Raw genomic sequence first — 54372 nt, forward strand, 5'->3', positions numbered from 1 at the left:
GTTCCTCAACACTGATTTGGACCCTATTTCGCTTCAGAGGCATACTGCCGACATCGATGAACTCCACAGTGTAATTCGATTCAGGACTGTATTCGATAATTTCCTCTTCGATACGGTCACCATCCTCGAATACACACTCGCGGGTCGCACCAACACCAGTCTCCGGACCGTCGATGATCTTCGACGTCGCAACGTGTGGATTGTACTCGGAGACGTGACCGAACTCATCGAGTGCAGTCCACACGTGTTTAGCTGGTACTGAAATTACCTTTTCAACACTCACATTGTGCATATCTGAGTAGAGTAACCTCACCGGTATAGCGCTGTCTTGGTAGTGCAAAAAACAAACACAAGGAGTGGAGACAGAACCGCGACACTACTCACCCAACGTGGAAGACACTCTCTGCTGGGTGGTAATGCTGTGTGGGATATTTTAGTTCGTCCTTCGGGTCAGAGTTCGACGTCTGTTGCCGACTCGACCTCGAAGCGGGTCACCTCTGGCTCTCCCGCGAGTAATTCCGGTAGTTCAGCTGCGAACCGCTCGAAGTGATCGGACTCAGCGTGCGCTCCGAACGCTGCTTCGTCCTCGTACTGTTCGAAGAACCGGAAGAGGTTCTCGTCGTCTACATCGGTCGCGACCCGGTACTCGACGATTCCGTCCTCCTTCCGTGAACTATTCGAGGACGTCGCGAATCCCCGTGTCGGTATTCGAGCGATCGACTGGTGACGGCTGGCAACTGACAACGGAGCTAACCGAGGGCGTCTACATCGAATCAATGGCGGTGGCCGATGATACGGCTGTCCTGCGGACAGCAGACAGCGACGGGCTCGTAGATGTCTTTGAGCGCGAAGGCGGGGAATGGAGGCGCCGACAGACGCTGTCTGCTACTGATCGGGATGATGGACGGATCGTCAGATCAATCGCGACTGATGGCGATACGTTGCTCGTCAGCGCACCGCACGCTCAGTTCGGCGACTCGGTCGGTGCGGTTTACAACCTTGATCAGCCGTCTAGTACAAACGATCCGCGAGGGATATATTTCAAGTGTCCGATACGTCCGAGCAGTTCGGCGATGCGATAGCGACCACGAACGGAACGACAATCGTCGCAGGCAGGTATTCCGAGGAGAGAGTTGTCTACATCTACGAGCAGTAACCTCCGGTCGCTCCCAGAAGGTGAATCTTCTGTATTCAGCAAACTCTGGATAATGTGTCTGAAAAGCGAGCGACCAGCGCATCGACATTCACTCCGAGTACTCGGAGCGGGTGTTACGACGACACCACGGTGGCACCTTGCGGGTCTGTGCGCTATTCGTTGGGGCCACAGTGGCCCCCTCGATGGGGTACCACCGGTGGTCGTCCCACTGGAACCGCACAGGCCGTGCCGTCGGCCTGACTTCTGAGCTCGTTGCCTGTCGAGGGCGATCTCGCGACGTTCGGCGTCGCTCTCGGCCGCCTGATACCGCTTGTACAGCTGGCGGATTTCGTCGTCGACTGATCCCGCAGGAGTATTTGATGTCATCTCTTTCGCAGCGTCCAAGTGAGTGTCTGCGAGCAGTCACCGGTCACGCAGACGATCTCGAGTGTGTCGACAGCATTGGCAGGCCCGATGTCGTACTCGACGAGGCGGTTCGCTGCGAGCTGCCACGCTTGCTCAGCGAGTTTGGGATCAGCGTTCTCATAGTGAACACTGAACTCGGTCAGTGCAACTGCGACGAGGAGATCCTCCTGTCGATCGGTGGGAGACATCGCCGATGTTGGGTGCGGCTTCTCTGATAAACTGCAGGACCATCATTGCTTGATTGCAGCATTTGTAGAAGGTACCCCCGTCTTTAGGTGCGGGAGGGGGTCAATCCATGCATTGTGCAGTGGACTGAGCTCGCGTCCCTTGCACCCTTCTGAGGAGAGATAGCACCTCGAATGAGCGAGCACTTCTCTCTTATCGAACGAATGTTCCATCCGGACCAAGAACAAGCCCGGTTCGAATCTCGAGATCGACACGGCGAAGATGCTTACAGCCACTCTTTGGCTGGCGCCGTTCGAAATCTGTGCAGCTACAGGTCTCTGCCTCGATGTCTATTTCGTATGTGTTCCCGCTCTCACTATCAACTTCGTAGATCGACCCCGCCGTGGTGAAGCAAACATCCATCTGCTCGCTCAATGCACGGCGTGTTCGGGCGTTATCGATCGAGTAGCCACCTGCCTCGAGCGGGGTTGGTGGTGCTGGCGTCTCGCATTGGTCTCGAAACTCGTCGCGACGGTTTCGTTCCTGGCCGCAGTTCCGACAGCGCCAGTAGCGCGTTCGGTACTCGTAACAGTTAGTCAGGTCGATATCGTAGGGTGTTGGTTCCGTGCCTGGTAGCCACTCGTCGATCGCGATGAGTTCATGCCTGTTTAGTCGAGCAGTGTCTCCGGAATAGCGTTGCTCCCGGTCACTGGTATCGCTGTAATCGTGTTGCTCGTAGTGCTGTTCTCGGTCGATCGGCTGATCTGTACTCATAGGGAATCTCGAGGCACAGATGAGAGCGCCTCACCTGTCAGGCGCGAAAAAACACCATGTAGACTGTCACGTTAGTGGGGAGACGCTCCGGATTGGCATGTGATATTACGAGGCTCGCAGCGGCGGTCGCGGGGCGTTGAGCGGCCGAGGGATTTCGAAACCTGTACGATCTCTCGCTGATTAGGAGCCCGTCAGCCGGCGGCGGCGCGGAAGTTGTTTGGGCTTCTCCCCTCGCCGTAGTTTCTTATTCGTTGAGGAGCACTATCCGATAATGACTGATGAGTTGACGGACCGCGAGTACGAGGATTGTTGGAGTGACTCTGTCGAGACCATTGCGTTGGAATTTGAGGTTCCTCGAGCCACTGCAGCCTCTTGGGAACGGAATATTGGTGATGTAGGGGCCCTCCAGGAGTCGCTTGGGAGGTACGGCCCCGATAACTATCTTGAGCTACTCCGTCGACGACGACGAGAGTGGCTTCCCCGCGAGCGAGAGAAACGCGAGGAGGAGTGGGTGGACTCCCTCAAGCGGTGGTGTACGAGGAAAGCCGATGGCGTCTATCTAGTCCATGAGTCGGAAAGGGAGGACTTCCGGAGTGAACACAGGGCTGTAGGGATGCAGTCTATGAGTCTGGGTTCTGAGTGGCGAGCTGTCGCTCTGACGGATGGTTCAACGAAACGCCGTGAAGTTGGTGCGGTCAGTGGAATGACACGGACCGAGGAGATGGCGGCACTTCGGGAGGAATTGGAGCGGAAGGAGGAACGGGTGAAGTATGATCTGCGGCGAGTTGATTCCGAATGGATCGGCTTGACGGGAGAACTTAGGAGGGTCGAGAAGTTCGTCTAACGTATCGACGAAGAAGTCAACTTCTCGGTCGGTATACTGGTCTCGCATCGGCTCAACTACCTCACGCCACCGGACGCCGATTAGAAATCAAAGCCCGCCACGGACCAGGCCGGAGCGGAGGTTGACGATCGGGGATCCGTCACGGACGCGGCGTCGCGTCCGGGCCGTACTCCACGTCCCAGTTGTCGAAGAGCGCTCGGAACTCCTCGCGCCTGCGTTCGATCTCTTCGTCAGTGAACTCCTCTTCCGCTTTCGTAAGTTCCTCGTCGTAGGTGAGTTCGACGGTCGCATAGACGCCATCGCTCTCAATGATCCAACTTGGCAGACAATCGCTCATTATGGTAAAATAGTACTCGTACCCCTGGGCACCCATACACGCTGCGTTGTATCCCTTGTCGGTTATTTTTTCGAACGTCGTCTCAAATTCGGCCACAGACCGAGTCGGACCGACGTCGACGCTCGTCCCGGTTGGGGAACGGGAGAATGAAACGTCAAACGTCACGTACGACCATCGATACCGAGCGTCGAACGGGAGACACGGGTGCCCACAGTGCATCAGTACGATGTTGGGATACGGCTCGTCACTAGGGTCGTACATTCGACACTCGATCCACGACTGGAGAATCTCGAATTCGTCGACGATAAACGGTCTCGCCTCGATGTTGCCCATATAGTGCGATCAATCAGACCGCTTTTAGAGGCCCTGTTCATGCGGAAAAGAACGCATCGGACAAAAGAGCAAGCGGCGTCCTTAGCCCGCGAGGGGTGGGCCAGCCGCGGCGGCAGAGACCGACTGCGCGGGCGGCCGGAGCCGCGGGACGCCATTCGCGCTCTCCACCCAATCGCCCGGATCCGTTGACTGGCCTCGTCGTACTCCACCGACAGTTCCTCGTCCTGGACCACGAACGTGATTGCCCCGCCGGACTGGTGCTCGCTTGTGATATAGAAGTTGGGCGTGTCGCTGACTTCGTCGACGTTGGTCACCGCCTCTGTGGTCGGATGCTGCTTCGAGTAGTTTGCTGGTACGACAACATGCTCCGGCGGACCCATACCGCTGATCCAGCCGGGACTGCTCATATTCGGCTACTCAGTAGTCGATGCGGCGCCGTGGTGTTGGAGCGTGAGAACGTCTACGTCGCCATCCGCCTTCACGTTGGACGGGTCACGAGCGTCGCTCGCGATGTGGAAGCGTTTCTCCTGAGCCTCAACGGTCAGGGCAACCGATTCGGCGTCCACATCACTCCCGACGGGCGCGTCAGGGTGGACGACCTGGACGTCGACGCTCGACCCAGGCTCGAGTGAATCGCCATCACCTGATGTGACGCTTGAGTGGAACTCCAGCTCGCCGGCCGTGTCGGCCTCCTCCAACGCTCTCTCGAGGTTACGCGCGGTCTTAGAGTCGGCCTTCGCGTTCCAGTAGACTTCCTCTACGTCGAAGTCCTCGAGCAGATACTCCCCGTACGAGACGTGGTCCTCGTGACCGTGCGTCAGGACGAGTTTGTCAATGGTGTTAACGCCGTTCTCCTCGAGTTGCTTCTTCAGTGAGCCGTCGTAGCTTATCTTGGAGGTCGACGTCGACCCGGCGTCGACGAGCAGGTTGCCGTCCGGCGACTGGACCAAAACGCTCTGGCCCTTCCCGACATCCAGGTAGGACACCTCGACGCGGCCGGCGTCCGGATCGTCGCTCAGCATCCTATCTTCTTAATGGTAATGCAGATACCGGCGCAGCTGAACTGAGTCTGTTCGTGAGAAACCACGATGATGGTGCGATTAATTCGAAGACGATCGACACGCCAGTATCAGGTAGTTATGGAAAGCGCAAAAGATACAAGGACTTCACTTTGCGCTCTGACAAAATTTATGATATAGGTGTGGAATTGCGTACAAGAGCAAGCGCTTCAGGATCAGCAAACTCCACGGATTACTATAATGACTATTCGTCAATGGGTAAGGACCTACGGCGTGTCAGAGTCAGAAACGAAGGATGGGAAAACGATGGTAACCTCATGTTCAGATACATAGGATAGTTGGATCGGTGGTCGGATTGTGGGCCAGACCGCAAGCCTACAGAGTTGAATCAGCAATATCGATGCAGTCCTAGCAAGGTCAAAGGAACGAACGTCAATTGGAAGTATATCGACGCACGCAGGAAGAGCCGCTCCCAATTGCTTGTTCCTCAAACTCACTGCGATACTATCTAAAGAAATAGTCCGAAAATATCTAAATATGATATATTTAGATTAGGTCAGGTAGAAGAAAATCACGCAGAGAGTCTTCTATTTCTACATCATTTGGGTCAATATCAACATCATTTGTAAGGAGGAGGTTGCTGGAGCCCTCTACTGAAACGAATTGAGTTGGTGCATCAGGATTCGTCCCTCGCTTGTCATGGTGATTGGAGAGGATCTTTTCAAGCCCATGGCTGAACTGAGACGAATCTTCTTCAATTAATCCAGCAAGGGCTAACTGCAATCCATCGTACTTTAGGTATTCATGATCAATGTCAGAGAGTTTCTTGTTCCAGGAGATAGCTTGAGATTCATTTCCATCAATATACGCTGCTAATGCTAATGCATGATAGAGAACATGCGAAAAGTCAGAATGGTTCTCAAGAATCCATTCTTGATCGAGGTCATAGGTATGTGAGATCGCATCATCAATATACGCATCTTGCTGGGATAGAATTGCTGCATAAAGTGCATCAGAGCATTGAGTTGGCTGATGCCATTGATAGGAATCCTCAATGCTGTCTTCGTATTCATCTACGAGCTCGATGATTTTCACTGAGTGGTTTGCTGCGCGGCCAAACCAAGACAATGCTTCATCGGAGTTTCCAAGGAGACTTTCGCAGATACCAACACCAAGAGCACTGTCTGCTATCCTTCCTTCTACAAAGGGAAGTGCGTCAGTAACCACTTCTCCCTTTTCCATGCGATTGTGATTCTTCTCATAGGCCTCTAACTGACTCTCCCGTTGATTTCGAATTGTTTCTTCAGTACTCATCGCTGTTCACCGATCTTAATTAGTCTAACCTCATCAATTCCTAGTTCGTTAATACTCTTTGTAACTGTCTTCCCATCCTTGGGACGGTTCTGAATGACAGTTATTTCTCTCCTGACGTCCCCAGTTGCTCTGGCATCTTCAATTGCTTCTCTTGTGGATTTATCTATTCCTCTCTCTTCAGACAGAACATTTCTAATCCACTGATCGGACATCTGAGTCACATCTCCATCCTTTGTTTTCCCTAAATTCCTCTTTCCGAAGTTCCCGTCATCACTTAGGAATTTCACCTCGTCAATAATAAGGTCGCCCTCTGGATCCTTATACACAAGGTCCGGACCATTATCGTTCACTGTACCGGGATCATACCCTTTGTAGATGTAATCATCGACCTTCTCACCCTCATCAATCTTACTCGCGATCTCGGTTCGAATGTTGGTTTCAGCGATTTTCTCACCAGCTGCACCTTTACTTAGGTCAGTTACTTTATGGTAATTCAGATAGTCAGCACCGTTATCAATATATCGAGCGTCCACTGCAACGTCATACTGGCTACCAGTAATACGCGCGGTCCGCTCGCAACCGATGTCCGAGAGACTCTCGGCAGCGACTTCGCGGACTTTCCTGGGCTGGTCGAAACAGTACCCCAGCAACACGTCGACGGCCGCATCGGTTCGTTCCTCATCGAGGATGCCGACCGATCGAATGCCGTACAGGACGCCATCTCGGTCCAAGGCGTCTTCGGCCGAGAGCAACTCCCGCAACGCCTCGAATTCGGCATCGCCCGCCGTCCCGTCCTTGAAGGAGGCTACCAATTCTTTTACTCTCTCCGTTGTCTCAGTGGTCTCGAAAAGATCGTCCGACATGTCTCTTGATCGAAACAGATCACTCACTGTAATGTATCTCTGGATTCGACACGACGGCCCGGTCCCACCCACGACCAGTGTGATTATATTCAGCAGCATCGTACTGAAGCCAAATGGACAACGAGTCGCCTGATTCCGCACACTCCCAGGACCCCGAGATGTACGAGGACGAGCAGCTCGGGACGTTCGAGAGAAAATCCAGCAGAGGTCTCTATTCGACGACAGCCGAGTGGATGGGTACCGAGGTCGAGTTAGAACTCTGGCTCTCCGAACCCGACGACGGTGTGTCGGGGCTCACTGTCGCGAAGGCGCTGTGGGACGACCAGTCCACGTGGACCGAGCGGATTCAGCAGTACGCCCTCGACGAGTTGCTCGAGCTCAAGAACGTGGAGTGGATCGAATCGGAGGATGACACGGTGACTGCCGAAGAGTTCACAGATAGGATAGACCTGAAAACCGTCACCATCGATCACGATGGCGGGTTCACGTTCTGGCACGACGACGACGATCTGTTCTTCGGACACAGCATCATGGTCTCTGGGAACCTCGAAAACGGGATCTTCGAGGCGCATCTGTGACTGTCCCGCCGTCTGGTACCGACGTGAATCACATTCGACGTGACACGTTTTCTCGCCGCCACCAGATTGACTTTGCTGGTACCTTTGAGGGTAATAAATGGTCGACCGGTCGCGGTACCAGCAGTGGATTCAAACGTGGAGGAAGGTAGTACCAAGGTGTCGATTGGATGCACATCGAAGACAGCTACGATGACAAATCGACGACGCTGACGTGGGAGTGTGTGGGAGAGTCAGTGTCCGTGACGCTCTCGGGGCTGGTCCACGCCGAATACGCCGAGGAGGAGGACGTAGTCGTCACCGCGAGTGTCGAGGGGACAATACGGATGCTGGCGAGTGATGGAACCGAGCGGGACGCGTTCGAGTACACCCTGCCCGACGGGATCGACCTCTACACCTTGGTCCCGAGTATCGTTACGGAACTCGGTGTGACGATGGTGCTGGCCCACGACCCACCGCATCGCGGGGAGGTGCTCTGGCAACACGAGATAGATATCGAGCGCAAGGAAGTCGGTGGCCCCGTCGCGAAGTGGCGCTGACGGCTATTGTCGGTGATGGCGACCGGGAGACTCCTGTCTCGGGCACGTCGATACGGGGGCAACGACTGACGGCCCCTTTCGGCCAAGCAATCTCGTGGCTGCTCGCCGTATTCAGAATCGACGGGAACTCGTCCGCACCAGTGCCTCGGTCGCAGCGGCGTACCGGCCGGGTTGGACTTCGCCGAACGAGACGACCAGCATCGTCACCTCGTCCTCGGCATCAACGACCTCGTAGGACAGTTCCAACCCGTCCATTCGGCCGTGATAGATGGGATCGCCGTCGAACGAGGTCACGGAATAGCCGAGGACGGCCGCGATCTCGTCAGGATTAATGTCCGGAGCGTGGTCCCGTATCTCGGTGAGCGGCTTCAGGCTCGCCAGGTCGACCCTGCACGGCCCGCCGCCGACCTCGACCGAGAACACTGCTCCGTCCTGCGATTCGAAGGAAACGATCTCGCCGTCTCGTCGTTCGATATCCATGGGTTTCGGGCCTCGGTAGTGGGGGCGTCCGAACAGCGGCTGGGCCGACACTGGAGCCGGTCCGGGTCACGGCAGGCTCCCAGGGGTTCGGTCAGTTCGACTGACTCGCTGATAAAGGGAAAGGGTTTCGGACAGATCCAGAGTCCGTGGCGGTCGAGTCGCTCCTCCCTCGGTCCGATGCCGACGCGGCGGAGTTGCGCGATTTGCGAGACCTCCTTCAAGAACTGGCTCGCGCGCATCCGCGACCGGATACAGGATTACAGCCCCCCGTTCTAACGGGGAACTGGGCGAATTAACCTGGTGGGTAATTGTAAAAACATCTAGAAAGCTACTTCGACCAATCTATTTTCGGGAACATTCTGTTGGATATATCTGAATAGAAGGCGCGCATCAATTCCATCCTCCGAGAGTGTCTCTGCGCGTGGGTACCTCGGTCGTACCGTTGATCTCGTCACTCGTGGGCGGATCGTTTCGGAACTGCCGTTTGCGATCCGCGTCGCAGGCGCGGTTCGTCTCGAGACGGCCACCTCGGCTCGAGTCTATCGCGTGAGTCGCGGTCTGAGCCATCTTTACGGTTATCGTCTGACCGTGACCGGACAGTCGGCGGTGATGAACGGTTCATCGTCCCCGTCGGCGAACGCCAGCCCGCCGCAGTCACGGCGACAGACTCGCCAGGCCGGCAGGGTGGGAATGTCGTACTCCTCCGGATCGCGGAAGGCACCCGCGATCGCCCACTCTCGAGCGCGCATTCAGCCGTCCTCCGTGATGACGTCCGCAACCTTCTGTCGGTCGAATAGCTGCTCGTCTTCGGGAATCTCGGGATACGGTCCCTCGGTGTAGGTCGGCCACGTCCCGAAGACGTCGGGGTAGAGTTGCTTCGCGGTCATCTCGAGCTGGAATAGGTTCAGTATCGGGCCCTGGTAGCGGGCCCCCTGCGGGTAGACGCGGTCGTTTTGGACCGCGGAGAGCTCTCGGCCGACGGAGTCGTTTTGTAGCGACGATCGAATCCCGGTTATATCCGTTCCGGGATGCATTCCGCCCAGCGAGAAGAGCACGTCGGGATCGGCCTCGAGCAGCCCTTCCATATCAATCGTGTCGCCGGAGGAGATGTCGTCGCTCAGGGCTCCGATCGGACTGAGGGGGCGTACGTGTGCCGTCAGGAATCCGGGGGTGTCCAGCGTGTAGACGTAGATGCTATCGATGTCGCTCATCCCAGCCAGCACCGCGGTCGGACGCTCCTGTTCGGGAGGAAGATCCTCCTCGATCGTATCCAGTAGGTTCGCGTGTATCTCTGCGAGCGCCTCGTACCGCTCCTCTTCGCGGAAGACCTGGGCGACCTTCTCGAACATCTCCCAGAGGGTGTAATACTCGTAGCGGTCGGCCCACTCGGCCGGTGGCTTGCCGTGTCTGTCGCTGAACTTGTTTCCGAACCACGGAGCAATGGTATCCCGAATCTCCTCGATATCCGATGCGTCCTTGCTGTCGAGAGCGTTCACGCTCGCCGGATCAGCGAGGTGGATGTCGCTGTTGAGCTCGTAGAGCTTCTCCTTGCTGGGATCCCAGGACGAGTACAGGCCCGTCCAGTCCAGCGTGACGCCGGGGAGTCGTTCGGTGAACTGATTCCACAGTTGGTCGTAGTACTCGGGAGCGTGCATCGCGTTGACGTCGTCCCCGCGTCCGAGGGCGAACGCCATGCCGGCGTGGTGGGTCAGCCGCGTGAAGATGCTCTCCGGCGGCGAGTCGAACGAAACCTCGCCCATCGGTGCCATCGTCACTGAATAGGTGCCGTCGGAGTTGGTGTCCCCGTTGTCGCTTTGTCCGACCAACTCCGAACAGCCCGCGAGGGCGGTCCCGGCCGCGAGGGCCCCGCCGTACTTCAGCGTCTCTCTGCGCGTCGGTCCGCCCGTTGTGCCGTCAGTATCGTCGTTCATCGTTAGAACTCCCCGTTGATGATGTCCGCGACCGCCTGGCGATCGAACAGTCGCTCGTCGCCGGTTACGTCCCCGAACTCGTCAGGGAACATCTGTTTCGCCGCTCGCTCGGTCAGGAAGAGATTGTGAATTGGGCCCTGATTGAGGTAGCCGCCGCGATACACCCGCCCGTTCCGGACGGCGGTGAGCTCGCTCCCGACCGGGTGGCTCCGCATGTAGTCGAGAACGATGTCGCGGAACTCCGCGGCGGATTTCCGCTCGTGACCGCGGACGAGGATCACCTCGGGATCGATCTCGAGCAGGTTCTCGTAGTCGAGTTCACCGCGGTTCGTAGTGCTGAGATTGTCGATGTCCGTCCCCGTCAGGGCGTCGTTGATGCCGAGATCTCGCCACTGCTTCTTGCTCGTCCCCGCGTCGTCAAGTCGGTACGGCGAGAACGTCTCCGGTTCGTCGGTTCCCTCGTAGGTGAGAAAGACCTCCGGTCGATCGTCACTGGGCGGTAGCCGCTCCTGAACGGACGCAATGAACTCGGTGTGGAGTTCGCTGAACGCCTCGTAGCGCTCACGCTGTTGGAATACCTCGGCCACTTTCTCGAACGCTTCATACAGCGTGTAGTAGCGGTAATCGTGCCACCCATCGGACCGTCGGAAGATCAGATTCCCGACGAACGGTGCGACAGTCGACGCGATCTCTTCGACGTCCGCTTCGTCCCAGTCGAACCAGTTGATGAGCATCTGTGGGTCATACAGGTGGACGTCGCTCTCGAGTTCATAGAACTCCTCTTTGGTTCGAACCTCCGGATACCGCTCGATGACGTCTCGGTCGACGGTCACAGCCGGGAGTTCGTCGTAGACGTACGTGTAGTAGCGATCCGCGCCACCGACGCCGGTCAACCCGTCGGCTTGTCCCAGTGCGACGGCCATATCGGCGTAGCCGCCGTCGTATGCGGCCCACTGCTCCGGTACCTCACCGAACGTGACGGTTCCGACCGGTTCCATCGAGACCGAATACGAGCCGGCTTCGGTCGTCTCGGTCTCCTCGCGCTGACCGACCAGCTCCGAACAGCCCGCGAGGGCGGTCCCGGCCGCGAGCGTGCCGCCGTACTTCAGCGTCTCTCTCCGTGTGGGTGCCTCAATCGTTCCGTCATCGTCTCCCATTTACCTGCCTCCGTTGCTGATGGTCACGCTCTCACGACGGTCGAACAGCCGGTCCGACTCGGGAAACGCCGGATACGGTTCCTTCGCGCCTATTTCACACTCGACACCGTCATCGAGTCCCTTCCGTCGCTGTCCGCCACCGCCGTTCCGATTTTTCCCGCCCGACGATGTTCGAATGGCCGGCCAACGACCCCCCACAGGCGGATTGCTGTCCGTCTCGAACGCTCGCCGTGTCGCTTTCTCGCGTCTCGTTTCGTTACACGCCATAGTTTTAGGCTCACCTAAAACATGATAAGCGCTTCGATTATTAGGCTGGCCTAAATCTCGGCGGTAGGTGCGGATCGGGCGCGCCGCAAGGCCGAACGTCGTAATCTCCGTCAACTCGGCGACGGGGATTTGCCTCTCGGTTCGCTCGTTCCCTGTGCATTCGTAACGCGTGCCTTTTCAGATCTCACCCATGTTCTCCTGTTTTCGCATCAGATAGAGGAAGTACGGGCCGCCGAGGAGCCCGGTCACAATGCCGACGGGAACCTGGGTGGGGCTCAACGCCAGTCGCGCACCCACGTCGGCACTGACCATCAACGCCGGACCGACGAACAGACAGCCGACAATCAACTTCTTCGAGTCGCTCCCGACCAAGTTTCGAACCAGGTGTGGAACGATGAGCCCGACGAAGCCGACGATTCCGGCGACGGCGATGCTCGCCGACGCAGCGAGGACTGCGACACCCGACAGCGCGAATCGGACTTTCTCGATCGACATGCCCAGCGACTTCGCGGTCTGTTCGCCCAGCAGGAGGACGTTTAACTGACGCGAGCCGGCGACGGCGAGCAGGATCACCACGATCGTCGACGGAAGGATGAGTCTCACCTGATCCCAGTCGGTGCCGGTGAGCGACCCAGTGGTCCACGCGATGGCCGACTGAACGACCCCGATATCGTCCGCGAAGAAGAACAGCCCTGTCTGTAGCGACCCGAAGACCGTTCCAACGATGACGCCGGCGAGGACCAGTCGGACCGGCGACGTTCCGTTCTTCCAGGCGATCACGTAGACGATGAGAAAGGCGACGGCACCGCCGACCGCGGCAATTATCGGAAGAAATGCCGTCAAGCTCCCGAAGACGACGAGCGTCAACAGAATCATGAGCCCGGCACCGGAGGAGACGCCGAGAATGAACGGACTCGCGAGTTCGTTGCGGGTTACCGCCTGAAATATCGCCCCCGAGACACCGAGATTCATTCCCACGAGGGCCGCGACGAAGACTCGCGGTAGCCGAATGTTCCAGACGATGAGGCTTTCGGGCCTCATCTCGGGCATCGTTTCGCCCAGTAAGAACGCGTCCCAGGCCTGCGGGTTGAACACCACGTTCGGATTGAACAGTGCGCTCCACGCCTCGAGAAACGTCATCGAGTAGGCGCCGTAGCTCACCTGTATTAGCCCACCGACGAATACGATGCCGAGGCTAGTGACGACCACCGTCGCGAGTTTCGGATCGAGGAGCCACTCGAACCGTGACTCGGGTAGCCGCGACGCCTCAGTTCGCTCCGTTCCGACGTTCGACTTTTTGCCGCTCATCGCGGGACCGACCCGACTGGGCCACTCGAGGCGGGGGAACCGAAGCCGATAGTTTCGCTGCGTGAATCGTCACGGTCTCCACGCCGGGTCGACAGCAGATCGGGCGATACACCGCCGTTGACTCCACTACTGTCCCTCGTACCGTCTTTCCGAACCGACACGTTTCGGCCCCTGCATTCGACCACCATACGGATTTAGGTCGGCCTAAAGAACAAAACCGTTCCGATTTAGGGCAGCCTAAATGTTGGTTTCTCGAACGAGAACCGAGTATCGATACCGACCGAAAGTCAGAAGCGCTCACCGGAGTCAGCTGCGAGTCCGTCGACGATTTCGTCCGTCCGTTCGCGAATCGACTCGACCAACCCGATCCCGTCGGGCGGGTCCGCCGTTTCGTCCCGACTCCCGTGCGAGAGACGTCGCGCGGATGATCCACGATAGTCACGAGTCATCGTGTTCGACTTTCTGGCCCCAGTAGCCCGGGTGTTTCCGAACGACGAGGTCATCCTCAATCGGGAGTTGGCACGCTAACCGGAGTTCGGAGTCGGGACTGTGAGGTGGGAGTTTGAGACGGCGGAGCTCTTTCTCCGTGGGATCAGCGACCTCGCCTTCTACAATTTCGACAGCACACGTTCCGCAGATCCCATTGCCGCGACAGTTCGTATATTGGGCTTTCCCGTTGTGAGTGGTGAGCCCCGCATCGAGGAGTGTTCCACGGAGGTCGTCCCCGGTGTTGGCTTCGATCGTTTCACCCTCAAATTCGATTGTGGGCATGGGGAACGCTGCCACCCCCATACACAAATACGTTTGACCGTCCCTTCCGCTCTATTCAACGTGCCGCTTTCGACGGTAACTCGGTAACTCGAGCGAGATCTGCCGTATACGAGGCGCGCAATCGTCACCTGAAACGAACTAAGCAGGTCGAGAAATCACGCGCGGTATTTATTATGATCGATGATGTAGAATCTTCCGTAATGTCCGACCCAACCGATAGCGAACACGTCAGAGCGCTCGGGATCGAATTCGGCTCCCTCGCCCACCAGCTCGATCAACACGAGTATCCGACGACGTGCGAAGAACTGGTCGAGGCACACGGGAGTTCAGTCCTCCGGTTCCAAAACGGCGAACAGACGCTTGCGGAGGTGCTGAGTCCGGTGCCTGAAGAGCAGTTCGATTCGGCTACGGAAGCCCGTACAGCCATCTTCAGCAACGTCGCTGAAGGCGCCATCGGACGGAAAGGCTACAGTGATCGCACGCCGCCAGCGCTCGGCGAGCAAAGCGAGGAACCAGAGGAATCGTTTTGAGCCCTCCCGAAAGACACATCCGTTGTATTTAGCACGGGGCATCTGATAGACGTGATCGGATTCTCGAGCCGGAATCCTGACTTGCGATTCGCTTATTTAGCGTAAGGGTGCATGCGTATCAGACGAAAGGCTGTCCTAGACCAGTGACATCGCGATAACGACACTGCCACCAATACCAGCAAGAATACCGACCCCACGTGCCAGTCGCTCACCCCACGCAACCGTCCGTTCGAGCGAGACCACGATCGCGATGAGCGCCATCCAGACGATATTCATCGAGCCCACGATCACCATGAACGCGAACAGCGCCCAACAACACCCAATACAGAAGACGCTGAACTGCCAGCTCATCCGAACGGCACCACGCACCCCCGGCCGGTAATGGCCCAGAAGGAATCCGAGCGGTGATCGGCAATACCGCAGACACCGGTATTTGTATGACGAGAGCTGGTACCCCGATACGAGTAGCAACGACCCGCCCATCAGGAGTCCGCCGTGGGCGTTCGCGAGGCTGACGATCGGCACTATCGCATTGACAACAAGCGGGACAACTCCTGTTACCGTCCAAACGAGCGCGTACGTCCCGATAAACCCCCCAACTCGCGTTGCTTTGCCTGCGGCCGTCGTTCCCTCGAGTGTCTCGGCGTATAGCCGGAAGAGCGGGACCGACGACGGGTACATCATGGCGATCATCATTACCCCCCACATGAGCAGGTACAGACTGATACCAGTCAACCCGTTCGAGAGAGCCATCGCCTCCGGTGCCCCCGGGTCGGACATGTGCATTTGCATACCCGTTTGTCCGCGAGGCATCGGGAGCCAGCGTCCAACGACTGCTGCCCACGCGAGCAGCGCGATTACGGAGGTACCGAGCGCGATAATCGGGATGCGCCGGCGGGTGATTCGATCCCGGACTGCGTCGTGTGTCCCCATGATTGATCGGCTATCTCGCTGTCGTACCGCCCTCAGGAGTTCGCTAATTCGAAGTCGCCGAGGTACGTGTTGTTTCCGGAGACGTCCCACGTGAACTGGTCATCGTAGGTGACGGTGGCCGTGGTTGACTTCCCAGTCTGTACCTCTGTACTCTTCGTCAGGGGGTGGGGTGAGATCGTACCGACCTCCTCGTTGAATCCGACCGCACCGCTCGCGTTCATTTCGATGGCATCCCCGATCTCGACGGAGAAGTCTGTTCCGTCCCGCGAGAAGCTGATCGGAACGGTTGTGACGTCGGCGGATCGGACGTGTGTATCAGCGACGGGCGCCCAGATGCCACCGGCGCGGCCGGAGTAGATGTCCTCGAGCGCCTCGCGCTGGTCGTCGTTGGCCGTCTCGTCGAGGAGTAGCACGATGTCCCACTCCGTCTCGGGGGCGAACATGACCCCCTCATCGGTCGAAATGAGCATGCCGACATCTACCCCACTCAGATCGACATCGCCGTAGTTTCCCTCCTCGATGTGCCATGCCAGTGAGACGGTACAGACATCATCGTCCGGTGATTCCATCCACACACATTGGCATGCAACATCGCAGTTGCAGGCTTCAACGTAGTCTCCCTTGATGGTCCACTCTTGTCCCATTGATGAACACCGTGTGGAATGCCAGCAAGAACCACGATAAAGCTATCTAGTGAAAATGGATCACCTGGTGAAACCGTTGGGTTCCCCTTCCGATTCACCTGCACTTCTCCCAGTAGTTTCGGTCACCGTGTATCGACTGCGTACCACAGAACCAACGTGGCTTATCGAAATCGACGGAACGAGATCTGTTTCGTCACAGACGTCGTCCCAGATTACCGCCACCCGTCTGCAGGAGCTCGTCCGCCGCGAACGTGATCTCGATAGTCTGCTTGATGACTACGAGGCATGGGAAGACGACGCCGGGTTACACGACGTTCACTGTATTGCGTTCGCTGCAGAATCGGCTACTCGAGATGGAGCTTGAGTACATAAGATACAGATCATACAGTCATACATGTCATATTAACAGTACTGCGGATACGATTTTATCGATACGGCTCGTTGATCTGCCTATGTCGATCGATATCGAGGACTTTGAGGAACGCGCTCCCGAGGAATTCGAGGGACCGAGCAACGCCGAACGAGTGCTCCAGTTCCGCTACGAGAATAGGGAGAAGGCATGGAAGGCGTCGACGATCGCCGACCGAGCGGATGTCAACGAGAACTCGATCTCGACGGTACTCAACCGGCTGAAGGAGCAGGACCTCGTCCGCCACAAGGGCTCGTACTGGGCCATCACGGACGACACGGAACGACTTCGTCGTGCCCATCAGTTCTATCGGACGGTTCAGCGATTCAACGAACTATACGGCGAAGAGGATCGCGACCAGTGGACCGAAACGAGCGGACGAGCAAACGAATGATATCCGACCGAGGAGCGATCGTCTTTGCGGCCGATCCATTCAAGGGTGAGGATGCCAGTCGACCCTGGCTGATCGTCGGTACGGACGAGACACCATTTCACGGCAACCAGTACATCACACTACCGCTCTCGACGAAAACGTGGTACGACGAGCGCGTTCCGATCGATGACGATGATCTCGTCGATGGTGGGCTCCCAAAAGACAGCTCGATTCTCCCGTGGGCGGTCGCATCCGTCGACGCGACTCGAGTCGATCGCGAGCTCGGTGTACTCGACGAAAGGCTCGTCGACGAGGTCGGTCGGCAGCTGGGGTCGTACGTCGGTCTCGAGCAACGCTGACTATTGGCTTCGATCGTTGTCGACGCGATACATATGTCGTATGATTTAAACGTAACTGACGAGGTTACGATCCCGGTTCGACGAGTTCCGCTTCCCCGTACGTCTCGTCGACGGACGTCACTCGGACCGTGGCCTCGATTGCCGTGCTTTCCTCCTCGAGGAAGAGGACGAATCCGCTCTCCGTTTTACAGACGAGCGTTCCGTCGGCTTTCTCATCGACGATGTCGACGGAAACCTCGTCACCCGGTTCGGGTTTCCCACCGAGGGGGTCGCCACACCGCCAACATTCCGTATCGTATTCTGCAGATCCCTCTGGTGCGTTGCTTGCCCCGCATCGGGGCGTATCGCATTTGATGAACGAGTCGTGTTTTCCCGGATGATAGCGTCCCACACCACCAGTGAGGCTACTGTCTCGTAAAAACGTGCTGCTGTAGCGGTTCCGGCTTCGACCGCTCTCCTGACTTCGTGAACGAAACCCTCTCGCTGTTCCGCTGGGTCCGCTTGAGGATATCTTGGGCAATCTGGCCGGCGACCGCTGATCCCGAATTCGTTGACCGAGCGTGGCAGCTAGCGGTCGATCGACTCGTCGATTCTCGAGGCCAAGTACTGTTGGTGACGTCATACTGTCGAGCGAATCAGTGTCGAGCGGACAGGCAGCCGATTTCGACCCGAACCAACCATTACGGCAACAGGACGATTTAGGACCGCGTGCTCCAATTCGGGCGACATGTCCCTCTTCTCTTCGAGAGCGCGATCGACGATTTTGATCTCTCGACGGCGACGCTCTGTTCGCCGGCGCGTGACGACCTCGAGCAGGCTCGAACCGATCTCATTCCGCTGGACGGCATCGTCGAGTACGCGAGCCACCACGATCGCCCCGCCCATCCTGAAACGGACGACTGGGTGGCGATCCCTCTCCACGAGCGCGACAGCGCCGAACTGACGGGCGAGTGCGTCGCATTCTCCGATCACTCGCTGCACGGTGAGACCGTCGTCTACGACGACGGCGACGGCTACGACTCGATTGACCAGGGTGCGTTCGTCACCTTGGCGCTGGCCGAGCGTGTCCCGTTCTGGCACTCCGATTACGCGCCTGAGAATCCGCCGTCGTACTTCGATTCCCAATCTCCGAGCGCGAGCCGGCACGGAACCCGCTCGACGAGGACGAGGCCGACCCCCTGTTCGACGAACTCGAGTCATTCGTCCGGGCGCGGAGGCCCAGCGCGAGGCCAACAGGGGGAGAGTAGCCGGGAAGACGCCCGAAGCGCGACGGTGCCGAGAAGATGGAGGCGATGATTGAGGGCTGTTGACGTACTTCAGAGTCGAAACACAGGAACAGTCCTTCGATTCGATCAATCTCGAGTCAGTGCTGGACGATGTTTTGACGGATCTCGATATCCGGATCAACGAAACCGGTGTCGAAATCACTGCTGAATCGCTACCGACTGTCAGAGGTGACGCCAGCCAACTCCGCCAACTCTTCCAGAACCTGCTGGAAAACGCTCTCCAACGTTGCTGGCGAATACTCGTTTCTGCGTGACGGCGTCGAGGTCAGAGATAAGCATACGAAGGCGTTACTGGAGCAGACATCTAACTATGCAGTATCTGTTAGGAACAGTCTGCTGAAGACAGAGGAGGGTTCAGCACAGCGGCTTCGTTTGTTTCACATTGAAGCCACTGAACCAGTCATTCGGTAGACCTGCACACTGAACAATCGTCTCTGGTTCAAGAATTGAGTTACCTTTTTACAGATCACCAATTAAGATCACCTATGGCGCTTGACGATGTCCTTGCCCAATTTAGTAAATTCCTCGAAGGGGACAAGATAACCGGAAGACAGGCGGGGCTCATAATCTTTGTCTGGATGGGGGCCGTCGCTCTCTTTGGATTGATATCCTATATTATAGTGTTCATGATCATTGGGTTTTAATCAGTTTCGTCGCTATGTCTCTCGCCTGTACTGACCGACCACTCCCCTTGTAGAGCGCCTCTCAATCTGTGCCACATTCGCGCTCTGTAGTGAGCCCAGCTGCTGAAACCTATCACCGACTGTGGGTTTCAACAAGGCCGTTCCATTCGGTTCGAACGCGCCAAACTCGTGGCAGGGCGAGCCGGGGATGTTCGCGTCGGTCGCGAGCCCCCTAGTCGTCCGCGGGCGTCGCGACTTCCGATTTGATCATGTCGGCGGCCTTCTCGGCGATGGCGATGGTCGGAGCGTTGGTGTTCCCGCTGGTGAGCGTCGGCATGATCGAGGCGTCGACGACGCGCAGGTTCTCGACCCCGTGGACCTGGAGGGAGTCGTCCACCACGGCCATGTCGTCGTCGCCCATCTTGCAGGTTCCGACGGGATGATAGACGGTGTGGGCCGTCTCGCGGATGTGCTCGCGGATCCCCTCGTCGGTGGTCACGTCCTCGCCCGGCCAGACTTCCGGTCCGCGGTACTCGTCCATCGCGTCCGCACGGGCGATCTCGCGGGCGCGCTTGACCCCTTCGACCATTATCTCCCAGTCCGTGTCCTCGGTGAGGAACTTCGGATCCAACACCGGGTCCTCGAAGGGGTCGGCAGAGGCGAGCGTGATTCGACCGCGGCTCTCGGGGCGGACCTGCGTCGCACCCACGGAGAAGCCCACACCCTCGTCGGGGTTGCCGAGCCCGTTCTCCATGAAGTACACCGGCGCGAAGTGGTATTGGAGGTCCGGCGCCGGCGCGTCGTCATCTACGTAGGTGAACCCGCCGGCCTCCCCAATGTTCGAGGACGGCGCGGGTTCGTCCGGCCCAGCCGTCCGCTCGTGGATGACGAAGGAGAACAGGTGATCCTGGAGGTTCCGACCGACGCCTGGGAGGTCGGTCTGCACCTCGATGCCGTGCTCGGCGAGGTGATCGGCCGGGCCGATGCCCGAGAGCATGAGGAGCTGCGGAGAGTTGATCGAACCGGCGCTCACGATGACCTCCTGGGCTGCGTCGGCCTCGTGAGTGGTGCCGTCTTGCTCGTAGGTCACCCCGACCGCACGGTCGCCTTCGAAGCGAATCTCCGTCACCTGCGCGCCCGTCTCCGCGGTCAGGTTGTCCCGGTCGAGGATAGGGGTGATGAATGCCTTCGCCGCGCTGCACCGCTGGCCGTCCTTCTGAGTGACGTGATAGTGGCCGACCCCCTGTTGTTGTTCGCCGCTGAAGTCGTCGTTCCGGACGTGGCCCACCTCGACTGCCGCCTCGACGAGCTGGCTCGAGACGGGGTGGGGGTCAGCCGGGTCGGCAACGTTCAGCGGGCCACCCTGGCCGTGGTACTCCGAGTCGCCCGGCTCGAAGTGCTCGGAGCGCTTGAAGTACTCCAGCATCTCGTCATATCCCCAGCCCTCGTTGCCTAAGTCGGCCCAGGTGTCGTAGTCGTATGCGTTCCCGCGGATATAGATCATCGCGTTGATCGAACTGGAGCCGCCCAGCATCTTCCCGCGGGGGACGTAGATCACCCGGTCGTTCAGTTCGGACTGGGGTGCCGTGTGATAGTCCCAGTCGTATTCGGTCTTGAACAGGCTCGGAAACAGTGCTGGGACGTGGATCTCCTCTTTCTCGTCCGGATGCCCGGCCTCGAGCAACAGGACGTCCGCGTCCGGATCGGCCGATAGTCGATGTGCCAGCGCACAGCCCGCCGAGCCAGCACCGACGAGCACGAAGTCGTACGCAGAGTCGTTCAACGCCATGAAATTGTAATATACGGAATCCTTAAAAAAGATATGGTAACCATACCCACGTTACCGAATCACATTCTCCGAGACGGTGTTTCGCGTCGACGGCGACGGCTGCCTGATCGTCGTCTCTCGACTCCGGCCGAGCGATCAGCTCGACGATGTCGACCGAGATCTGATCGAAAAGTGGTGTTATAGCTTGAACACGCGAGTTGATCGCTTCTACAACTCGTGGGTGGGCAGTTGGACAACCGCCAACGTTTCTCTTGAATAATTCATACACTACTACAGTACGAAGCGAATGTACCAGTCACTATGGATAAATATACGATTCTGTGTTCTCGAGGCCGTCTGTAAATTATCAGGATTTGGTAGCAGTCCTACTCGAAGTCCACTTCAGCGATGCGTGTGAAGTTGGAGGACTACAATACGGCCAATATCGTGGTCTCGTTCGTCAAATGGTCCCGGTACATCTGCATATCTCTCGAACGTCTGGTTCATCGGTTTCAGGTGACACACATTCGGTCATCGTGCTGAACCCACCTCTACGTCTCACACCGTGTCACTGACAGCAACTCGAGAAATAGTCGAGCAACTGCAAAATCCCCGGCGCGAATGCAGTAGTGGACCACGCATCGATTCACGTTGGTTGAATCGATCGGTACAGCTGGTTGCGTACCCAGATCGAGCAGCCCCCGATTGGAGGAGTAGACTTATGCTTATTACCTGTAAAGAACGCACCACACTGACGTCCGGGTCGCTGGACAACAACAATGAGGCCTGCACGTTACACTAGAGATGCCCATGAGCCGTGAAGACCCGCCGATTGGTGGGTCCGTCGCATCCGGGTTCGAACCCGTTCGGAGGGCCTTCGAGAATAATTTCACCCGCGGCGACGAACTCGGGGCCGCGGTCGCGGCGTACCACAATGGTGAGAACGTCGTCGATCTCTGGGGTGGGTACCGCGACACTGATTGCACAGCCCCGTGGACCGAGGAGACGCTCGTACTGGTCTTTTCAGCGACGAAGGGAGTAGCCGCTGCTGGGATGGCTCACGCCCACTCCGCTGGACTCTTCGACTTCGACGACCGGGTTGCTGAGTACTGGCCAGCTTTCGGCGTCAACGGCAAAGACGACGTTACCATCCGTGACCTGCTGAATCACCGAGCCGGTGTTGCTGCTATCGACGGGAGGCTGACCCCTGCGGATCTCGCTGATCGGCAGTCCCTTCTCGACCGGCTCGCCGCGAAGGACCCCGACTGGACGCCCGGGACTCGACACGGCTACCACGCGTTCTCACTGGGATGGTACGCGAGCGAAGTGCTCCGGCAGGCCGATCCCGAGGGACGGCGGCTCCCGACGTACCTCCAGCAGGAACTCCTGTCGCCGCTCGACGCCGAGTTCTATATCGGCCTACCGCGGGCCGTCGATTCCGAACGAGTCGCGGAGGTAGAATCGTTCGGCGTCAGGGATCTCCTCACGAATATCCAGGGGTTTCCGCCGCGGATGCTCCTCTCGCTGGCCAACCCGTGGTCGCTCACGACACGCGCGTTGAGCCCGTTCGAGATGTCGAGCCCGGCAGCGTTGAACGCGCCCGAATGGCGACAGCACGAGATTCCCGCCGGAAACGGTATCGGTCGGGTCCGGGATCTGGCACGGCTCTACGGCGACCTCGCTGTCGGCGGTGATATTGTTGGCTTGGACGCGGCAACTTTCGACGAACTCAGATTCACGCCTCCCCCACCGCCAGGTGGCTCGACCGATATGGTACTGAAGACTGAGACGCTCTACTCGCTGGGCTACTGGAAACCGTTCGCGGGCTATTCGTTCGGCAGTTCGGCAGCGTTCGGCGCGCCAGGCGCAGGCGGAGCGTTTGCCTTCGCCGATCCCGAGCGAGGGGTAGGATTTGCGTATGCCCCCAATCGGATGGGCACCCGCATCTGGGACGACCCGCGCGAAGCGGCCCTTCGTGATGCTGTCCTAGACTGTCTGGACGCCCACGGGTCCCGGACTGCTTCGCCGTCGAACTGATCCAAGAGGTTCCGATTGTCCCATTCACGGGTCTAATTTTCAGCTGGTTCAGTCGATTCGGACGGAACAGAACGCGGCTGTCGTGTTGCATCCACGCTCTGTATTGCTACCACTTTTCTAACAGTTTTTACCAGTTTGTTTCGACGCTACTGAACGGAGGGCGCGTATCGGTCAACAACTTGCCTGCACTAATAGAGAACTCGGGACAGAGAAGACGCTGGACCGTTCCGCTGGTCCGATCGATCGCCTCTCAGTATCTGGTACTATACCGTTAAGTGAGATTAGCATCATAATTGACTATGACCGCTGAGCAGCTACCGACGAACTCTGTACAGAGAGGGAGGCGGAAGATCGGCGTGTTTCTCTTGTTGACGTTTGGCTGGTCGTGGGGGTTCTGGGGACCGAAGGCTCTCGCCGCCGAAGGACTCGTGGAGAGCGTCCCTGCGCTTCCCGAACTGGGTGCGTTTGGCCCGACCGTTGCTGCCTTCGTCCTCGTCACATACACGAACGGTATATCTGGGGCTCGACGTCTCGCGCGACGTGCGGTTCGCCGCAACTTCCCGAAACGGTGGGTGATCCCGGCGCTGTTCCTCTCCCCTATCATTGTCTTCACCGCACTCGGCGTCGCAATTGCCACGGACGCTTCGCTATCGTTCCCTTGGACGGACAATCCGATCGTCCTTCCGATCGCGTTCGGTGTCATCTTCTTTCTCGGTGGTCCCGTCCAAGAAGAGTTCGGCTGGCGAGGGTACCTCCTTGACCCCTTACAAGATCGATTCACGGCACTTGGTGGTGGGCTCGCTGTCGGTCTCGTCTGGGCCGTCTGGCACATTCCACTGTTTTTCATCCCGAGCGAGACGATCTACTACCAGAATCCGTTTCTCGGGTTCGCGGTCTCTATCACGCTGCTCTCCGTGCTCATGACGTGGGTGTACAACAACACGAACGCCAGCCTTCTCCCTGCCCTTCTGTTCCACACCTCGTTTAACTGGTCGCAGGGGATGTTTCCGATACTCGATTCCGATCCAGCGAGCCTCACGTTCGTCGGACTCCTCGCTTTCACGACGGTTGCTGTCGTCGTCTACTGGGGGCCGGCCAGACTGGTTCGGACTGATAGCCCACGGCCTGATCGGTCATCGCTGTGAATGAGGACGAACGTGCGTGAACCTGATCGTAATCACTTGTCTGATACTTTCTCTGTATTCAGCAACCAGCGACCCGGATTATCGTCCACAGCGAGCCGACAATAGACAGTTCGTGACTGGGCCGAGTTCTGCATCCGGGATCGTCACAAGGAGGGTTGTTCTACGTGTCGTTCCCAAAATTCCGGTCCCTCGTACTTCGCATACGTCGTTCGATAACCGAATCGACGGCCAACCGGCGCGAGGACGGTCGCCAATAGGCGGGTCACGGCCGGAGGGGGCGACACGAACACCGTATCGTCTGCTAACTCGTCGGTCAACACCATGCCCTGGAGAACCGTCGGCTGTCCCGAGTCACTCACGTTCCCTTCGTGAGCGAGGCCGAATAACGTCCTGATGAGCGGGAGTGCCTTTCCAGGTGGTTTGACTGTGCCGATAGCCGCGGCGAAACGGTCGCCATCGTAGCGGGGTTTGTGAACCGTTCCGGCGGGCACGGTGCGTGAATCTCCCGCCGAAACGCGGTGAGGGGTTCCTTCGACGACGACCGTCAGTTCGCCCGAGATGCCTTCAAAGGTTTCCTCGTACCCTACGTGGTAGTGTTCCGGTGGCCCTTCTCCAGCGCTCAGGTAGAGCGCGCTGTGATACTCGCCCCCCGTGTCCTCGGGGGGTTCAAGTTCGGCGACCCATTCCCGAGTCACGGGATTAGAAACGAGGGGTCCGGTCCGTTCCCGGAGTTTCTCCGCAAGATCGCCATCGGGATCGACCTCGAGACCGCTCCCGGGGATAGGGTCACCGTTCTCGTCGAGCGTTCTCCCCACAGGTGTGGCGACCATGTGGAGGAATAACATGGGGTGGGTGATGAAGATTAGGGTGGAAACACTGCTTGATATCCAGGAAAAGTTCCCCGCGGACTACCGCCTCTCCGTTCAGCATGCAGCTTTTGACAGCTATCGGAGAGACCGAGTGCCGTTCCGTTCCTATTTGACCCGTACTGAGCGATCGGCGCGTTTGAAGACTGTGGTACCTCTCGTGCTCCATTCGCGCCCTCTGTTCGACGGGAGTGGGAAAATGAGTCACAGAAACCGTCTGTGACACACCCGACTGTGCGACCGGGTCAGTTACTGGGGATTCGGGTTCGAGCCAACGGCGTTCTGTTCGAACGCCGTGCCGGTGATCGACTTGAGTCGGTCGACCAGCGAGTCCTTCTTCGGTTCGCCCATCAGGGCGACGTCGAGGACCTCGCTGATGTTCGAACAGGGGATGATCTCGACCATCTCCTCGTACTCGTCTTCGATCATCACGTCCTGTTCGTTCGCCTCGGGGATGATGACCTTCGTGCAGCCGGCCTTCGCGGCGGCTTCGATCTTGTGGGTGACCCCGCCGATCGGGAGCACGTCACCGCGGACTGATAGCGATCCAGTCATGGCGACCGACTGGTCGACCGGGATGTTCTCCAGCGCGGAGATGACGGCGGTCGCCACGGTGATGGAGGCGGAGTCGCCGTCGACACCGCCTTCGCCGGTCTGGACGAACTGGATGTGGATATCTTTCTCCGAGAGGTCCACGTCGGAGAACTTCTTGATGATCGCGGAGACGTTCTGGACCGACTCCTCGGCCATCTCCTTGAGCTGGCCGGTGGCGATCACCTGCCCGCCGCCCTGTGCGGGGGCGATCTCGGCCATAACGGGAAGCATGATGCCCGAGTCCTCGCCCATGACGGCGAGGCCGTTGACGCGGCCCTCGACGCCGCCGTCGTTGACCTGCAGCTCGTAGTCCTTGCGGCGCTCGATGTAGTCGTCGGCGAGCTGTTGCTCGATCGAGCGCGACCGGTCCTTCGCCCGCAGAACGTCGTCCCGAGTCGTGAACTCCCGATCCTCCGCGCGAGCGATGTCACCTGCAACGCGGACCAGCCCACCGAGGCTACGAAACAGCAGCGTCAGGTGATTCTTGCGGCCCGAGCGACGCTTGGCCTCGAGGATGATCTCCTCGACGGCGTCGTCGGTGAAGTGGGGCAGACGGCCGTCGCGTTCGACCTCCTGGGCGATGAAGCGGGCGTACTTGCGCCGCATCTCGGGGGTGTCCTCGATGGTGTCGTCCATGTAGACCTCGTAGCCGTACCCCTTGATCCGGTTGCGGAGCGCGGGGTGCATGTTCTCCATGGCGTCGAGGTTCCCGGCAGCGACCATGATGAAGTCACAGGGGACGGGCTCAGTTTGAACCATCGCGCCCGAGGAGCGCTCGGACTGGCCCGTGATCGAGAACTCGCCCTCCTGAATCGCCGTCATTAGCTTCTGCTGGGTCTGGATATCGAGCGTGTTGATCTCGTCGAGGAACAGCACGCCCTTGTTGGACTGATGGATCGAACCGGGTTCGACCCGTTCGTGGCTCGGGGTCCCCATGCCACCGGACTGGAAGGGGTCGTGACGGACGTCGCCCAGCAGTGCACCGGCGTGGGCACCTGTTGCATCTTCGAACGGTGCCGTGCGCTGATCGCCATTGTTGACCAGCAAGTTCGGTACCATCGCATCCGAGCCCTGGCTCAGATTCCGAAAGATAAACCAGATGATCCCTGCCGCAAGGAGACCGAGCAGGAGCGAGGCCCCCGCCAGAATCGTGTAGGCGAGGATCGCTGCGATGGCGACCCACATCAGGATCGAGCGCATCCGGTTGCGCTTGTTAGCTTCCTCCTTGTGGGCGTCGACGATCTGATTGCCCTTTCCGGCGGGAACGGTCCGGACCTTCGGCTCGTTGTCGTCGCCCGGGTTGGGATAGACCAGGACGTCCTGTAGATCCTCTTGGGGAAGCAGCTGACTCATCGCCTTCGCCAGCATCGACTTCCCGGTCCCCGGCGAGCCGATCATCATGACGTGGCGGCGCTGCTTGGCCGCCTTGATGATGATCTCTCGCGCTTCATCCTGTCCGATGACTTGATCGACGAGCCGTTCCGGAACCTCGATCTCCTCGGTGGAGTCGATCTCGAGGCCGCCGAGGAGGTCGTCTTCGGCGACCGCTTCGTTGATCTCGACGTCCGGACCGACCTCGACGTCGCTACCGAGATCCTCGACGGTCTCGACGTCGTCACCCTCCTCGCCGGGACTACCGGCTGGAGCGTCTTCGGGAGGGTCGTCGTTCATATTATTATTCATAGCTCACTACCAAGTACCGAATATGAAGGGCTTGCCGCGGATATACTTTCTCCATAACGCCATTCGGCGGTCCGGCACTTCGATCGAACACAGCAACGAGGACGGAGTCCCGTTCAAACCGATTGCGGGTTGCGACGAGAATGTGGACACGGATATGCTCGTACAGGCCGGTCCGAACTACGATGTTTCCCGGGCTGAACTCGTGGCGCAGATCGACCGGTCCGACGACGACCAGGTTGCTACCTTCGCGAACGAAGGCTCGGTCGACCGTGCGGAGCGGACGGGGTGACCGCGCCAATCGAGGACGGCGTCCAAGAGCCGACGACCCGATACGACCGCGGACTCGAAGCGCTCCAGGTGCTCGATGGTTCGATGACCGTCGACGAACTGGTTGTCGATTTCGAGATGGCTGTCACTGCGGTTCGGAAACGGGTTGCGTTTCTCGAGGAGTTCGATCGGACCATCCGAGATGGTGAGACCGTCCGTCAACGGACTCGTTCGGTCGCCTGTAATCGTGATCGACCGTCTCCATACGCCCCGTTCTTTCGACTGAGATTGTTGGCTCAAGATGTGACAGGATGATTCACCGACGCAGGACCAGATACGTCCCGCCGAGGACGAGGCCATACGCCAAGTGTGCGATCAGGCTCGGAAGAGCGAGATTCGGAAGCGGGGGTGCGCCGGCGAACCCGATCACGTTCAGCCACACGGGCATTACGACGCCGGCAGCAACGATCCATAGTACCGCGCCATAGAAGAGACTCGCGCCGAGTACCCGCCATCGGTTTTCGACGTGTCCCCTGATGCGGGGGCGCGTCAACAGTGTCACGAAGACCAGACCGAAGAGCACGCTGTTGAATAGGTGGATTCCCCATCCTGCGACCACTCCTTCCTGGCCAAACAGCGCCGGAATGGCCATCTCCATGGCGTCGGGCATCCCCGACAGCATCAATAGCCCCATAGCGACACCGCCGACGAGACCGCCGATCACCCCTCCGAGCCATTCTTTCTTCGACGTTACCTCGACTTTCTGCCCGCTAACGACGTCAGCGGGCGCGACAGTTTTCGAACTCATCTCTGATCCCTACCCCCGATAGGTGCCCAGAGAACATATAGCTGCCACTACAAGAAACTGATAGTGAATCGGACGACCTGATATAATAGAAGGCAGGCATGTGACCAAATAATCGGTTGAACCGGGGCTCTTTGCGACATACTCCCTCCATACGAAAACGTCCTGAGAAAACGTTGAGGGCGGCGATTCAGAAACAGTCAGTAATCGCCTGAAATAAGGAACGCAGAACAGCGCCGCCGCTCAGTGGTAAGCAGACACCTGACCCCCCAACGGCGTTAGTCCGGCGGGTCGAGGGCGTAGTATTTCTTTGCTACCGTCAAGAACTGATTCGCGTCTACACGCGGTGCATACGTCGCATTCTCGCCATCGATGGCGAGTTTCACCAGCAAGTCCACGAGCCGCCAGACGTTGTACAGTACGCACGCGAACACGAAGCGATGTAGAAGGAGTGCTGGCCGCTCTGGGCGCACATGTTCTCGCGCATCCCCATGTACGCGTGCTCGTGAACCACGGTGTTGTCAGCCCGGTTCAGATAGAACGCATCTGTGACGAACGGCTTGGCCTGTTTCCAGACCTCCTTGGTTTTCTCAGCGACGAGCCGCTGTTCGCTCCGCCTCGAAGTGATGTCGCGTTCCTCGGGACGGAACACTGGGTCTGGAACGGGAATGCCCTGCTCACGAGCGAAGGCGAGGGCTTCCTCAGTAGCCGTCCGCACGAACTCGCGCTGTACGTCGGTGAACTCCTCGTTCTACATCTCCCAGAGCCGCGACTGGCTTGGCGCACCGCTCGTATCACGGTTGTGAGCGACTGGGAATCCGAAGTCGCGGCAGACACTGGGGTGCGCGTGGAGAAATTCGTGGAGGAGGCGTTCGCGGCAGTCCCACGCGAGCCGGAGCATATGGGCCTTAACCCACGCGTAGAATGAGGTAGTGTTCTGATACCAATCAGCGCGGTTGTCGCCGTAGGTCTTGTCTCGGAAGAAGGCGCTCCGTAGGACTTCGACGAAATCTGGCTTCTCGGCGTAGTGGGTGAGGAAGTGGATACTCCCGTTGTGGGTCTCGCCGTTAACGGTGAACGTGAAGTACCTATCGTGGTCGAACGGGGATTCAACGGGCAGAGCAACTGACACTACTCGACCGCACGAGGAAGGCTGTATTAATAATATGTATTCTGAGTGGGATGAGAATTGAGTTAGAAAATAAGTTATATAATTTAGTAAAATATTTAATAGCTCCTACGCAAATTTGTAGTGTGAATCGACGCACATTTCTTGCGACTGCCGGTGCTTCGGTGAGTGTGTTTGGCGGTGGTTGCTTGTCTCTCTTAGATGATTCTTCGATTCGGTTAGGGTTTCTTGACGTTGGTAACTTTGACAGCGAATCGCACGAGTTCGATGTACGAGTCAAACGGGACGGTGCACAAGTACACTCTTCTTCACACGTTATTGGTGGGAAAGACGGAAACGTCGTCCACGGGGAGGCAGTCGAATGTACGTGGGGGCGTACCGCTGGAGAATATAGAATCTCCGCCCGAGTGGACAGCAACGAATGGAAGAACCAGTCACTACTGCCAGCAGATACTGGGGTTAGTTCTGAAACTGATTGTGTCGTTGTGGGCGTCTGGTATCGCTTCGATGGACTGGAATTCCAGATTGAGAGTGGGTGCAATCGTGATTACGACGGGATGTGTTCGTTCACCTCTCATTAGTCCCACTGTGTTGAACGGCCAGTCCACAAGGAGTGGTTGCGAAGTACTATCTCTGAATGAGAACTCCAAGCGATTATTTCTGACGTGCCTGTCTTCTGGATATAACCTTGTCAACCGCGATCAGCTGTTCATCGTCGAACATGCGTTTGCAGAAGACGATACCCGTACCACTCACGCTCGAGTGGAGAGCGGAGATGCCTGGGCGCACAGAATAATCGACGTCCTCCGAGCGGACGGCCGAGTGCGAACAACTGAGTCGCTCATTGAACGAGTATCCGGTGGATTCGGGCGAAGTACGCACGCTGCCGTCCTCGTCAGCCGAACTATGTCTTGGTCGTTGCACACCGGATATCGGTACTGGGAGGACAACGCAGAGCGCAACGAGAACGACGGAATCGTCAGTAGCGTCAGTGTTACAGGAGCTACGCATTGTCACCAGTGCAGTATATCTCTGGTCTAAATATCTTCTAGAGACAGTTGGCGGTCGAACCGATCGTACCGTGCGGACTACCGGCCGGAGTTCGTGACTGAACGCCGCGACCCGGAACGATCTCGACCGATCGACGGGCGGTGAAATATGGCTGGCTCTGGACAAGTCAGGCTGGCACTTCCTCGTCCGTACGGGCAAGCGATATCGAGTACCCGGCCTCCGCAGAGCGATAGACCGCGTCGACGACGTTCTGGACGACCAGCCCCTGGTCGAACGTATTACACGCCGGGGGTTCGCGGGTTACGACGGACTCGAGGAACATCTCGAGTTGCGTTTCGTGAGGCGTGCGGTGTGGCGTGGCCGTGATTTCGGACGTCCGATAGTGAGGCGTTCCGCGAGTGCTCGTGTGGTGGATTGTGAGCGAGTCGCCGCCGAGTTCGAACGCCGCGCCGCCGTCTGTTCCCCGGACGATAACATCGTTACGCGGTGTTTGCGAGGCCGCCCACGCTACCTCGACGCTGACCGTGCGATCGTCTGCGGTCCGGATGAACGCGCTGGCGGAGTCGTCCACTTCGAAAGACGTCTCGTTCCCGTCCAAGTCGTTCGACTCGGGCCGGTCGGGGTCGACGTACTTCGACCGCCAGCCGAATTCGGAGCGGCTGATCCCCGTCGCTTCGACCACTCGAGGGAATCCAAGCACGTAGAGTGCAAGATCGATCGCGTGAACGCCAATATCGATCAGTGCGCCGCCGCCGGCGAGTTCTGGGTCCGTGAACCAGGAATTTCGCCCGGGAATGCCGCGACGTCGAACGGTGTGAACCTGTACGTGCGTCACGTCGCCGAACGCACCGTTCGCCTGATACTCCTTGAACACGGTCGTCGCCGGCGAAAATCGGTTGTGGAAGCCGACCATTCCGAACCCCTCGGCCGCCTGTTCCGCCCGGGCGATCCGCTCGGCGCTCTCGAGCGTGTGCGCCAGTGGCTTCTCGATGAGCACGTCTACCCCGCGTTCGAGGGCCGCCACGGCCGTCGGTTCGTGGAACTTGTTCGGTGTCGCAACGAGCACGGCGTCTAGCGCTTCGCCTTCGTACAGTGCCTCGTGCGTTTCGTACGTCCGTGCGCCGAACGCCTCGCTGAATGCTTCTCGCTTCCCCGGGTCGACGTCAGCTCCGCCGACGACGCGATGCCCGAGGGAATCGACCGATCGGGCGTGTTGTACCCCCATGCCGCCGAGGCCGACGACGCCGACGCGAACCGGTTCGTTCGTCGTTGTTATTTCTGCCATCAGTTACTATCTACTACTCACTTACGTTTAGTACTCTATAAGAGTTAGCATACCACAAGGTAGGGAGGTTACCGCTGAACCGGTTCGATGCGCTGGGAGTTCTGGTCCTCGAATGTGAGACGAATTCGGCTGGCGAAGAATCCAGAACCCTCGTTCGATTCCGACCAGTGGGAGTTACGTGCGCGTTATCACGTGGGATGCGGGTTTTACTTCGTCTCGAATCCGGGCGTCAGCTCCCGAGTCGACGCGCTCGTTGGTTGGGTCGAAACAGAATCAGTGCTCCGTCGAGTGCGTCGGACTTCTGTCGCGCACCCGGTGCTCCGTTCGCGGTCGTCGACCGCGACGCCGGCAGTCTCGAGGCCGTAATCAGCTGTTGCTGCGGCGACGTTGTTGGCGGTGCCGCCACCGGCGCGACGAGATCGAAATCGGTCACTCAGGGGTACAGACGATGAACAACCGCAAATAGCGATCGGGGGTGTTCGGCTTCGAAGCACGATCGAGAGGACTGTTTTCACGCACGGTCCAGAAGCATCGTTTCACGTTCCGTCGTCCCGGACCCCAGACCACTTTACAGACATATGAATGTTCCCCAGTTGTGCAGCAGTAACGAACGACCGTCGAGACGGGACGTGATCGAAAATTGTGCGTCCGGGCTCGACGGCATTTCGGAGCGGGCGCCACAACGCAGTAGAAGAACGGGCCGACAATTACGTTTCGATTTTGGGGATCACGAGGGACCGTCGATCTTCCGAACGATCCCGAGAGGGTTCACGCCGCGACGTCGACCCACCACCACGCGACCGTCTCCGAGACGGCGAGGACGACCATCGCGAGGGCCGTCGGGAGCGGCGAACGGCTGTTCAGAACGTCTAGCGTCTCGGTACACGATCGGTGATCACCGAACCTGAACCAGAGACGGTATCTGCAGCGTTCATCTCACGGGCCACGTCCCGATCGATAGTAGTCTTGGGAAGCGGCCAGTTCTCGAGAGTGCCGAACTATTTCCCGAAAGGTCCACGCTTCTACGGAGGTATCACTCGTTTCTCGACCGGCCGAAACGGGGACATCATCGGGTCCCAAAATAAAACGGAGCAAAGTAGCCACGCCCGTCACACGCCTTTCAGTATCGATCCGCAATATCTCTCGTGCTTCGATATTAATTGTTTGGGACTAATGGTCCGGCCACGCATCGTCGGAGAACGATCTTCTTACTCGTCCTCTATTTCCCAGCCGTAATGAAATTCGACAGACGACACGTACTCCGTCTCGGAGGAATCGCGACGGTCGGATCGCTCGCGGGCTGTTTTGGTTCGGGCAACGAAGAGGACGCAACCGATTCTGACGACGAGCAAGAAACGAACGACGGTACCGACGGGGGCAGGTCGTACGGCTGGCAAGATGCGACGTGGGATTCGTACTGGTACTCCCTGTACAATATGAGTGCCAACATCGCGATGAGCGGGAACGGCGTCCTGTTCCCGCACAACGACGAACAGCAAGCCCAGTTCGATCGGCGGTTCCCGGCGATGCTCGAGGCGGCAGACCAGGAGCGACCGCCGGTCAGGAACGCGAACCTGAATATGGCTGCGTTCACCGAAGGAGATCCGTCGTTCACCCAGCAGCCAGTACTCGAAGACGACAGCGGGCGACCGGACGCGAGCACCCTCCAGTGGGACCACTCGAAGTCCTCCGGCGTGGTTAGCCCTTCTTCGCTGGCGTGGACGCATCTCAAGGGCGTGACGTGGGCGAAAAACTTCGAGGCGCACTTCGACATTCTGCCGGATGCTCTCGCGGCGGAGTTTCGCTCGGAACTGCTCTCGACGCTCGGACAGATTGGGATCAACGCGGCACTCATCGCTGGCGGACCACAGGAGAACGGTGCCTTAACGGCCGGTGACGATTCGTTACAGCTGATTTCGGGATTCCGTCCGGGTGGTCCGGAAGTCACCGATTCGACGCCGCGGGTTCACCATCACTCGGCGATGCTCTGGTTCCTCTCGGAGATGACCAGTCTCGCCCAGGGTGGTTGGTTCGGCTACGAGAACCCCGAACCGCTGATCCCCGCGAACAGGATTCAACAGCTCGCCGACGGGATGTTCCAGGCGACCCGGTCCCAGTTCGCCCCGAACGACATCGCCAGCGAGTCGACGCGTCAGCTCGGTCAGACGCTGGGGGCGGTCGGGTGGTACGGCACCCAGGCCGGGAGCGATCAGGCGCAGTCGAGCGCTGTCGAATACGCGAACGCCCTCGCGACGCAGGTCGACGCCAATCTCGACGATAACGGGTCGATCGAAAACAGCCCCGCAAATCAGGCCGCGACGCAGGGTATCGTCGGGCAGGGGCTGCTGTGGGCGTCCGAACTCGACGGCGTCGACCATACCGACACTGCCGAGAGCGTGCTCGGATACATGCTCGACGAACTCTGGGATGCCGACGCGGGAACGTTCAAACCCGAGCCGAACGCCGATACCTACGAGATCACCGCACGGGACGCCGGAGATATTACCGGCGGCCTCAACGCTGCAGACGCCGTTCTCGAGATGAACGGCGTGAACGACACGTTTGCACGGTTCTTCAATCAGACGTTCAACCGGGGACGACTCCAGCGTGCCGAGCGCCCGCAGTCCCGTGACGACGACGCCGAGTACACGCTTCCGTTACCGCCCGAAGCCGACGGGGAATACGGTCAAGCGGCCGTCTACAACGCTGCAGTCGAGTACGATCCCGCCGCCGACGAGTGGTCCGTCACCGACGATCGCTTCAATACCGAGTGGTCGCTGTACCTCGCGAATCAAGACATCTGGATCGGTCAGTGGGGAGGTGACTTCTACCAGGGTCGTGGCCGGCCGGGGCATTCCGATTCGCCCCCGAGCGGGTGATACCAGGCGTATCCGGCGTGGTGATTCACCGATATCACAGCGGCGCTGCCCGCTTCTCTACCCCGAAAGAACGATCCTAATCGATTCGGATTACACGGATTCGCTGTCTGTGTCGGCTGCTGATAGCACAGTGCCTCCCCGTAGTCCGATCCGACATGGGAGGGAATACGCAATGCCCGATTCAAGAGCTGACAACGGATCGTCGATCCCGTCGTATCGCCTTCAGGCCGGTCCGTTCTGCGAGCGTGTCGTTCGCACACTCGACGAGTCCGACCTCGACTACGTTCGCGCTTCGTCGAGGCGATGCACTCCCAGTGGAACGTCGTCAAGCGCAGCAGCTGGAACCGCTGTCGTGCGTTCCGGAGTCTCTCCGCGTGAGCGACCAGCAAATTTTTCGGAGATTACCCCGTTTTCCGGATACAGACGGGTACGTATTGGTGATCTCGACCGGCGGATCGATTCAGCGACCGTGTAGCGACCTGTGAGCGATGCGCTCAACGCCGCAACGTGGCGCTCAATTATCACGAACTGGCACCGGGAGAGAGTTTCACATATGTCTCACATGCACGAAAACCAGGAGGAACCGCTTGTCGTTCGGGAGGGGCGGGTGACCTTCGAAACCGAGGGCGGAGCTGTCGTGGTCGACGCGGGAGAACGCATTCGATTCGACCCCGGCGAGTACCAGCAAGGTGTCAATACTGGCGGCGAGCGAGTCGTCGCACTGGTCATCGGTGCGCCTCAGGACAGGGGAGTCAGAGATCTTCCGGACGCGTGTCGCCCGTGGTGAGCGCACGCCCAATACGGTCGAACAAGTCCAGGATGAGCAGGCCACACTCACCCGGTGACCCTCTTGTGGAGAAGAGACCGGTCGGTTCGAATAGGCCGCCTCCTCCCAGCCCGAAAAGCCGGGAGGATTACACCGAGGCGATCAGTCGCTGGTGTTCGGGTTTCATACACCGATCCTGGACGACGCGCAGGCCGGCCGCTTCCGCTCGAGCGACAGCGTCGTCGTCGTGAATGCCCAACTGGAGCCAAATGACCTCGACATCAGCACGGGCGAGCGCTTCGTCGACGATTCCGGCGACCTCGGGACTCGGTCGAAAGACGTCTACAATATCGATATCCTCCTCGACATCCGAGAGCGAGTCGTCGGCGGGCCGACCCAAGACGTCATCTGCTGTGGGATTGATCGGGATGACCTCGTAGCCCTTCGTCTGGAGATATTTCGGAATTTCGTGAGCGGCCTTTCCGGGCGTCGACGAGCAGCCGACGACAGCGACCGTTTTTTCCTCGAGTATCTTTCGGACTTCGGTGTCTGTCTCGACGGGCATACCGCTCGTAGGACTTCGGATCTCAAAAGGGCACCGTCGCGTTCAGTCTCGTTCGTGAGCCCCTCAGTCAGTGGATAATGCCATTTGAGAATGCCGTGGGCTAGCGACGGACTGATTCAGTACGACCGTCCCCCATGTTGCCAGAATGGGTGAAGGGGATATCGAGTCGTGGCTGTATTTAACTGATTGATACTATTGAGGATGGAACCTAAAACGGAGGAGCATGCGGAGCAATACGTCGAACCGAAGACAGTTTTTTGCCCGGACTGCCGTGGTCTCGTGTACAATCGGCCTCGCGGGATGTCTTAGCGGTGGATCGAAGCGCAACGACGGTCGAGATTCGCAGACGACCACGCCCAACGAGGAGAGTGAGACGAGCACTACTGAGAACACGGATTCGACGAACGAAACCAGGACCGAGACGTCGTCCTCGCCAGAAACTAGCGATTCGACCACAGAGAGCGTACGGACGGTCTCGTTTGAGGCCCCGCATGGAGCGACTATCGAGGCTACGTCCTACGGCAGTGGCGACTGCGGTGTCGTACTGGTGCCCCAGATCAATATGGACAAAGAAAGCTGGCAACCACAGGCAGAGATGATCGCCGACATGGGCCATCTGGCGCTTGCTATCGACGAGGACCCGGACAACCGATCCGAATCCGTACGTGGCGCTGTTCGTTATCTCGACGAACAACGGGGAGTGTCGACACGTATCCTCGTCGGAGCGAGTACGGGAGGGGAAGCCATCGTCGCCGCAAACGCGAAGACGGACGTCACTGTCGACGGAACGATCACACTGTCCGCTGCCGGTGGTGCCGATCACGCTTCGGAACTCCACGGACGGTCTCTCTTCGTGGTCAGCGAGGGAGACGACGATCGGTTCGTTCGTCTTGCTCGGGAACTCCATCAGGGGGCACCGGAACCAAAACAATTGATCGAGTACGATGGATCGGCACACGGCCAACGAATCTTCGATTCGGAGTACGGTACCGAACTTCGAGACCAAATTCGAACGTTCGTGTCGAGAATATGTGGTCCTTGATCATTCCCCAAACTATTCCCCATTGATGCGTAATACTTACGATTCCAAGCTACTTGGAGGCGTGTAACGCCAACCCTACTGTGAAATACCACGGCTCCTTCACTGAGTCCCAGCTAATTCAACAATTAGCTGGTGTTGGCTTTGTTGAAATCCTGTTCCTCGGACATATTCTCGCCCGAAACAGCTGTTCGCTGAACAGTGCGAACTTACCGGACGGATGAGCACAAAATAGCGACTTGACCTTGGAGAAAGCATTTATCGACGTATGGCTGATTTTCTGACATGAACCGCCGCACGGTCCTCACCGGTGTTGCCATTGCTCTCCTATCCTTGGTTGCTGGTTATTTTGCTGAAAGAGATAATACACCCCCGGAATACGAGGACAAGGGAAGTAACCTGACTGCTCCAAAATCGAATACTGAGAGGGAAGAAACCCCCCGAGTTCACTGTTTCTTTACTGTTGAGTTGATTGAAAGTCCACCAGAAAACGCCTCAGTAGTTTCCGCAGAAAAGGAACAACTGATAGATGCCACTATTATTAGGAACATTTCAGTCAAAGCTGTCAATTCAGACAAAAACACGGAACAGTAACAAGGCCAAGTGGGGAATACGAACAATTCTCTGTAGCTCCAAACTCGACTGAGGAATTGGAAGAGGGGAGAACAGCACTTGAACCACTGCCGGAATACCATGATGATGAGTATCCATCTGGTGTATATGTGAAATACAAAGATACTATCGTGGCAATCACAGAGCAGTGTACAATCTGACCGTTGAGTGAGTTCTCTGTACTAACCGGTACCTGCGTATGCGAACTGAACACAGTTAACGACCTGTAGAAGAAAAACACTTACTTGATCGTTTGCTGAAATCTAACATGAACCGGCGAACGGCTCTGACGATGATTTGTAGCGGGGCAGCGACGTGTGGCGCGGGTTGTCTTTCAGTTGAGGAAGCGAGTCCTCTCGATTTTGAACTCCTGAATTTTACTGAAGACACTCATCAGGTTGTTGTCACCATCACCGATGAAAGTGGAAATAACGTGTTGGAAGAGACCTACGAAATTGAGGAACGGCGGGATGGTCCAAGGGTGATTCGAGAAAAAGGATTTACGCAGGCCACCAACGGAGAAACCTTGGATATTGTCGTGGCGCTCTCTGACAGAGAACCAGAAGAGCGGGTATTCCGAGTGACGTGCAATGAAAGTGATGAAACCCAGGACGTGTTCTTTGCCGAAATACGTGAAAAGCGCGATGGAGAGTATACATACTTTGAATTCCAACAATCAATCTGCAGTGGTGGTCTCTAACCATAGTATTCCGCGCACTATCTCCTATTCACTGGCGGAATGGTGGTAAGTACATCACCTGTCCTGACCGGTAACTACGTGTGCGTATTAGTCACCTGCTCACAGTCGTTCAGCCGAACACGGTGACGTGCACCAGTCCCACGCGAGATTCTCCACAGTACCGAGACATTGGCCCTCGAGTCCGACCCGGACGAGCAGGAGAACGTTGCTACCGAAGAACCCTCCCTGCCTGTTCGACCGACGATGGTTTGGATAGAACGAATCGGCTATCTGCTGAGTGACCGCCTTTTTCGCACCTCAGCCCCCCTGCAGCCAGGAAAGTCGGCGGCGGGTGACGTGAGCCCGACCTCTTTTGCCCTGGCCGTCGTACCGAATTTCGGAGCAGACAATGCAGCTCAAAGAGAAAACCGCGATAGTCACCGGCGGGTCCTCGGGTATCGGAAGGGCGATTGCCGCTGCGTACGTCGACGAAGGTGCAGACGTGGTCATCGCGAATCAGACCGAATCCGAGGGAGAGTTGGTCGCGGACGAACTCGACTGTGACTTCGTACAGACGGACGTCACCGAGTACGATCAAGTCGAGGCGCTCGTCGACGCCACCGTCGACGAGTTCGGGAAGCTCGACGTGATGGTCAACAACGCCGGTATCGGGAGCGAAACGTCCGTCGAGGAGATGAGCCTCGAGGAGTGGGAGCGCGTCGTCGACGTCGACCTCGACGGCGTCATGCACGGGACGAAGGCCGCGCTCCCGCATCTCGAGGAGACCGACGGGTGTATCATCAACACCGCCTCGATTTACGGGTTGGTCGGCGGCAAAGGGGCCGCCTCGTACTCCGCGGCCAAAGGCGGCGTCGTGAATTTCACCCAGCAGGTCGCCGTCGACTACGCCGAGGAGGGCGTCCGCGTCAACAGCATCTGTCCCGGCTTCGTCGAGACGCCGATGACGAACGACCTGCTCGAATCCGAACGCTTCTACAACTACGTCCTCGAGGAGACGCCGATGAACAGGCCCGCACAACCGGAGGAGATCGCACCGCTGGCGGTGTTCCTCGCCTCCGACGGCGCCTCGTATCTCACCGGCGCGAACATCCCGGTCGACGGCGGCTGGACGGCCCATTGATCCACGCGTCCCGTCGGGGAAGCGGCGCGAGTACGACCGTGACCGTCTCGGGAGTGACTGACCGTGCCAGCGTGATTCGACGCGTTCGCAGACGCGATCGAGTCCGGCGACCAGCAGTTCCTCGCGTGCGGGTCCTGCGGTCACGCGACGCTGCCCCGCCGCGTCCGTCCTGCGACTCGACCGACCTGTCTCGAGCGTCGTTCTCCGATCACGGGGCGGTCTTGTCGGTCGCTGAATTTCCGTTACAATACAGACGTTTCACGGAGCGACCCCGGACACTGTCGTCTTGGCAGAATTGCGTGAGGGCTCGTTCCTCTCGTCCGGTGGCGGAGTGAGGTCGCGATCGAACGCTTGGGAACGCCATCGCGCAGTGCACGTGACCGTTCTATGGGAGTCGACCTCGTTATCGTCACACATGGAGGGAACTCGACGATTCAGCGATCGGACTGACGCGGGGGAACGGCTCGCAACGGCTCTCCGCGAACGAGCGGTCGACGCGGACGTCGTGCTCGCCGTCCCGCGGGGCGGTCTCCCGCTCGGGCGAGCGATCGCCGACGCGCTCGACGTACCGCTCGACGTGGTCGTCGCGAAGAAGATCGGCGCACCGGGCAACCCGGAGTACGCCGTCGGCGCCGTCGCGAGCGACGGGAGCGTCTGGCGGAACGAGGGGGCGCTGGACCGAACCGACAGCGACGAGGAGTACTTTCAGCGAAAGCGCGAGGAAGAGGCCGAGAACGCGCGCCGGAAAGCCGACCGATATCGAGGCGGCCGGCCGTCGCCCGATCTGACCGGCAAAACGGTCGTCGTCGTGGACGACGGCATCGCGACGGGATCGACCGTCAGAGCGTGTCTCAAACGGCTTCGGGGAACGGCGGCCGCAGAAATCGTCCTGGCAGTGCCGGTCGGACCGCCCGATACCATCGCCGAGGTAGAAGCGGCAGCCGACGAGGTCGTCTGCCTCGCGACGCCGCGCAGCTTCTTCGGTGTCGGACAGTTCTACGACGATTTCGGGCAGGTGTCCGACGAGGAGGCCATGACCTACGTGGAGCAGTGACGTGACCGGTGGCGGATCGCGTCGATCGGTGACGAACGTCGACTCGGGCACCGGGGGACAACCGCCGTCCGTTACTCCGAGTCGTCCGTCGTCTGGAGGGCGGGCGGGAGCCCCTGATGTTTGATCCCCGTCTGCTCGTCGATGTTGAACTCGTAGACGTTGACCTCGCCGGAGAGGGTCGCCGTTTCGAACAGTTCGGGCCGCCACGTCTCGCTCAGGACTTCCTCGAGCGAGTCCCACTCCGTTTCGGGGACCGCGGTGATCGACCCCGTCAGGAGGGCGCTCTCCCAGTTGTACATCGTATCGGTCTTGAAGACGAGGAAGCTCGCGGCGTCCGCCGCCTCGCTCAACGTTCGCTTCCGGCTGCTGGAGCCGAGGAGGAACGTGAAGTAGAGCCGCGTCTCGCCGTCGTAGCCGAACGTCAGCGGAATGAGATAGGGGGCGTCCGCCTCGGGGAGACCTAGAACGCCCGTTTTCTGCGTCGACAGGAAGCTTCGGATTTCGGTGTCGCTCATCTTCTCCAGTCCGTACTCTTGCAATTCATCGACTGACATGTTACAACGCTCTCCGAGGAGCACAAAAAAGCCACCATGCCGTGTGCACACCGCGAGAGGGAACCAAACGATGCCGACAACAGACCGCAGCCCTCGCTCGTTACCGGTCTCGTCTGGCTGTCGGAGAGCGCGATGACGTCGTCCGATCCGATTTCGCTGCTCCGACGCGCAGTGGCCGCCTCGCGGTGTCGGAATGAGGGCAAGAATCACTTACTTGGACGTGGTCTGTTACCTATGGACGAACCACGCGACTTCGACGACATCCTCGTCCCGACCGACGGCAGCAAAGCCGCCCGCAACGGGGCCGAACAGGCGATCAAGTTCGCGCGGCGAAACGACGCGACCCTGCACGTCCTGTACGCGATGGACATGGGTGACGCCGACTACGTCGCGGTCCCGAGCGACATCGCACAAACGCGGGGCCGCCTCGAGAAGAAAGGGCAAAAGTTCGTCTCGGAGATCGACGACCTCGCCACGGACGCCGGTGTCGACTGCGTCACGACGGTCAGGGCGAACACGCCCGTCGAGGCCATCCTCGAGTACGTCGACGATCACGACATCGATCTCGTCGTGATGGGCAAACGCGGGCGTTCGGACCCCGACAAGCCGCTGATCGGCTCGATCACGAACCGGGTGGTCGGCTCGCTCGATATCCCCGTGTTCACCGCCTGAGCGATCCCTCAGAACGAGGCCGATCCGGAGCGACCACCCAGTCGAGAAACTCCAGTACGACAGGAATCGACGGTAGAGTTCGTACTCGATCGCCCAGTGGTGGAGGTGTGCGAACACGGGGAACGGCGATTCCACCATCTCCGTCGGACTACTCGTCTACTGGAGGCCCAACCAATGACGAACGTCGTACTGGTCACCGGAGCGACCGGAACTGTCGGGCGGCACGTAGTCGCCGCGCTTACAGCTCGCGACGCCGATGTCAGGACCGCGCTTCGTGACCCCGAACCTGTCTCGAGCGAGATTGCGGATGTCGGGGACACGGTCGCGTTCGATTTCACGAAGCCGGAAACCTGGGGTCGTGCGCTGACGGATGTCGATGGCATCTTTCTCGTCCGTCCCCCCGTCGTGGACAAATCGGAGGTTGGCTCGTTCGTCGACGCTGCGGATCGTGTCGGTGTCTCCCACATCGCCTACCTCTCGACGCTCGGCGCAGCGAAGAACGTTCTCGTTCCCCACCACTGGATCGAGAAGCGAATCATGGCGACGGATCTCGAGTACACGCTATTACGCGCGTCGTTTTTCATGCAGAATCTCCTCGAAGTTCACCGTCCGGACCTCGTCGAACACGACGAACTCTTCGTGCCGGCCGGGAGCGGAAAAACCAGTTTCGTGGACGCACGGGACGTCGGTGAAGCTGCAGCAGTCGTGCTGACCGAGTCCGGCCACGTGGATCGGGCCTACGATCTCACGGGACCCGAAGCGCTGGACTATGGGGAAGTCGCCGCAATCTTCAGCGATGTCCTCGGTCGGTCCATCACGTATCCGGAGCCGTCCCTGGTGGCGTTCGCAAACCGAATGCGCCGACGCGGAGAAGCAGTCGGGTTCATCGCACTCATGTGTGGCATCTATACCACTGCACGGCTCGGATTAGCTGCACGTGTTACCGACGACAGTCAGCGACTCCTCGGCCGACGCCCACGGAAGATGCGAACGTTCGTCGAAGACTACGCAGACGAATTCCGAGGTACCTCACGGCGAACAGGACGCTGATGGGGAGCGATGCCAACAGCGGGGACGTCGAATTCGCGGACCGCCGGTCCCGAGGTGTCCGGGCTGGTGTCTTCGGTTAGTCCTCCACGGCCGATTTAGAAGTTTCACGTGTTGAACTCTGAGGTGATTCGGGGTGGTCGGTTCCGTCGTCGGCTTCCGGTATCTGCCGTGGTAAGAACGTCGATGCGATAAGCAAGAGCAGCACGAACAGTACGAGGAGGAGCAGCGTCGCCCGTTGGGCGTCGAACATCGCAGCCTCGAAGATCCCCTCGAGCAACTGTCGATGCGTCGGAGTGAGTCGGTTCAGGAACTGTTGCTGCGTGGCTTCGGTCGCCGTCTCTGCTGCATCTTCGAGCGCGATCACCAGATCGTTTCGTTGCTCCGTTGAAACGGTCACGTGTTCCGCTCGGAGCACTCTATCGACGACACCACCGTAGAACTGTCCGAGAAAATACGAGCCGACGACTGCAGTCCCCATGGCGAATCCGATCGAACTGCTTACGTTCAGAACACCGGATGCCTCAGGGGAGTTCGCGGTAGGGACGGCCGACATCGTCATATTGCTGATCTGTGCCACTATGAGTCCGACACCGGCTCCGTACAGCGCCACCGGAATAAGCATCCCGCTGATCGTCTGACCGGGACCCGTCTGCTCGTACAATACCAACAGTCCAGCGCCCATACACACGATGCCGACCTGAACGAGCGTCTTCGGTGAGATGTACTTCCGCCAGCTGGTCGTAACCGTCGCAAAAAGGATCGACGCGATGGAATACGGTAACAACGCGAGCCCGGTTTCGAAGGCGGTGTATCCGAGTACCGCCTGGAGATAGACCGGGAAGATAAACATGAAGCCGGCCGAGATTATCGAGCGAATATTGTACGTTATAACACCGGCTACAAAAGGGCGGTTCGTCAGCACGTGCAGCGGAACGAGCGGTGACTTCCCAGCGCGTTCCATTCGGCGCTCGTACTGAACGAACGCGGCGAACGCGAGCAGTCCGATCCCGAGAAACCAGATCGCTGGCGACGTCCCGAACGGATTGAACTGCAGCTCGTCGACGACGAACGGCCGCCGTTCGACTACCCACCCGTACTTCCCGCTGAGAAGGAATCCAGCGACGAGCGACGTCGCACCGACGATGGACAGGACCGTCCCACCCTTATCTAGGGAACTGCGCGTTTCCGACAGCGGGTTCGGAGTCACGTACTGTACGAAGAAGAGGATAATCCCCGCACCGAGGATTTGGAGCGAAAATCCCCAGCGCCAACTTGCGTACGTGGTTAGTGCGCCACCGATGATCGGTCCAAGAGTCGATCCGACCCCGTGTACGCCAGCCAGCAGGCCGAACGCCGTCGCCCGGTCGTCGTCTTCGTAACTGACCGTCAATACAGTGAACGTCAGGGGAAATAACACAGCGGCCGCGGAACCCTGGACAAGTGACCAGCCGAGATAGAGGATCGTCGTGTTCCAACTAATCGCCGCCACCAGCGTCCCGCCGGCGTAGACGGTCAGTGCGACTGCCACTATACGACGAGGACTACGCCGAGACGGCAGCGTGCCGGCTGGCAGAATCAGCGCAGCGATCACCAGCGAGTAGAATGAAACCGCCCCTTGAATCACGGTGACCGTGGTCTCAAACTCGTCCACCATCGTGGGGATCGCGACGTTCATCAGAGATGCATTGACGACCACGATGAACGTCGTCAGACTCACGGCGATTGCCGGGGCCCAGTATTGTACCCCCATCTGTAACTCCGCAGATAGGGACGTATTCCCGTCTGAAGGAGGCCCATCTGGGGTCATAGCGTAGTCTCATGCTTTTGACCGTCAAATAACCGGGACGTGGCCCGCTCCTTCGACTCAGCAGCGACGTCAGTCTCGCGCGAATGGAACACGACCGAACGTCCGTGCTGAACGCGTGCTCTGGATTCAGCACACCGCTATTGACCGTTGACGAGAATAGCGGCAGTCACTGCCGCAACTGTTCCTGCTGTACGTACTACGGACCGGTTGTCCTCGAGGACCGGGTTCGCGGACACAGCGTTATACGAGTTCGAATGCGGAATGTCGCACCGTCTTTGCAGCGCATTCCACACAGCAGCGAAACCATCGCGGTCGGCAGTCGATTCACTGCGGTCCGACTGACGATCCCTGCGGTCAGGACACGTCCTGCGAACGTCTGTACCGCCGGCATCGGCGAGGGCCCCAGTACGAGCGCCACGACCCGTTCGTCATCTCGTTGCGGCCGAGCTGCCGTTCGTCGGGCTCGAATCCGGTCCTTTCCGCCGCGTTGACGGTCACGTCACCGCCCTCTGTCTCGAACGTTGCCGTTCCCTCGAGCACGGAGAAGCGGTCCTCGTGGTCAGCGCGGCGGTGATACTCCACTCCGAAGCTTTCGCCCGACTCGAGGATATAGTGGTTCGCTGCGAGGTGTTTCGTCCCGAGAAGAGTCCTCCTACCGGGGGCGGCCCGAATCGACGTCCGGGCTTTATCCCGTTTGCAGGTGAAGGGACGAGTATCGCCGGGGGTCATCGACCGCCGCGATAGAACAGTGATCTCTCCATGCCCGAAATCAAGTCAATCGTCCGCGAATCGGTTGTGAGCGCGGCCCCGAGCACCTCCTTGACCGACATCGCGCAGCTGATGGAAGACGAGAGCGTCGGCAGCGTCGTGATCGCTACGGAGGAACGCCCGCAGGGAATCGTCACGGATCGCGATATCGCACTCGCGGCGGCCGCTCGCGGGGACGATCCCGAGACGGCGACCGCCGCGGACGTGATGAGCGAAGACGTCGTGACGGTCGACGCCGACAGCGGCATCTTCGAGGTGCTCCGCGCGATGACGGACGCGAACGTGCGGCGGATCCCGGCAACCGATGCGGACGGCGAGCTCGCCGGAATCGTTACGTTCGACGACTTCGTCGTCCTGCTCGGCCGCGAACTCAAACTGCTCGGTGACGTCGTCGAAGCTGAAATCCCGCCCTACGAACACTCCTGAGCCCGCGCCGCCTGCGTGGGTGATGGTGGCGCGGTCCTCAGAAACTGAATATCTGCAGGAACCGCTGCGGATAGCAGCAATACGATCGATTATTTATTCTGTGTCAGTGGTACTCGTCTCCGGAATGGGTGTAACTCGAAAGACGTAATTCGCGTAGACACCCTCGAGGTTCGTGGGACTTTCTTCAGCGGTGTGCTCTCGACAGAGGACGGCCTCTGCCTCGACGGCACCCTGACCGGTTTCTTCTTGGTATCGTTCGAGGACGACAAATGCTGCGAGCTCGTCGCAGCCGCGACGATGACACTCTCGAAGCGAGTCCGAATATTCCTCTGCATCGTCGGAGTCGCCCTGTTCATCACCAGGTAGTGCTTCGTCACCACGGTCGCGTTCCTGTTCGAGTTCCCATTTCCGCTGGCGATTCTCTGCGTCGTGGGCTTGCTTGTCTCGCCCCTTTTTCGTGTCTCCCATAGCGAATGGAGGTGAATAAGCGGGATAAGAGTAGGGCTTGATAGCTCGACACACGCTGTCGATCGCTCGCACTTCAGCGGTCGTTATCGATGCTTTCCGATATCCCGTGCGTGGAGTTCGTCCTCGGCCCGCCACGTCCGCGGTCGCACGGCGACGAACACTGCGAGGAGATACAGCGCGACGAGGATACCAATTACGAGGAGACCAGGGACCGCACCGATGGCGGCGCTGGCTGGCCACGGCGTCGATGCGAATGCGGTAACCCGGATCGCCCACGCGCTCAACATGATCAGGAAGAGCAGTAAGTAAATCCTGCGGAGACGGTGCGCAATTGCCTCCTCCCTGGAGATCTTGATGACGGGCGTTCGGTAGTCCTGGCTCAACGTCTTCCGCCACGTTGGGTTTTCGAGGCCCGTAGACGGGTCCAATCCGTACGCAAAGACGTTCTTCTGAAGCGTCCGAACGCGTCCTCGCCAGAGATCGTAACCGCGATACCGCTGTCCCTCCATGATCAAGAAGGCGACCAGTGCCGCGATTCCCAATAGCAGGATGTAGTGCGGTCGGTTTCGGCCCGAAAAGCCCCACGTGAGGATTCCGCTCATGACGATCACCGCCCAGTTCGACGTTCGGTCGAGCCGTTCACGCCAAAGTGTCATCCGATGGATCTCACCGCGGTAGAGGTGTGCCATCGACGAACTCGGAGACATGTCGTCCTCTAGTAAGCCCTTGCCGACTTCGCGGTGTTCGGCGTCACCCGGATCGATATCTTTCGCTGAGTCCTGAGCCATCGCGAGTATACGCCTTCGACAACGGGACTAATAGAGTTCCGCCCCTCCGTGGCAAGTCCAGTCTGCGTCGGATCGAGTCCTGGTCCGAGCACACTGTCACCGACGACCCCCTCCTCTCGAGACGCTAGCTCGCCGACAGAAATGTGACCGGTGGTGGAACACGTCCGTGTATGGTCTCCGGTGACAGACGCTCTCCTCCTCGGGAGAGATGACCGGTGGACGAAACGATGGGGTTTCGATGTCGTCGCACTCCTTCCCGGCTCTCTCGTTTACTTCGCGGCTGTCGAGGCCATCGGGTGTCTGACCAGTCACGTACTCGAGTGACCGCTCGCGAGTGTTTCGTCCGAGGATTCCGGTGACTGGTTCGTCGTCAACACGGGGACTGACGCCGTGCGAATGACACGTTCAGTGACACTTCCGAGGAAGCGTTCGTCGAGCCCCGTTCGGCCGTGGGTTCCCATCACGACGAGATCGATCCCCGTTCCATCGGCGTACGCGGTGATCTGTTTCGGGACCGATCCGGATTCGATCGTGGTCACGATGTCGTCGACGCCCGTGTCGATCGCCGTCGATTCGGCGTCTGTGAGGAGGCTCTCTGCCCGGTTCTCGCGCTCGGTCTCGTCGGCGATCGATCCGAGGAGTTGATCTTCCAGAACCGAGAGCAGATGGAGCGTAGCGCCGGTCCGATTCGCCACGTCCGCTCCCAGTTGCAGTGCGACTGTTGCGTGTTCACTTCCGTCGGTCGGGACGAGGACGGACTCGTACGGATAGGACGGGACGTCGTCGACCGCACGAACCGTCAGCACCGGCATCGGCGCCGTGTTGACGACGCGTTCGGCGACGCTCCCGACGACGTATCGCTCGAGGCCGTCCCGTCCGTGGGTTCCCATCGCCACGAGATCGACGTCCTTCGTCTCGGCGTAGTCGACGATCGCGTCGGATGTCGCGCCCTGCACGACGTCCGTAGTCACGGGAACGTCACTGTCTACGGTTCGTTCCCAGGCGTCCTCGACGATCTCGTCGCCTTCGCGTTCGAGGACGTCCAGAACGTCGGTACCGACACGGGTCTGACTCGGCTTGTTCGTATCCGCGACGTAGAGGAGGGTGACGGTCGCGTCGTGGTCGCCGGCGATCTCCAGTGTGTGATCCAGCGCCGTCGTTGCCGGATCGCTTCTGTCGACGGGAACGAGAATGCGGTCGTACATGGCACCGTCGGCTACGTTCCGGATCAGTATACGTTTTGACCTGCCAGCGAGGTGGCATCGGTCTCAGCGAGAAACGGGCTCGATCGACGGTGTACGCTCGGCGGTCACCTTCGGCGACCGACCGATCGACTATTCCCCCGAATCTGGAGCAATTGATACGTCGAAATTGTCACCTGCCGAGCGGATAACACGTATCCATGGATATTCAACGGACCTGATACTGAGCAGGTCGGCACCGCATCGGTAGTCGCTTCCCGATCCAACGGCAGCTCTGATCGCTATCGGTGAACTGCCGTTAGATCGGGAAGCGGTCGGTCTCCCTCGAGATGAGTTGTTGAAGGTGGAGAAGGGATATCGAATCGCTGGGGATGATCGACTATCGGAGGGAGTCGTCGTCGATAGTGAGGGTTTCTTTGTCGACGACGTCGAACTCGGCGGCCACGAGATTGCCCGCCGGATCGAACAGTTCCGGTTCGTCACGCATGACGTAGAGCTCTCCCGCTTGCGTTTCCGCACCCTCTTGCGGGAAGAAGAGGAACCGGTTGTTCGTGCCGAAGTATTCGGCGTGGACGGTATTGTAGTCCGTGAACAGGCCGCTTTGCTCGATATCCTGTGGAACCCAGCCCTGCGGTCCCGACGTGATCTCGAACGGCGCGCTCGAGAAGAAGTTGTCGGGACGAACGGCGGCTTCGCCGCCGCCGTCATCGAGAATCTCGAAGTCCTCCTCGGTCTCGAGTTCGAAGGGGAGGTCGTCGCCAGTGAGCGGTCGGTACTGCACACGGACGAGATCGGAAACTGCTAACGCCTCTTCGGTCGGAGACGATAACCGGTCGTCGAAAACGTACTGCTCTCCTTCTTCTATCCGTGTGCCTTCGGGTACGAAGAGATACCCCTCCTCGTTCGTGTTGAAGTGTTCGATGACACGCACGCTGTGGTTCTGTAGGACGTCCGGATCGTCCACGACGGGGGCGTCCTGCAGCGCCGGCGAGACGACACGGAAAATCGCGCCCGAGAAGTACGTCTCGCCGGTCGTGATCGCGTCTCGAAACCGTTCGTCGTCGCCGTCTTCGGTCGGCGTCTCCTGTGCCACTCCACCCCCGATCACACCGAGCCCGAGTGTCGCCGAGGTGACCGACCCTGCCTTCACGAACCACCGTCGCGATCTCCGGTTCCGCTGGCCGTTCATGCTAGATCAGTGTCCGTCTCGGACGATCGGTCGTTCGCTCCAGCACCGGATAATCCTCGTGCTGGCTTTTGCAGCCGTTGGTCGAACCCGGGACCGAGCGTCAATTGTCCCGAGTAGATCGAAGTCGCCGCCCGAAGAATTCGATGAGTTCACTGACAGAGCCCGTTCCCCAGATCGCGACGATCACCGCGCCGACTGCGTTGAACACGAAGTCGGTAACGATGTCGTCGATTCCGTAGACAGTGACCAGCCCCCCGCCGAGAGCGAACTCCAGTACCTCCCAGACGACGCCGGTCGCGAGGACGAAGACGACGATGAATACGGATCGAAACGTCGACGAGACGTTCATTTCGTCGGAGTGGCGTTCGAACGCCCGGAAGGCAGCGTACCCCAGCCCCGCGATGACTGACGCTGAGACGGTGTGAGCGATCTCGTCGTACCACTGGTACTCTTCGTACAGCCAGAGCGATCCAATCGTGTGCAGGATCACGGCGGTAGTGATCCAGAGGACGAGTCCGGCGTTCATCGAGTATCCGTACTCCCAGCGCAACCACGCGGGCAGAAGCGTTACGCCGAGGGCCAACCCTGCCGTTCCAGCGATTCCGAACTGAAACGTCGCGATCCCGAAACCGAAGAGTGCGACGAGCATCAGCTGGAGACCCCGAACGATACGGCGCTCCTGCGAATCCGTCAGCTCTACTGCATCACCGATCGCCATGGTTATTTCGCTCCGTTCGCGGCCCGATCGACGGCACCGGCCGGCTCGAATCGACCGGCGTACCACTGGAAGAGTACGCCGAGGCTGAGTCCGATAGCCGTGACGGCGACGAAATCCCACTGAAGTTCGGTCTGCGAGCGCAGATACTCGGTCCCGAGCCACTGATCCGAGTAGAACTGGGCGACGGTCCAGAGTGCCTGGAGCGCCATCGTCGTGAGCATCGCGAAGCCGACGGAGAACCGCCGACTCAATTCGACCGATCCGAACGCCTCGAGTTCGACGACAACGATGAGTGCGAGTGTCCCAACGGCGAGATACACTGTCGTCTCGGACGGAAATTCGGCTGCACTGGCAACGACAGCGATCGTAGCGACCGCCAGGAGCGGCCAGGAAATCATCGCCGTCCAGTCACGGGTCATCAACGCCGGTACCGACACGACGGCTACGACGACCAACTCGAACCCACCCCAGAGCAGAACGCCCGTGAAAACACTCTCGATGGCATCCAGCGCCACGATGCCCGTCAACAACCATCCGATGGCGGCGTTCATCCGCTCGTCGCGGACGAGTCCTTCGAGCATCACACGGATGAATCGATTCGTGGACACTAAAACCCGCAGCCGGATAGTGAGGGTTTCCGATGCTGGAAGCGTGAACGGGAACGTCGTTTCCGTACCTTGGACTCGACCCCGAATCGAACAGAGACCAGTACCAGTTCGTGGACAACGTCGGAGCCCTATTGTCCCGATACCCCGTCTAAGCGGCGGGGCTTTCGGTTGCGATTCTGCAACCCAATTGCCACAGTCCGTTCAAGAGGCGACGGACCTCGAGAACGCCGAGGAAGCCGCCCAGTACGCCGACTCTCGGCCGAGGAGTGGCGGACGACCAAAATGATGTCTTGGCGGTCCACGGCCTATCGACGATTTCGAAAGTAGGCTGTCGGAAACCTTCTCACAATCTATCAGATAGGTGCCAATATATGGGTGGAGTGCTAAGTTCTACCATGACCCGTCGTATCCTCGTCCCAGTCGACAATTCTAGTCAATCGGAGAAAGCGCTCGAGTACGCCGTCGAAGAATATCCCGACGAACACATCACTGTACTCCACGTCATCGAGTTGGACAGGGCCTCGATTTACGGTGATGAGGGGTTCCTCTACGGCGACGAATATCTCGAACAACTACGCAGGAGGGGGACCGAAGAACTCGAGAGAGCCAGCGAGACTGCGGCTGAACACGGCGTTGACGTTACGACCGAACTACGGGAGGGGAAGCCTGCCAGCACGATTACTGGGTACATCGAGGACCATGATATCGATCACGTGGTCATTGGAAGTCACGGTCGCTCTGGGCCAACGCGTATCCTCCTTGGGAGCGTTGCAGAGGCAGTGACGAGACGGTCGCCGGTTCCGGTAACGACTGTCCGGTGACTCTTCACCCACTCCGCTATTTCGTGTACGGTTTGCAGAACGTGTTCGTTAGTCTGGGTTCTGAGCGTATAGTATTTCAGCCGCGTGCTGATGGGGTTCGTCACCCGAATCATCGTCGAAAACGAGACGTTCAGTCCGCAGTATTTCCCACTCAGTGTAGTAGTCTGTCAATTCACCTGGTGCGTAGAAGTGCTCGTTTGTCGTCCAATCCGGCGGCGTCGGAATATCGGGATGATCGACGAAAGCGAACATCGCGTGAATCCCGCCGGCAGTCGTTTTGGATTTGAAATGCTCGAACTGTCGCTTTCGGTTCTCGGGACGGATGTACTGGACCGTCCCGGCCGAGTAGACGACGTCGACCGGTTCGGGGAGGGTGACATCGTTCGCATCGGCCTCAACAGTCTCGAGTGTCACTCCTCGATCCTCGGCAAGTTTTTCTGCCTTTCGCAGCCCGTTCGGGACGATATCCATCGCATACACGTTCCAGCCGTGCTCGGCGAAAAATACCGCATCTCGTCCCTCGCCGGCACCAATGTCGATCGCCGTAATTGTATTTTCGACGACCGGCGCCACGTCAACCGTGTTCTTGGCCATCGTGTTCGGTTCCGTTCCCCAATAGTAGTCCTCGCGGCCATACACCTCCTGCCGGTCATCGTATCGCATTACTAAACAATGGTCATTCGTGTCTGTATGAAGATTCTCATATTCGCCGCGGTCGACTTTCGCATCCGAGCGATTGCAGTAGTGAGTCCTATACCGAGAGTCGATTCTGACACGACGGACAGGACATCAATCCTTGTTTGATGAGCATATACGACTTCTCGCATTTCGGGCACGGGCTGCCGAGAGACATATCCGATTCACGCGCAAGCCCGAAGAGCGCGTTTCGGAGGTATCGCTGTTCCGTTTGCATCTCCGAGAGCTGTTTCTGGAGGGCAGTAATCTCCTCAGAGAGGCCCCGATCACGCTTGTTGTTAGACTCTCGCAGTGTCGGCATCATAGGTGGTGGTATCTCTCGAGAAGGGAAAAGGACGCCTCCTACGTACCACGGGTGTTCGGAGACGGTACGTCGAAATCGAGCTCGACCCGCTATTGAACAGCTCGATCGCTTCCGTATCGGCCGTGCCTATCGGGCAACCCGGCTTCGCCGTTCCACGTCGGGCGGATCGTTCTGCGTAATGGTGGAATCGTTTCTCCTCCCCTGACGCGTTCACTGGCTGATTTTCTGGGGTTCATCGACCGATAGTTTGCCACGAGACCAAGTCGCTGCCGATGTCGAACCGAATAGCGGATCTGCGTCTTCCTTCCTGTGGCCGGACGTATCCACTCACTCGATCGGGTTGTCTTCCCACCGTTCTGCGAATTCGTTCACCCACTTCCGGGATTCGATTTCCATGACGGGCCGTTCGACCCGTGACGGATACACGTCAGAAGCCGCGTGCACGTTCCAGCTATTCAGCACGACGCTCTTGACAGCGATCGTCGAGAACGGTCATCATCCGGTACCCGCATACCTTACAGTAACGTAGTTCGATCGGAGGATACAGCCATGAGTATCAGATCAGGGGGACTGGCACTGGTCGCAGGAAGTGCCGCGTTCCTCATCGCCGGTGTCACTGTCACCGAATTCGCCCATCAGTGGATCGAATTCTCGCTGTTCATCGGCATCCCGGCCGGGATCGTTGCTGGCGTGGTCACCTCCGCTGCGGTATACATTGGGTTAGCTGACAATTCCCCGGCCCAGCGCCAGCGCATCGCGAGTGCCGTCGCCGGATTCGGTGTCGTCTTTCTCGGTGGACTACTCCTCCTTGGTGGCGTCCTCTCCCTCGGTGTCACGCTCGCACTCAGTATCGCCTTCGTTGGCGCGCTTCTTGCGGGGACAGGAGTGTACGTCCGAAGACCGAAACGCCGCGAAACGGACAGCGAAGACGAAACTACCGGTATCCGATAACCGAAGAAGAATCACCGCGTGCGGATCGGTTCCGTGGGGTACCTGCAGTTTACGGGAACGGTTCGCTCCGCTCCCCGGTCGCGACCGTCTCGAGAACTCGTCGTACTGCCGGTTGCGAATGGCGGTTCGGGCCCACCTGATCCCGTCGCGAGCGGCTCAGACGAGGAGTTGCACGTCGGACTCGGCCATGTGCTGGAGGGCGGTAGCGGCTCCGACGCCGGTCGTGACGCCGTCGTAGAAGTCGTCTTCGTCGTAGTCCATCAGTTCGATGGTCATCTGGCAGGCCTGGAGGTCGACGCCCTGCTCGAGGGAGAGGTCGATGAGTTCCTGGATGGTGGCGGTGCCGTTTTCGTCGATTTTCTTCTGCATCATCTTAGTGGCCATGCGGTCCATCCCGGGAAGGGCGGCGATCGAGTTCGGCAGCGGCATGTTCGGGTTGCCGACGGCGCTCAGTTTGAGGTCCGCCGACTTCTCCTCGTGGAGGATGTCGAGTCCCCAGAAGGTGTGGAAGACGACGACGTCCCAGCCGAAGGCAGCGGCCGTGCTCGCGAGGATCAGCGGCGGGTAGGCCATGTCGAAGCTGCCCTTGGTCGCGACGATGGTCATCTTTTTGCCGTCGTCGCCGAGTTC

58 protein-coding genes and 2 pseudogenes (1 of these 60 running past the window's edge) are annotated in these 54372 nt (G+C 58.9%); 24 read left to right on the forward strand and 36 right to left on the reverse strand.

Annotation, left to right across the window (positions count from 1 at the left end; translation table 11 throughout):
• From BMX07_RS18100 to BMX07_RS18120, 4 genes are all read right to left on the reverse strand, one after another.
• Window positions 1–292, reverse strand: partial view of an SRPBCC family protein gene (locus tag BMX07_RS18100; protein ID WP_090620573.1) — the 5' portion only. 179 nt of this gene lie to the left of the window's left edge; the window shows 292 of its 471 coding nt (coding positions 1–292); it begins with the start codon at window positions 290–292; the stop codon falls past the left edge of the window.
• A gap of 158 nt (window positions 293–450) precedes the next feature.
• Window positions 451–717, reverse strand: coding sequence for a putative quinol monooxygenase (locus BMX07_RS18105; RefSeq protein ID WP_394328399.1), 267 nt, complete (start codon window positions 715–717; stop codon window positions 451–453).
• Window positions 718–1518: 801 nt separating this feature from the next.
• Entirely contained in the window at window positions 1519–1749 is a 231-nt protein-coding gene (locus BMX07_RS18115) for a hypothetical protein (RefSeq protein WP_090620579.1), read from the reverse strand.
• A 190-nt stretch (window positions 1750–1939) separates the two neighbouring features.
• Window positions 1940–2500: a hypothetical protein gene (locus tag BMX07_RS18120; RefSeq protein WP_090620582.1), complete on the reverse strand. Its 561-nt coding sequence runs from the start codon at window positions 2498–2500 to the stop codon at window positions 1940–1942.
• A gap of 271 nt (window positions 2501–2771) precedes the next feature.
• Between BMX07_RS18120 and BMX07_RS18125 the strand changes: the two genes are divergently transcribed.
• The gene (locus BMX07_RS18125) at window positions 2772–3344 is read left to right on the forward strand and encodes a hypothetical protein (RefSeq protein WP_090620584.1); all 573 of its coding nucleotides are present in this window, start codon (window positions 2772–2774) and stop codon (window positions 3342–3344) included.
• A gap of 139 nt (window positions 3345–3483) precedes the next feature.
• Here the strand turns inward: BMX07_RS18125 and BMX07_RS25270 are convergent, their stop codons facing one another.
• The 4 genes from BMX07_RS25270 to BMX07_RS18145 form a co-directional block, all read right to left on the reverse strand.
• Window positions 3484–3717 carry a hypothetical protein gene (locus BMX07_RS25270; protein ID WP_245742158.1) on the reverse strand — a complete coding sequence of 78 codons (234 nt, stop codon included), beginning with the start codon at window positions 3715–3717 and terminating at the stop codon, window positions 3484–3486.
• A gap of 710 nt (window positions 3718–4427) precedes the next feature.
• Window positions 4428–5036: a ComEC/Rec2 family competence protein gene (locus BMX07_RS18135; RefSeq protein WP_090620587.1), complete on the reverse strand. Its 609-nt coding sequence runs from the start codon at window positions 5034–5036 to the stop codon at window positions 4428–4430.
• A 543-nt stretch (window positions 5037–5579) separates the two neighbouring features.
• A complete protein-coding gene (locus BMX07_RS18140) occupies window positions 5580–6347 on the reverse strand; it encodes a hypothetical protein (protein ID WP_090620589.1) in 768 nt (255 codons plus the stop codon).
• Complete coding sequence (locus BMX07_RS18145; protein WP_090620591.1) at window positions 6344–7210, reverse strand: hypothetical protein; 867 nt, start codon at window positions 7208–7210, stop codon at window positions 6344–6346. Before BMX07_RS18145 ends, BMX07_RS18140 begins: the two co-directional genes overlap by 4 nt.
• Before the next feature lie 113 nt (window positions 7211–7323).
• Between BMX07_RS18145 and BMX07_RS18150 the strand changes: the two genes are divergently transcribed.
• Window positions 7324–7788, forward strand: a complete 465-nt coding sequence (locus BMX07_RS18150; RefSeq protein ID WP_090620595.1) for a DUF2262 domain-containing protein — start codon at window positions 7324–7326, stop codon at window positions 7786–7788.
• Between the two features lie 167 nt (window positions 7789–7955).
• Entirely contained in the window at window positions 7956–8324 is a 369-nt protein-coding gene (locus BMX07_RS18155) for a hypothetical protein (RefSeq protein WP_090620597.1), read from the forward strand.
• A gap of 111 nt (window positions 8325–8435) precedes the next feature.
• Here BMX07_RS18155 and BMX07_RS18160 read toward each other — a convergent pair whose 3' ends face one another.
• The 6 genes from BMX07_RS18160 to BMX07_RS18185 form a co-directional block, all read right to left on the reverse strand.
• A complete protein-coding gene (locus BMX07_RS18160) occupies window positions 8436–8804 on the reverse strand; it encodes a hypothetical protein (protein WP_090620599.1) in 369 nt (122 codons plus the stop codon).
• A 575-nt stretch (window positions 8805–9379) separates the two neighbouring features.
• The gene (locus BMX07_RS24635; RefSeq protein WP_175480193.1) at window positions 9380–9553 is read right to left on the reverse strand and encodes a hypothetical protein; all 174 of its coding nucleotides are present in this window, start codon (window positions 9551–9553) and stop codon (window positions 9380–9382) included.
• Window positions 9554–10735 (reverse strand): ABC transporter substrate-binding protein, encoded by a 1182-nt coding sequence (locus tag BMX07_RS18165; RefSeq protein ID WP_090620602.1) that lies wholly within the window; start codon window positions 10733–10735, stop codon window positions 9554–9556. It lies immediately after the preceding gene.
• Between the two features lie 2 nt (window positions 10736–10737).
• Window positions 10738–11892: an ABC transporter substrate-binding protein gene (locus BMX07_RS18170; RefSeq protein ID WP_090620604.1), complete on the reverse strand. Its 1155-nt coding sequence runs from the start codon at window positions 11890–11892 to the stop codon at window positions 10738–10740.
• Between the two features lie 444 nt (window positions 11893–12336).
• Window positions 12337–13467 (reverse strand): FecCD family ABC transporter permease, encoded by a 1131-nt coding sequence (locus BMX07_RS18180; RefSeq protein ID WP_090620608.1) that lies wholly within the window; start codon window positions 13465–13467, stop codon window positions 12337–12339.
• A gap of 438 nt (window positions 13468–13905) precedes the next feature.
• Window positions 13906–14238 (reverse strand): 2Fe-2S iron-sulfur cluster-binding protein, encoded by a 333-nt coding sequence (locus BMX07_RS18185; RefSeq protein ID WP_090620723.1) that lies wholly within the window; start codon window positions 14236–14238, stop codon window positions 13906–13908.
• Window positions 14239–14438: 200 nt separating this feature from the next.
• Between BMX07_RS18185 and BMX07_RS18190 the strand changes: the two genes are divergently transcribed.
• The gene (locus BMX07_RS18190) at window positions 14439–14768 is read left to right on the forward strand and encodes a DUF5789 family protein (RefSeq protein WP_175480194.1); all 330 of its coding nucleotides are present in this window, start codon (window positions 14439–14441) and stop codon (window positions 14766–14768) included.
• Window positions 14769–14903: 135 nt separating this feature from the next.
• Here the strand turns inward: BMX07_RS18190 and BMX07_RS18195 are convergent, their stop codons facing one another.
• Together BMX07_RS18195 and BMX07_RS18200 are read right to left on the reverse strand one after the other, a co-directional pair.
• A complete protein-coding gene (locus BMX07_RS18195; RefSeq protein WP_090620612.1) occupies window positions 14904–15701 on the reverse strand; it encodes a DUF2182 domain-containing protein in 798 nt (265 codons plus the stop codon).
• Window positions 15702–15733: 32 nt separating this feature from the next.
• Window positions 15734–16345, reverse strand: a complete 612-nt coding sequence (locus tag BMX07_RS18200) for a DUF1326 domain-containing protein (RefSeq protein WP_090620615.1) — start codon at window positions 16343–16345, stop codon at window positions 15734–15736.
• Between the two features lie 452 nt (window positions 16346–16797).
• Here BMX07_RS18200 and BMX07_RS18205 point away from each other — a divergent pair, with 452 nt between their 5' ends.
• Window positions 16798–17148, forward strand: a complete 351-nt coding sequence (locus tag BMX07_RS18205) for a MarR family transcriptional regulator (RefSeq protein WP_090620617.1) — start codon at window positions 16798–16800, stop codon at window positions 17146–17148.
• Entirely contained in the window at window positions 17145–17486 is a 342-nt protein-coding gene (locus BMX07_RS18210) for a type II toxin-antitoxin system PemK/MazF family toxin (protein ID WP_090620619.1), read from the forward strand. The genes BMX07_RS18205 and BMX07_RS18210 overlap by 4 nt, the downstream gene beginning before the upstream one ends.
• A gap of 64 nt (window positions 17487–17550) precedes the next feature.
• On the opposite strand, the gene BMX07_RS18215 is transcribed toward BMX07_RS18210, so the two are convergent.
• Window positions 17551–17877, reverse strand: coding sequence for a TRAM domain-containing protein (locus tag BMX07_RS18215; RefSeq protein ID WP_090620621.1), 327 nt, complete (start codon window positions 17875–17877; stop codon window positions 17551–17553).
• A 317-nt stretch (window positions 17878–18194) separates the two neighbouring features.
• On the opposite strand from BMX07_RS18215, the gene BMX07_RS18220 reads away from it, so the two are divergent.
• The 3 genes and pseudogenes from BMX07_RS18220 to BMX07_RS24640 all read left to right on the forward strand — a co-directional run bounded on the left by BMX07_RS18220 (window position 18195) and on the right by BMX07_RS24640 (window position 19416).
• Window positions 18195–18782, forward strand: coding sequence for a hypothetical protein (locus BMX07_RS18220; RefSeq protein ID WP_090620624.1), 588 nt, complete (start codon window positions 18195–18197; stop codon window positions 18780–18782).
• Window positions 18755–18996 (forward strand): annotated as a pseudogene (locus BMX07_RS25275) (two-component sensor histidine kinase); the annotation flags it as partial. The gene BMX07_RS18220 and the pseudogene BMX07_RS25275, both read left to right, overlap by 28 nt.
• 261 nt (window positions 18997–19257) lie before the next feature.
• The gene (locus BMX07_RS24640; protein WP_175480195.1) at window positions 19258–19416 is read left to right on the forward strand and encodes a hypothetical protein; all 159 of its coding nucleotides are present in this window, start codon (window positions 19258–19260) and stop codon (window positions 19414–19416) included.
• Between the two features lie 211 nt (window positions 19417–19627).
• On the opposite strand, the gene BMX07_RS18230 is transcribed toward BMX07_RS24640, so the two are convergent.
• Window positions 19628–21184, reverse strand: a complete 1557-nt coding sequence (locus BMX07_RS18230) for a GMC family oxidoreductase (protein WP_090620626.1) — start codon at window positions 21182–21184, stop codon at window positions 19628–19630.
• A gap of 789 nt (window positions 21185–21973) precedes the next feature.
• Here BMX07_RS18230 and BMX07_RS18240 point away from each other — a divergent pair.
• Window positions 21974–23200, forward strand: coding sequence for a serine hydrolase domain-containing protein (locus BMX07_RS18240; protein ID WP_090620726.1), 1227 nt, complete (start codon window positions 21974–21976; stop codon window positions 23198–23200).
• 299 nt (window positions 23201–23499) lie between these two features.
• Window positions 23500–24345, forward strand: a complete 846-nt coding sequence (locus tag BMX07_RS18245; protein WP_090620631.1) for a CPBP family intramembrane glutamic endopeptidase — start codon at window positions 23500–23502, stop codon at window positions 24343–24345.
• Between the two features lie 143 nt (window positions 24346–24488).
• Here BMX07_RS18245 and BMX07_RS18250 read toward each other — a convergent pair whose 3' ends face one another.
• Both BMX07_RS18250 and lonB read right to left on the reverse strand, forming a co-directional pair.
• A complete protein-coding gene (locus tag BMX07_RS18250; protein WP_090620728.1) occupies window positions 24489–25175 on the reverse strand; it encodes a cupin domain-containing protein in 687 nt (228 codons plus the stop codon).
• Window positions 25176–25460: 285 nt separating this feature from the next.
• Window positions 25461–27488, reverse strand: coding sequence for an ATP-dependent protease LonB (gene lonB, locus BMX07_RS18255; RefSeq protein WP_090620633.1), 2028 nt, complete (start codon window positions 27486–27488; stop codon window positions 25461–25463).
• A 22-nt stretch (window positions 27489–27510) separates the two neighbouring features.
• On the opposite strand from lonB, the gene BMX07_RS18260 reads away from it, so the two are divergent.
• Complete coding sequence (locus tag BMX07_RS18260) at window positions 27511–27777, forward strand: hypothetical protein (protein ID WP_090620635.1); 267 nt, start codon at window positions 27511–27513, stop codon at window positions 27775–27777.
• A 294-nt stretch (window positions 27778–28071) separates the two neighbouring features.
• Here BMX07_RS18260 and BMX07_RS18270 read toward each other — a convergent pair whose 3' ends face one another.
• From BMX07_RS18270 to BMX07_RS18280, 4 genes are all read right to left on the reverse strand, one after another.
• Entirely contained in the window at window positions 28072–28563 is a 492-nt protein-coding gene (locus BMX07_RS18270; protein ID WP_217643706.1) for a histidine kinase, read from the reverse strand.
• Window positions 28564–28942: 379 nt separating this feature from the next.
• Window positions 28943–29278 (reverse strand): BUD32 family EKC/KEOPS complex subunit, encoded by a 336-nt coding sequence (locus BMX07_RS25280; protein WP_245742159.1) that lies wholly within the window; start codon window positions 29276–29278, stop codon window positions 28943–28945.
• 33 nt (window positions 29279–29311) lie between these two features.
• Window positions 29312–29692: a hypothetical protein gene (locus BMX07_RS25285; RefSeq protein WP_245742160.1), complete on the reverse strand. Its 381-nt coding sequence runs from the start codon at window positions 29690–29692 to the stop codon at window positions 29312–29314.
• A 1174-nt stretch (window positions 29693–30866) separates the two neighbouring features.
• Window positions 30867–31985 (reverse strand): Gfo/Idh/MocA family protein, encoded by a 1119-nt coding sequence (locus BMX07_RS18280; protein WP_090620640.1) that lies wholly within the window; start codon window positions 31983–31985, stop codon window positions 30867–30869.
• Between the two features lie 1235 nt (window positions 31986–33220).
• Here BMX07_RS18280 and BMX07_RS18290 point away from each other — a divergent pair.
• The 3 genes and pseudogenes from BMX07_RS18290 (at window position 33221) to BMX07_RS24910 (ending at window position 35651) form a co-directional block, all read left to right on the forward strand.
• A complete protein-coding gene (locus BMX07_RS18290; protein ID WP_090620644.1) occupies window positions 33221–34864 on the forward strand; it encodes a plasmid stabilization protein in 1644 nt (547 codons plus the stop codon).
• 172 nt (window positions 34865–35036) lie between these two features.
• Window positions 35037–35212: pseudogene (locus BMX07_RS25715) on the forward strand (glutaredoxin); the annotation flags it as partial.
• A gap of 133 nt (window positions 35213–35345) precedes the next feature.
• Complete coding sequence (locus BMX07_RS24910) at window positions 35346–35651, forward strand: cupin domain-containing protein (protein WP_245742161.1); 306 nt, start codon at window positions 35346–35348, stop codon at window positions 35649–35651.
• Between the two features lie 127 nt (window positions 35652–35778).
• On the opposite strand, the gene BMX07_RS18300 is transcribed toward BMX07_RS24910, so the two are convergent.
• Window positions 35779–36195 carry a CoA-binding protein gene (locus BMX07_RS18300; RefSeq protein WP_090620647.1) on the reverse strand — a complete coding sequence of 139 codons (417 nt, stop codon included), beginning with the start codon at window positions 36193–36195 and terminating at the stop codon, window positions 35779–35781.
• A 1324-nt stretch (window positions 36196–37519) separates the two neighbouring features.
• On the opposite strand from BMX07_RS18300, the gene BMX07_RS23920 reads away from it, so the two are divergent.
• The 4 genes from BMX07_RS23920 to BMX07_RS18320 all read left to right on the forward strand — a co-directional run bounded on the left by BMX07_RS23920 (window position 37520) and on the right by BMX07_RS18320 (window position 40720).
• The gene (locus tag BMX07_RS23920) at window positions 37520–37828 is read left to right on the forward strand and encodes a hypothetical protein (RefSeq protein WP_139210955.1); all 309 of its coding nucleotides are present in this window, start codon (window positions 37520–37522) and stop codon (window positions 37826–37828) included.
• A gap of 286 nt (window positions 37829–38114) precedes the next feature.
• Window positions 38115–38546, forward strand: a complete 432-nt coding sequence (locus BMX07_RS24645; RefSeq protein ID WP_175480196.1) for a hypothetical protein — start codon at window positions 38115–38117, stop codon at window positions 38544–38546.
• Window positions 38547–38934: 388 nt separating this feature from the next.
• Window positions 38935–39666 carry a meso-2,3-butanediol dehydrogenase gene (locus tag BMX07_RS18315; protein ID WP_090620651.1) on the forward strand — a complete coding sequence of 244 codons (732 nt, stop codon included), beginning with the start codon at window positions 38935–38937 and terminating at the stop codon, window positions 39664–39666.
• Window positions 39667–40081: 415 nt separating this feature from the next.
• Complete coding sequence (locus tag BMX07_RS18320) at window positions 40082–40720, forward strand: phosphoribosyltransferase (protein WP_090620653.1); 639 nt, start codon at window positions 40082–40084, stop codon at window positions 40718–40720.
• Between the two features lie 71 nt (window positions 40721–40791).
• On the opposite strand, the gene BMX07_RS18325 is transcribed toward BMX07_RS18320, so the two are convergent.
• Complete coding sequence (locus tag BMX07_RS18325; RefSeq protein ID WP_090620655.1) at window positions 40792–41274, reverse strand: pyridoxamine 5'-phosphate oxidase family protein; 483 nt, start codon at window positions 41272–41274, stop codon at window positions 40792–40794.
• A 234-nt stretch (window positions 41275–41508) separates the two neighbouring features.
• Between BMX07_RS18325 and BMX07_RS18330 the strand changes: the two genes are divergently transcribed.
• Window positions 41509–41946: a universal stress protein gene (locus BMX07_RS18330; protein ID WP_090620658.1), complete on the forward strand. Its 438-nt coding sequence runs from the start codon at window positions 41509–41511 to the stop codon at window positions 41944–41946.
• Between the two features lie 174 nt (window positions 41947–42120).
• Window positions 42121–42996 (forward strand): SDR family oxidoreductase, encoded by an 876-nt coding sequence (locus BMX07_RS18335; protein WP_090620660.1) that lies wholly within the window; start codon window positions 42121–42123, stop codon window positions 42994–42996.
• A 76-nt stretch (window positions 42997–43072) separates the two neighbouring features.
• Here the strand turns inward: BMX07_RS18335 and BMX07_RS18340 are convergent, their stop codons facing one another.
• Both BMX07_RS18340 and BMX07_RS18345 read right to left on the reverse strand, forming a co-directional pair.
• Complete coding sequence (locus tag BMX07_RS18340) at window positions 43073–44746, reverse strand: MFS transporter (RefSeq protein ID WP_090620662.1); 1674 nt, start codon at window positions 44744–44746, stop codon at window positions 43073–43075.
• A 411-nt stretch (window positions 44747–45157) separates the two neighbouring features.
• The gene (locus tag BMX07_RS18345; RefSeq protein WP_090620664.1) at window positions 45158–45385 is read right to left on the reverse strand and encodes a hypothetical protein; all 228 of its coding nucleotides are present in this window, start codon (window positions 45383–45385) and stop codon (window positions 45158–45160) included.
• A gap of 177 nt (window positions 45386–45562) precedes the next feature.
• On the opposite strand from BMX07_RS18345, the gene BMX07_RS18350 reads away from it, so the two are divergent.
• Window positions 45563–45997: a CBS domain-containing protein gene (locus tag BMX07_RS18350; RefSeq protein ID WP_090620666.1), complete on the forward strand. Its 435-nt coding sequence runs from the start codon at window positions 45563–45565 to the stop codon at window positions 45995–45997.
• A 93-nt stretch (window positions 45998–46090) separates the two neighbouring features.
• Here BMX07_RS18350 and BMX07_RS18355 read toward each other — a convergent pair whose 3' ends face one another.
• The 6 genes from BMX07_RS18355 to BMX07_RS18380 all read right to left on the reverse strand — a co-directional run bounded on the left by BMX07_RS18355 (window position 46091) and on the right by BMX07_RS18380 (window position 50943).
• Window positions 46091–46465 (reverse strand): hypothetical protein, encoded by a 375-nt coding sequence (locus BMX07_RS18355; protein WP_090620668.1) that lies wholly within the window; start codon window positions 46463–46465, stop codon window positions 46091–46093.
• Window positions 46466–46548: 83 nt separating this feature from the next.
• Entirely contained in the window at window positions 46549–47253 is a 705-nt protein-coding gene (locus BMX07_RS18360; RefSeq protein WP_090620671.1) for a DUF2270 domain-containing protein, read from the reverse strand.
• Between the two features lie 308 nt (window positions 47254–47561).
• Window positions 47562–48458, reverse strand: a complete 897-nt coding sequence (locus tag BMX07_RS18365; protein ID WP_090620673.1) for a universal stress protein — start codon at window positions 48456–48458, stop codon at window positions 47562–47564.
• 376 nt (window positions 48459–48834) lie between these two features.
• Complete coding sequence (locus BMX07_RS18370; RefSeq protein ID WP_245742163.1) at window positions 48835–49605, reverse strand: hypothetical protein; 771 nt, start codon at window positions 49603–49605, stop codon at window positions 48835–48837.
• A gap of 139 nt (window positions 49606–49744) precedes the next feature.
• Complete coding sequence (locus BMX07_RS18375) at window positions 49745–50362, reverse strand: DUF2238 domain-containing protein (protein WP_090620678.1); 618 nt, start codon at window positions 50360–50362, stop codon at window positions 49745–49747.
• A gap of 2 nt (window positions 50363–50364) precedes the next feature.
• The gene (locus tag BMX07_RS18380) at window positions 50365–50943 is read right to left on the reverse strand and encodes a hypothetical protein (protein WP_245742164.1); all 579 of its coding nucleotides are present in this window, start codon (window positions 50941–50943) and stop codon (window positions 50365–50367) included.
• A 422-nt stretch (window positions 50944–51365) separates the two neighbouring features.
• On the opposite strand from BMX07_RS18380, the gene BMX07_RS18385 reads away from it, so the two are divergent.
• Entirely contained in the window at window positions 51366–51791 is a 426-nt protein-coding gene (locus tag BMX07_RS18385) for a universal stress protein (RefSeq protein ID WP_090620683.1), read from the forward strand.
• A 48-nt stretch (window positions 51792–51839) separates the two neighbouring features.
• Here the strand turns inward: BMX07_RS18385 and BMX07_RS18390 are convergent, their stop codons facing one another.
• Entirely contained in the window at window positions 51840–52454 is a 615-nt protein-coding gene (locus tag BMX07_RS18390; protein WP_090620685.1) for an SAM-dependent methyltransferase, read from the reverse strand.
• A gap of 886 nt (window positions 52455–53340) precedes the next feature.
• Between BMX07_RS18390 and BMX07_RS18395 the strand changes: the two genes are divergently transcribed.
• Complete coding sequence (locus BMX07_RS18395) at window positions 53341–53742, forward strand: DUF8147 domain-containing protein (protein WP_090620687.1); 402 nt, start codon at window positions 53341–53343, stop codon at window positions 53740–53742.
• Window positions 53743–53898: 156 nt separating this feature from the next.
• Here the strand turns inward: BMX07_RS18395 and BMX07_RS18400 are convergent.
• The coding region (locus BMX07_RS18400; protein ID WP_090620688.1) for a DsrE/DsrF/DrsH-like family protein at window positions 53899–54372 on the reverse strand (474 nt) is incomplete at its 5' end.

Origin of the sequence: Natrinema salaciae (assembly GCF_900110865.1) — an archaeon.
GTDB classification, from domain to species: domain Archaea; phylum Halobacteriota; class Halobacteria; order Halobacteriales; family Natrialbaceae; genus Natrinema; species Natrinema salaciae.

Excerpts from the sequence above, each read along its gene's own strand:
- BMX07_RS18115 (WP_090620579.1), bottom strand. The coding sequence starts at position 1,749 with ATGTCTCCCACCGATCGACAGGAGGATCTCCTCGTCGCAGTTGCACTG.
- BMX07_RS18120 (WP_090620582.1), bottom strand. The coding sequence starts at position 2,500 with ATGAGTACAGATCAGCCGATCGACCGAGAACAGCACTACGAGCAACAC.
- BMX07_RS18125 (WP_090620584.1), top strand. The coding sequence starts at position 2,772 with ATGACTGATGAGTTGACGGACCGCGAGTACGAGGATTGTTGGAGTGAC.
- BMX07_RS25270 (WP_245742158.1), bottom strand. The coding sequence starts at position 3,717 with ATGGGTGCCCAGGGGTACGAGTACTATTTTACCATAATGAGCGATTGT.
- BMX07_RS18135 (WP_090620587.1), bottom strand. The coding sequence starts at position 5,036 with ATGCTGAGCGACGATCCGGACGCCGGCCGCGTCGAGGTGTCCTACCTG.
- BMX07_RS18140 (WP_090620589.1), bottom strand. The coding sequence starts at position 6,347 with ATGAGTACTGAAGAAACAATTCGAAATCAACGGGAGAGTCAGTTAGAG.
- BMX07_RS18145 (WP_090620591.1), bottom strand. The coding sequence starts at position 7,210 with ATGTCGGACGATCTTTTCGAGACCACTGAGACAACGGAGAGAGTAAAA.
- BMX07_RS18150 (WP_090620595.1), top strand. The coding sequence starts at position 7,324 with ATGGACAACGAGTCGCCTGATTCCGCACACTCCCAGGACCCCGAGATG.
- BMX07_RS18155 (WP_090620597.1), top strand. The coding sequence starts at position 7,956 with ATGCACATCGAAGACAGCTACGATGACAAATCGACGACGCTGACGTGG.
- BMX07_RS18160 (WP_090620599.1), bottom strand. The coding sequence starts at position 8,804 with ATGGATATCGAACGACGAGACGGCGAGATCGTTTCCTTCGAATCGCAG.
- BMX07_RS24635 (WP_175480193.1), bottom strand. The coding sequence starts at position 9,553 with ATGCGCGCTCGAGAGTGGGCGATCGCGGGTGCCTTCCGCGATCCGGAG.
- BMX07_RS18165 (WP_090620602.1), bottom strand. The coding sequence starts at position 10,735 with ATGAACGACGATACTGACGGCACAACGGGCGGACCGACGCGCAGAGAG.
- BMX07_RS18170 (WP_090620604.1), bottom strand. The coding sequence starts at position 11,892 with ATGGGAGACGATGACGGAACGATTGAGGCACCCACACGGAGAGAGACG.
- BMX07_RS18180 (WP_090620608.1), bottom strand. The coding sequence starts at position 13,467 with ATGAGCGGCAAAAAGTCGAACGTCGGAACGGAGCGAACTGAGGCGTCG.
- BMX07_RS18185 (WP_090620723.1), bottom strand. The coding sequence starts at position 14,238 with ATGCCCACAATCGAATTTGAGGGTGAAACGATCGAAGCCAACACCGGG.
- BMX07_RS18190 (WP_175480194.1), top strand. The coding sequence starts at position 14,439 with ATGTCCGACCCAACCGATAGCGAACACGTCAGAGCGCTCGGGATCGAA.
- BMX07_RS18195 (WP_090620612.1), bottom strand. The coding sequence starts at position 15,701 with ATGGGGACACACGACGCAGTCCGGGATCGAATCACCCGCCGGCGCATC.
- BMX07_RS18200 (WP_090620615.1), bottom strand. The coding sequence starts at position 16,345 with ATGGGACAAGAGTGGACCATCAAGGGAGACTACGTTGAAGCCTGCAAC.
- BMX07_RS18205 (WP_090620617.1), top strand. The coding sequence starts at position 16,798 with ATGTCGATCGATATCGAGGACTTTGAGGAACGCGCTCCCGAGGAATTC.
- BMX07_RS18210 (WP_090620619.1), top strand. The coding sequence starts at position 17,145 with ATGATATCCGACCGAGGAGCGATCGTCTTTGCGGCCGATCCATTCAAG.
- BMX07_RS24640 (WP_175480195.1), top strand. The coding sequence starts at position 19,258 with ATGGCGCTTGACGATGTCCTTGCCCAATTTAGTAAATTCCTCGAAGGG.
- BMX07_RS18230 (WP_090620626.1), bottom strand. The coding sequence starts at position 21,184 with ATGGCGTTGAACGACTCTGCGTACGACTTCGTGCTCGTCGGTGCTGGC.
- BMX07_RS18240 (WP_090620726.1), top strand. The coding sequence starts at position 21,974 with ATGAGCCGTGAAGACCCGCCGATTGGTGGGTCCGTCGCATCCGGGTTC.
- BMX07_RS18245 (WP_090620631.1), top strand. The coding sequence starts at position 23,500 with ATGACCGCTGAGCAGCTACCGACGAACTCTGTACAGAGAGGGAGGCGG.
- BMX07_RS18250 (WP_090620728.1), bottom strand. The coding sequence starts at position 25,175 with ATGGTCGCCACACCTGTGGGGAGAACGCTCGACGAGAACGGTGACCCT.
- lonB (WP_090620633.1), bottom strand. The coding sequence starts at position 27,488 with ATGAATAATAATATGAACGACGACCCTCCCGAAGACGCTCCAGCCGGT.
- BMX07_RS18260 (WP_090620635.1), top strand. The coding sequence starts at position 27,511 with ATGAAGGGCTTGCCGCGGATATACTTTCTCCATAACGCCATTCGGCGG.
- BMX07_RS18270 (WP_217643706.1), bottom strand. The coding sequence starts at position 28,563 with ATGAGTTCGAAAACTGTCGCGCCCGCTGACGTCGTTAGCGGGCAGAAA.
- BMX07_RS18280 (WP_090620640.1), bottom strand. The coding sequence starts at position 31,985 with ATGGCAGAAATAACAACGACGAACGAACCGGTTCGCGTCGGCGTCGTC.
- BMX07_RS18290 (WP_090620644.1), top strand. The coding sequence starts at position 33,221 with ATGAAATTCGACAGACGACACGTACTCCGTCTCGGAGGAATCGCGACG.
- BMX07_RS18300 (WP_090620647.1), bottom strand. The coding sequence starts at position 36,195 with ATGCCCGTCGAGACAGACACCGAAGTCCGAAAGATACTCGAGGAAAAA.
- BMX07_RS23920 (WP_139210955.1), top strand. The coding sequence starts at position 37,520 with ATGAACCGCCGCACGGTCCTCACCGGTGTTGCCATTGCTCTCCTATCC.
- BMX07_RS24645 (WP_175480196.1), top strand. The coding sequence starts at position 38,115 with ATGAACCGGCGAACGGCTCTGACGATGATTTGTAGCGGGGCAGCGACG.
- BMX07_RS18315 (WP_090620651.1), top strand. The coding sequence starts at position 38,935 with ATGCAGCTCAAAGAGAAAACCGCGATAGTCACCGGCGGGTCCTCGGGT.
- BMX07_RS18320 (WP_090620653.1), top strand. The coding sequence starts at position 40,082 with ATGGAGGGAACTCGACGATTCAGCGATCGGACTGACGCGGGGGAACGG.
- BMX07_RS18325 (WP_090620655.1), bottom strand. The coding sequence starts at position 41,274 with ATGTCAGTCGATGAATTGCAAGAGTACGGACTGGAGAAGATGAGCGAC.
- BMX07_RS18330 (WP_090620658.1), top strand. The coding sequence starts at position 41,509 with ATGGACGAACCACGCGACTTCGACGACATCCTCGTCCCGACCGACGGC.
- BMX07_RS18335 (WP_090620660.1), top strand. The coding sequence starts at position 42,121 with ATGACGAACGTCGTACTGGTCACCGGAGCGACCGGAACTGTCGGGCGG.
- BMX07_RS18340 (WP_090620662.1), bottom strand. The coding sequence starts at position 44,746 with ATGGGGGTACAATACTGGGCCCCGGCAATCGCCGTGAGTCTGACGACG.
- BMX07_RS18350 (WP_090620666.1), top strand. The coding sequence starts at position 45,563 with ATGCCCGAAATCAAGTCAATCGTCCGCGAATCGGTTGTGAGCGCGGCC.
- BMX07_RS18355 (WP_090620668.1), bottom strand. The coding sequence starts at position 46,465 with ATGGGAGACACGAAAAAGGGGCGAGACAAGCAAGCCCACGACGCAGAG.
- BMX07_RS18360 (WP_090620671.1), bottom strand. The coding sequence starts at position 47,253 with ATGGCTCAGGACTCAGCGAAAGATATCGATCCGGGTGACGCCGAACAC.
- BMX07_RS18365 (WP_090620673.1), bottom strand. The coding sequence starts at position 48,458 with ATGTACGACCGCATTCTCGTTCCCGTCGACAGAAGCGATCCGGCAACG.
- BMX07_RS18375 (WP_090620678.1), bottom strand. The coding sequence starts at position 50,362 with ATGGCGATCGGTGATGCAGTAGAGCTGACGGATTCGCAGGAGCGCCGT.
- BMX07_RS18380 (WP_245742164.1), bottom strand. The coding sequence starts at position 50,943 with ATGCTCGAAGGACTCGTCCGCGACGAGCGGATGAACGCCGCCATCGGA.
- BMX07_RS18385 (WP_090620683.1), top strand. The coding sequence starts at position 51,366 with ATGACCCGTCGTATCCTCGTCCCAGTCGACAATTCTAGTCAATCGGAG.
- BMX07_RS18390 (WP_090620685.1), bottom strand. The coding sequence starts at position 52,454 with ATGCGATACGATGACCGGCAGGAGGTGTATGGCCGCGAGGACTACTAT.
- BMX07_RS18395 (WP_090620687.1), top strand. The coding sequence starts at position 53,341 with ATGAGTATCAGATCAGGGGGACTGGCACTGGTCGCAGGAAGTGCCGCG.